Raw genomic sequence first — 41,404 nt, forward strand, 5'->3', positions numbered from 1 at the left:
AAGATTCCCCATCGCAAATGCTGATGCTTTGAGCAGAAGCTGCATTGGGCAATACCGTTAAATTTGTGGTCAATACACTGTCACAGCCATTGGCAGAAGTAAACGTATCGGTATAAGTTCCTGAAGTAGTCTGCAAAGCTCCGCCCGCAAAATAGGATTCTCCATCGCAAATACTGATGCTTTGAGCAGAAGCTGTATTAGGCAATACTGTTAAATTAGTGGTCAATACACTGTCACAACCATTCGCAGCGGTAAATGTATCAGTATAGGTGCCAGAACTGCTTTGCATTGCTCCACCAGCAAAAAATGATTCCCCATCACAAATGCTGATGCTTTGAGCAGATGCTGTATTAGGCAATACTGTAAGCATAGTAGTTACAATGCTATCACAACCATTTGTAGTAGTAAATGAGTCAATATAGGTTCCGGAACTTGTCTGCAAAGCACCGCCCACAAAATAGGATTCCCCATCGCAAATATTTACATCTACTGTATCGCTTTGCCTGGACAATACTTCAATAGTTGCATATGCTGTATCTGACAACACTACTCCAACACAGGCTGTTGAGTCAAAGCCGATCAGGGTCACATCATAAGTTCCTGGCTGGTCAAATATGTAAGATGGTGATTTTACATTGGCAGTGTCCCCATTTCCAAAATCCCAAAAATAACTTACAGCAGAAGTATCATTATCATCAAACTGTATTGTCAGTGGCGCACATCCCTGAGTTGAAGAAGTACTTACATCAACATTAACACTATTAATCTGAAAATCAAATTTTATGGCTCCCAGGTTACAGTTTGAGCTATTGTTGGTATTTGACCATACACCCGGGGTCGTAGGGAATAAAGAATTCCCGCCACAGCCTGCACACACAGCCTGATAAATGGCTCCTCGCTTGTCAAAACGACTTGTTCCTCCATCTACGTGTTCGGCTGAGCCATTGCCCCCGAAAAAAGTAGCGTATTCAAGGAATGTTGCATCAGGACCTAAAACAATAAAATAAAAATCACTACCATCAGTAGTCGATTGAAATGCATCTCCGGAAACCGGCATTCCATTGGTGGTTCCTGTTTGGGAATTCCAAGAAGTATTTACGTTTCCACCCCAGCCCGATGCATATATATATCCGCAAACATCCACTAAAAATGCAGTTGGGGAAATGTTAGGGACACTTGTACCGGCACCAAAAGTTGTAGAAAATAAAGTTGAACTGAGTGAATTGTCCAGTTTATGAATAAATTGCTTGGTATTAAAATTAGAATACACGCCTGGCGTAAGGGGATATATTCCCCTGCTTTGACCGTATAAGTAAACATTATTCATGCGGTCGGTTTCTACAAAATAAGCCTGATCATACGCGGATGTTCCGATGTATGTGCTGCGAATCAATTGAGTTCCGCTATTGTTGATTTTAGAAACATATCCATCAGCAGCTCCTCCTTGATAAGTAGTATTTAATGCTCCTGAAGTATTAGCAAGATTAGAACTTGTAGTTCCTCCGCAAACAAGCAAATCATTGCTGCTGTCTAATTTCAGTGAATAACCTGCATCCACTCCACTGCCACCAAGGTAGGATGACCATTGTAAAGTAGAAAGGTTGGTATTAAATTTAAAAACTACTGCCTCCTGTCCACCTGAAGAAGCTGCTTGAAACACTCCTGCAGTTGTAGGGAAATTAGAAGAAAGTGTACTTGATGCTACGTAAATATTGTCCTGTTCATCTACTATAACCTCTCCTCTGAACTGATCTCCATAATTGTACTGCAATTGTGCAGTTGAATTGTGATTGATTCCATCATTGGCACTTCCACCCATATAGGTAGAGCCCAAAAGCGCAGTTCCGGCAGTATTAAATTTTGTGACAAAAATATCTGTACCATTATTGAAAGTTGCACCGTTATTGGGAAAAGAAGCAGAAGTCCCACCGTTAAATGTCCTGTCATATCCATTTAAACTTGTAGGGAAATCAGATGAGCCGGTGATGCCCATAACTATCAGTTCATTGGCACTATTCACTATTAAACTACTGGGAAGTTCTGTATCTACACCACCCAAATAAGTCGAATAAATCAAACTGGAACCATCTGGTGAAAATTTGGAAATACCAACATCAACCTGCCCTGCATAATTTACCTGATATGCACCTATAGTTGTGGGATATCCAATTCCAAAGACAATACCTCCAGCATATAGATTTCCATCTAAATCATAAGTGGCTGTGAAACCAAAGTTATCTGAAGTGGAACCGGTATAGGTAGAAAACTCTAACACAGGGTCTATAATCAGTTCGTGATTGTTGTTATAGCCTGAAGGGAAATCAAATGTAAGCTCGTTTCCAATGAGTTTATAATTACAGGGAACAGTGACTTTCTGACCATTTATAACTTGATAGGCATAAGGTTTCTGCTCAATTACAGAATTTACAGAAGTTACCAGGTATAAGTTGCCGTTTTGCACTTGCATTTTATTGAGCCCATTGTATTCCAGATGAATATCTGAAGGATCGTGCCCGGCATGTACTACAAAATCATATTTCAGGGATTTACCTGCGGCTGCCGTATTTGCAGAATAAAATTTCAAATCAACACCATCATACAAGCCTGAGTAAAGAATGGATTGATAAGAACGCACACCTGTCGCCCACTGACGGGAATTATTGCCCAGATAGTAATTGCGATAATCACTGAAAGCATCATCAGCAGTAATTTTCACTGTTGACAGCGCATTTTTGAAATTAACCCGAAAGGCATGTGCATCTACCGTCCAGTCAGCAGGAAGGGTTCTAGAACCCTGGCCGGTTTTTGCGCTTTGCAGTTTGTCAATATCAGTAGAGCTCAGAAAAGAGTATGTGAGCGCATTTTTTTCAAAAAACATTGCTCCTCCATGCAATTCAAGCTTGTAATCAAACTGCGCCTTCCACTGGCCATTGTTTTCTATAAATTTAATTTGCTCACTTGTATTTGCATTCGCATTATTCAAATTAATATTAGCTGATCGGCCATGCGGACCGTGAGCATATAAATTGTTTTGAAGGAATAGTATAGCGATAAAGCAAAAGAACTTTATAAAATAACCGGAGAATAAATTCATAATTTGAAATTTGTTTTGAATAGCTCAAGTTACCCAAGTTTAGATATTTATGCAAGATTTTTTGAAAACTGAATTTTTTGAGGATAAAATGCTTTAAATTTTTCTTAGGAATATGCTCAGCATCTCAAACCTCAAACTCCCGCATAAAACCCCTAGCTGACATTCAGCCCTTCCAAATTACTTATTTTTAGGATAAAGACATTGACATGAACATCCTTGCCTACAGCTCTGATGGACGAGCACTTGACTCTTCTGATTATAAAAAGGAAATAGACAATGCTATTAAAGAAGCCGATAATGGAGAAGTTGTTTCCCAAAAAGACATGGAAAAGGGATTGTGAAAAAGAAAAGAGTTTTATTGGACGCCAGTATTAAAACCACAAGTTTTAAGCTGACGGTAGTTGAGGAAATTTGTTCACTTGGAATTTATGTTGGTTTTTTGCAGTTTTATAGTTGATAAAGAAAATAGAAATGAATACAGAAAGAATTTCCGGCAAAAATGAAAAATTGCAACTCAAGATCATTAAAGAGCTTTCAAAAGAAATTACAAGTTCTAAACAAAAAGCTGAAAATTTTCTAAAAACTTCAGGAATACTTGATTTTGTTGAAAAAAATACGGAAAAATCCAAAAAAACCTTTTCAAAAAATAGCTAAGCCCACCTTGTGAATCGATACACAACACTTCCCTCACAAATTTTGGCTTTTCATAGCTGTGACCGAAAAATTGGACTAAAGGTATTGAATGGAGAAACTAAACTAAAACCAAGCGAAAATATCTGGGATTGGTTGGGGCATGGAATATATTTTTGGGAGCACAATCCCATGAGAGCTTTGGAATATGCTAAAGAGGTGAGGTAGCTTCTGGAAAACAAAAGGCAAAGGGAAAGATTAATACGCCTTTTGTAATTGGCTGTATAATTGATTTAGGAAGATGCCTAAATCTCACCGAACCCAGCCATCATCCATTGATAAAAGAAGCATACAAGACACTGGAAAATTCTTATAAAGAAAGTGAAAGGATTCTCCCTTCAAATTCAGGTAGTTCAAGAATTTTAGATTGTGCAGTTTTCAAAGCATTGCACAAAATGATGGAGATAAAAAGCTTACCAGCTTACGATACAGTCAGAGGTGCATTTCCTGAGGGAAAGCCAATCTATGAAGGTTGTGCCATAAACGACCAAACGCATATACAAATTTGTGTCAGAAACCCCGACTCAATATTGGGGTACTTTTTGCCCTACCCTTTGAAAAAAATAAACCCCTTTCTTTAAAAACCATCGTTTAGTTTAGCAAATGGGTTTCAGATTTTAAAACCACCAGCTATAAACTGGCGGGAGTTAGGGATTTTAGCTCTCGTTTTTTTCTTTCATTTTCAGAAAATTCAATGGTGTCATAACTGCAATTAAAGAATTTCTATAATATTTTGTGTTTCTTGTAATAATTATGTCTAAATCTTTAATCATTAAGGCAGTAGAATATTGAACTGAATCTTCGTAATCTGTGAAATTATTCTTTAATGCTTGAATGATCTCTTTTTTTGTCGTTCCAACAATTTCGGTCATTTCAGTCAATGTCTCAACAACTTCAAGCGTTTTTTTGTGTCCTAAAAATCTCCTTACGATATAGTAAACATTATTGATACTTACAGCGGATAAATACAATTTTACACTTCCTTGTTCATTGAGTTCAAAAAGTTCACTTGCAGGGTTTACGTGAGGTTCTCGGTCAGTAAAAAAGTCAATAACTACGTCAGAATCTACAAAAAGTTTATACTCCATATTTTTTTGAAAGTTCTTCAGTTAAAATTTGTTTGTAGTCAAAATCCCGATCAGTTTTAATGATTCCTCTCAGTTTTCTAACTTTAGGGGAAAGTTGCTTTTCCTTGATTTTCATTCTTTTTACAGTAACAAACTTGAAATAGTTTTCAACTATTTCCGAAAGACTTTGTCCTTTTTCTTTTGCATATTTTTTCGCAATTTCAATGACCTCTTTTTCTATTGTCAAAGTTAATTTGGTATTCATGCTATTTTCTTTTACAATAAATATACGTGTTTTGTTTTGAATTTGAAACACGTGTTTTTTAAATGAGAGCTGAACTTCAGCATAAAGTCCATTCCTTCACAAACCTCAAACCTCAATCTCCCGCATAAAATCTACCGTTACCTGGATATCATCGTAGAGGAGGCGGTCTTTTTCTAGGTGGGGCACAATTTTGCGGTAGGTTTTTCTTATGGCTTCAATCCTGGGCGAGCTTTTCAATGGCTTTCTAAAATCCAGTGCCTGCATGGCGGTCATAAATTCTATGGCCAGCACTTTTTCAATATTATAGACAATCTTATACGCTTTCACCACGGCATTGGCGCCCATGCTCACATGATCTTCCTGCCCGGCAGAGGAGGTAATGCTATCGACCGAAGCGGGCGTAGCCAATTGTTTGTTCATGCTGGTAATGGCGGCAGCCGTGTATTGCGGAATCATCAGTCCAGAATTCAAGCCTGAATTTTCAGTCAGGAAATTGGGCAGTTCCCTGTTTCCGGAGACCAACTGAAAAGTCCTGCGTTCTGAAATGCTGGCCAGTTCGGCCATAGCCATAGCCAAATAATCAATGGACAAAGCCAATGGCTCGCCATGAAAATTCCCACCGGAAAGAATCAAATCCTCCTTTTCAAAAATCAGCGGATTGTCCGTCACCGAATTGATTTCCACTTCAAAAACCTGCTCAACATGGTTCAGCGCATTATTGACCGCCCCATGCACCTGCGGCACACAGCGAAAAGAATAAGGATCCTGCACATTGAATTTGGCCTGCCGGGCAATTTCACTGCCTTCCAAAAATTTTAGCACATTTTCAGCCGATTCCAACTGTCCCTTGTGCGGACGCACCCTGTGAATGGCCGGATGATATGGATCGGAAGAAGCATTGAAGGCATCAATGGAAATGGCTGCCGTTAGGTCTGCGAGTTTGTTTACCCGCCTCGATTCCAAAATGGACCACACGCCCCAGGCACTCATAAACTGCGTGCCGTTGAGCAGCGCCAAACCTTCCTTGGCCTTCAGTTGTATGGGTTCAATGTTCAGCTCCGCAAAAACATCTGCCGTCTTGCGTTTTTCACCTTTGTAGCGCACTTCACCCCTGCCAATCAGCGGGAGTGAAAGATGGGCCAAAGGCGCCAAATCACCGGAAGCACCGAGCGAACCCGTTTCCCAGATCACCGGGAAAATTCCATGATTGTAAAGTTCCACGAGCTTCTCTACTGTTTCCAGGCGAATGCCCGAAAAACCCTGCCCCAAGCTTTTGATCTTTAGGATCATCATCAGTTTGACCACCTCGGGCAGTACTTCCTCGCCCATTCCACAGGCGTGAGAAAGCACTAGGTTTTCCTGCAATTGATCTAAATCCTCATTGGAAATGGGCACATTGCACAGTGAACCAAAACCAGTATTGATGCCGTAAAATCGGGCATTGGGTTCTTGTATTTTTTGCTCCAAATAGGCGCGATTGTCCTGTACGCTTTTGCGCAACTCCTCATCCAGCGTAATTTTAAAATCATCGCTCAAAACTTTTCGCAGCTCAGATAATTTCAGATGTTTTATGCCAATAGATTCTTGCATGGTTTTAACTTAACAATTCAATCAATGCATCTGGCGAATAAGATTCTTGCACTCCACTTTCCATATTTTTTACGCCAACGGTATTTTCTTCCAGCTCTTTTTCGCCAATAAATGCCACAAAGGGAATACCTTTTTGATCGGCATATTTCATTTGCTTTTTGAATTTTTCTGCCGAAGGATAAATTTCGGAAGCAATCCCTTTTTTGCGCAATATTTGCAAAATGGAAAATGCACGCGATTCCGCTGCTCCTCCAAAATTGATGAAAAGGATTTTCGTGGAAATATTTTTCAAAATGCTTTCCGGCCATAAATCCAATTCCTCCATAATATCGTAAATGCGCTCCACGCCAAAGGAAATGCCCACGCCCGACATATCCTTCAAGCCGAATATTTCAGTGAGATTGTCGTAGCGGCCACCACCGCCTATGGAGCCCATTTTGGCTTCGGTGGATTGCACCTCGAAAATGGTGCCGGTATAATAATCCAGTCCGCGGGCAAGGGTCAGTGAAAGTTTTACGGGCAAATCTTTTTCCAGCAAAAATTCCAGTTCCTCGATGCCTTTTTGCCCTATTTCAGAATTGACAAACAGGGTTTTCAAAAATTTTAATTTGGCATCATTGCCAATTTCATCAGAAAGCTCCAGCAATTTTTCCGATAATTTATTCACGCCTATTTCCAACCATTCATTGGCGACTTTCTCTTTGCCAATTTTATCCAGTTTGTCCAGAATTACGGTGAATTCGCTGAGCTTATCGGCTACGCCAAACACTTCTGCAAAGCCAGCCAGCACTTTTCTGTTGTTGATTAAAATCCCGGTTTTAAGGCCCAGCTTTTCAAAAACATCCGCATAAATCTGCGCCAGCTCCACTTCATTGAGCAAACTATCGCTGCCCACGATATCGGCATCGCATTGGTAAAATTCGCGGTAGCGCCCACGCTGAGGTCTGTCCGCTCGCCACACGGGCTGAATTTGGTAGCGCCTAAATGGAAAGGCAATGTCATTTTGGTTTTGCACCACATAGCGGGCAAAGGGAATGGTGAGATCGTAGCGCAGGCCTTTTTCCGAAATGCTTGCAGTCAGAGCTTTTGAGTCTTTTTCGCTCAGTGCTTTTTCATCTGCTTTTTTCAGATAATCACCGGAGTTCAGGACTTTAAAAAGCAACTTATCGCCTTCCTCGCCATATTTTCCGGTGAGGGTTTCCAGGTTTTCCATCACCGGGGTTTCTATGGGCTGAAAGCCGTATTTCTCAAAAACCGACTGAATGGTACTGAAAATATATTTTCTTTTGGCCAATTCCGATGGGCCGAAATCGCGCATTCCCTTGGGATTGACTGCTCTTATTTTGCTCATTATTTGTATTTGTTTATAATTGCTTCGCAGGCATCATCCAGCATTTGATAGACCTGCTCAAAACCATCATCGTCCCAATAGGGATCGGGCACCGATTCATTGGAATCTGCAATCAGTTCGTTTAAGATCAGTTTTACTTTAGAGCGTTCTTCCTCCGTATTGGCCAATTTCGTTACATCTCTGTAATTGGAAGTATCCATTGCGTAAATCAAATCAAAACGCTCAAAATCGTACTCGGAAAACTGTCGCCCGCGCTGATAAGTAATGTCCAAATCGTGTTTTTCTGCCACCTCAATAGATCTGGGATCGGGTTGTTCTCCCACGTGCCAACCTCCTGTTCCGGCACTCTCCACTTCCCAGTCCAGACCGTAAGCTTTGATTTTTCGGGCCATAAGCCCCTCTGCCAAAGGAGATCTACAAATATTCCCCAAGCAGACCATTAATACCTTCATGTGTTTAAAATTGTTTTGCCTTGTCCAGTTGCAAATGTAGGAATTTATGGTGTTTCCAACCTTCAAGGTTTTGCCCGCCAAGATGGACGGGCAGGAAAACCTTGAAGGTTTATAGCTTTTTAAGTTAGAGTCATCTAATCACCACGATCTTAAAATTTGATTGAGGTTTTTCCCTACTCTCTTTAAGCAATTAATAAATCTTCAATTCTACTAAAATGCTTTTTGTTAAGAGTTTTAACAGGTAGCTTGTTGGCAATGCAAGTTGCAGCGATAAAAATATCCCTGAATTCAATCATTCTGTTTTCAGTTCTTAGCTTATGATATATTTGAGCTGCTTTAACAGCAGTACGTTTATCAAAATCCAGTATAGTTAAGTCACCAGTGATCAAATTAATATCATCAGTTTTTGCTTTATTAGTTGCCCCCATCAATAATTCATAAAGGGTTACTGAACTGATAAACAATTGGGTTTCACTTGAGATAGCATAAAGCGTGGTATTCTTTTTATTCTTCGCCCTCAGAAATTCAATAAAAACAGATGAATCAATTACCATTCTTCAGCTTTCCAATTATTGAGCAATACAGCGTTTTTTTCATAGACTTTAATATCAGAATCACTCCATTGAGAGACTTTAAGCAATTTGTCCCTATAACTTATTTTAGAAGTCGTGGTTTCGCTCTTTTCTTTGCTGAGAAGAGCATCTATAAAATCAAGCACTTGACTTTTAGCGGTATTGCTTAAAAGCTTGTATTTGTTTATGACATTGTCCATGTGGAAAATCTAATTGATTAAAAATAGCGAACTTATCAAAAACAATCAACAATTAAATTCAATAGTTCAATTTGGGCGCGTGGTCTGGAATAAATAATTTCAGGAATAAAAATTAACAAACCTAATACCTTATAGCATGGGCGTTAAAAAACCTTGAAAGGTTTAGCACTTTCGAAGCACTTAAAGAAAAACCATTATATTCACATAAAAAAAACCAACCTTATGAAAAACCCAATCTCAAAAATCATCTTACCGATTGTCCTTTTGATTGCTTTCTCTTTGCCTTCCGAGGCACAGACTCAGTATGAGTTTGCAGTTGTAAGTTATTATCCAAAAGAAAGAGAATTAGAAGTTTCTGTAAATGGAGAAGTTTACAAAGAAATTACAGTTGATAAAAATAAGGTGGAAGGTTATAGTGATGTTAATCCTGCTATACTTGAAATTCAGAAAATGAATGAAAAAGGATGGGAAATCTTTGAAGCAAACACTAATGTTTTAACAAATTATTTTCATCATAAAATTTTCACTTTCTTCCTCCGCAGAGAAAAAGAATAATAAACTTTAGAGCGGAGAAGCAATTTTATGAAATCCATATTTCTTAGATTGGAACAAAATTCCAAAATGATGATTACAAAACAGAAATTGCTTCAGCACATAGATAAATTTCCAGATAACATCTCCATAGATGAATTAATTGACAGGTTAATTTTAATCGAAAAACTAGAAAAGCGAATAGAAGAATCTAAAAATGGCGAAACTATCAGTGAAGCTGATTTGGAAAAAGAGATGAAAGAATGGTTCAAATAAAGTGGCTTAAAACTGCTAAAAGAGACTTGAAAGAAATTCATGATTATATTTCAATTGACTCAAAAAGATTGGCCAGACTTCAAGTTGAAAGAATTAAGGACAAGACTACTTTACTGAAATCCCACATTGGACTGGGAAAAATTGTCGAAGAAGTTAGAATTCCTGAAGTAAGGGAAATAATTGAAGGAAACTATAGAATCATTTACAAAATAATCCATCCCAAAGAAATCCATATTTTGATGGTTCACCACAGCGCAAGGGATTTAAGCAAAAGGGTTTAAATAAAAACCCCCGACTCAAAATTGAATCGGGGGTTTTTTGATTGTGCAGTAATGTAGTGGTCAGACGACTTTGAGTCGTCCGACCACTTGACTACTGGATTCTTTTACTTCAACAGACCTACGCTGCGGTGTACAAAATCCGTGAGTTTTTTGCCTTTCAGCATTCCTTGCGAAAGCAATGCCAAATCGTACAACTGACCGATCAAAGCCTTTTTGTTGTCCTCCTTTTTAGCCTTCAAAATTTTGCTGGCCACCGGATGGTTGGTATTCACCACCAAATTGGCAAACTCAGACATACCGGGCATTTTCTGACCACTGAGTTCCTGCATCTCCATCATCCTGCGCATAAACTCAGGCTTGGTGATATAGACAGGCTCATCCTCGTGCGAAAGTGCCTTTAACTGAACAGTAATGTTTTGCTCACTCACATTATCCTTGAACAATTTTTCGAGTTTTTCTTCCTCATCCTTGGAAAGCACGGATTCCTGCTCCGTATCTTTTTCAATCAATTTGTCTAAGGTATCTGCATCCACGCGCTTGAAAGTGAGCTTTTCCATTTTTTGCTCCAATTGCTGCATAAAATGGTTGTCAATCACGGTGTCAAACAAAAGCACATCATAACCTTTTGATTTTGCCCCTTGGATATATTGATCCTGAGCTTCAGTATTTGAGCTGTAGAGCAGTACAAGCTTGTCGTCTTTATCCGTTTGGTTGGCCTTTACTTTTTCTTTGTATTCCTCATAGGTTTTCAATCCACCTTCCGTATTTTTCAGCAAGAAAAAATCTTTGGCCTTATCGTAAAATTTATCATCACTGATCATTCCGTATTTTACAAAAACGCTCATTTCCTCCCATTTTTCCTCAAAGCTTTCTCGTTCATTTTTGAAAATCTCATCCAACTTATCAGCTACTTTTTTACTGATGTGGCTGTTGATCTTTTTCACATTCGGGTCGCTCTGCAAGTAACTTCTGCTCACGTTCAATGGAATATCCGGTGAATCGATTACACCGTGCAAATGCATCAAAAATTCAGGAACGATATTTTCTACAGAATCGGTAACAAATACCTGGTTGCTATAGAGCTGGATTTTGTTTTTCTGTACTTCATAAGTCTGTCCCACCTTTGGGAAATACAATATCCCGGTAAGATTGAACGGAAAATCCACATTTAAATGTATCCAGAAAAGTGGCGGTTGAGCATAGGGATAGAGCTCACTATAAAAAGCCTGGTAATCTTCATCTTTCAATTCAGATGGACTTTTTGTCCAGGCTGGCTCGGTATTGTTGATGATATTGTCTTTAACTACCTTTTCCTCTTTGGCATCCTTCCCTTCCCCTTTGGTAATGGTTTCTTCTTTGGTGCCAAATTGAATTTCTATAGGCAAAAATTTGCAATATTTATTCAACAACTCATTGATTTTCCATTCTTTGGAAAATTCGTGGGAATCTTCATTCAAATACAAAATGATGTCCGTTCCGTGTTCTTCTTTTTCAGTTTCCTCCATTTCGTAATTGGGGGTTCCATCACAGCTCCACTTGACAGCGGGCGCATCTTTTTTATAAGATTTGGTAACGATCTCAACTTTTTCAGCTACCATAAAGGCAGAATAAAAACCAAGTCCGAAATGCCCAATGATACTGGCAGGATCGCCAGCTTTTTCAAATTTATCCAAAAACTCCTGCGCACTGGAAAAAGCTATTTGATTGATGTACTTTTTTACTTCATCTTCTGTCATTCCAATGCCGCTATCGCTTACTATCAGCTTATGTGCTTTTTCATCATTGCTGATCTGAATTCTCAAATCGCCCAGTTTTTCACTGAATTCACCCATTCGGGCCAGACGTTTCAATTTTTGGGTAGCATCTACTGCATTGGAAACCAATTCTCTGAGGAATATCTCGTGATCGGAATAGAGGAATTTTTTAATAATCGGGAAAATATTCTCGGTCTGAACATTAATTTGTCCTTGTTCCATAATCTAATTTTTGTTTTAAAAGAATGTCCTTAATTTTCAAAGTCCATGCCATTTCATTTTAGCTGACAAATTGACAATAAAACAAACAGTATGACAATCGAAGATGCGCAAAAATTAGTAGATCAGTGGATCAATACAACGGGAGTGCGGTATTTTAATGAGCTGACCAATATGGCCATGCTCACCGAAGAAGTGGGAGAAGTGGCGCGCATCATAGCCCGGCAATATGGCGAGCAGTCATTCAAGGAATCGGACAAAGACAAGGTGCTGGCAGACGAGCTGGCAGATGTGCTGTTTGTGGTTATTTGTCTGGCCAACCAAACAGGAGTGGATTTAACGGATGCCCTGCAAAAAAACCTGGCCAAAAAAAGCAAAAGGGATGCGGAAAGGCACAAGGGGAATGAAAAGTTGAGGTAGAAAATTATTTAATAGCTGAGCAATAAATAATTTCCGAACTCAGATTTTAAAAAGGCACTTTTCAAGATCAAAACAATTAAGTGTATTTTCACAAAGCACAAATGCACGAAAACTTATGTCAGTATTTTTAAGAATTATATTTAGCCTGTGTTTTATTTTGCTTGTCAATATAGTGCTCGCAAAAGGTTCAGCACTTTTGTTTTGCTCTGATCATTCACAGGAAGAAGCCCTGAAGTGGGCAGAAAACAACCAACTTACTTACATTGCATTTCTGGAATATGAAAACGTGCTCTTAGTAGAGGAAACATCTGTTTATACTGAAACCAGGGCTACAGAACTGTGCTTTGTTTCTGAATTGCGCAATTTTAAAAATCATATTGCTTTTTCAAAAAATGAAATTATTCTGCGGATTCAATCAGGAAATGAAAAAGAAATGCAAGGGTTTTTCGAAGCACTCGGAATTAGCGATCTTGAAAAACACGCATTTATCCCCAATCAATATAAAATGAAAAATGCGGCCGATAATGAAGCTGCACTTGACAAATTACTTGCTGAAATAAAAAAACAAAGCTGGGTAAAAGTAGCCCAAATCAATACGGCACATACTCTTTCTGTCACTTCGGTAGATGATCCTTTATTTGACAGTCAATGGTCAATCCAAAATACAGGCGATTCAATTCAGGGCAATGGCACAGTAGGGGCTGATATGAGCGTGGATTCAGCCTGGACAATCAGTACCGGAAGTTCTGACATTAAAATTGTAATACTGGATTCCGGGGTGGATACATTGCATGAAGACCTGATTGACAACATGCTGCCTGGCTATGATGCTTTTGCTGACTCAACACAAGACACCAAAGGTTATCCTACCCCCAATTTCAGGAGTGATGGACATGGTACGGCCTGTGCAGGTATTGCCGCAGCTTCGGGGAACAATAGCACCGGAGTTGCCGGAATTGCTTATTCAAGCAAGATAGTACCGGTACGCATTTTTTATTATCAGGATTTTGGCAGCAATGGAATTCAGCCTTTTACCAATTCTGAAGCGCTGATAAATGGTTCGGCTTATGCATGGAGAGAAGCCAATGGAGATATTATGAGTACTTCTGCCGGCCTTCCTGATGTATTTATCTTTGCATTGGGCATTAATACAGCGGTGATGAATGCAGAAATAGCTGAGGCCTATCAACAAGGTAGAGGTGGAAAAGGAATACCCATGTTTTTCTCCTCGGGAAATGATGATGCACATGTGCTTTGGCCGGCCAAATTAGAAAACATTACTATTGCAGTAGGTGCCAACTCTATGTGTGATGAACGCAAAAACCCAAATGACTGCTCATCTGAATCATGGGGAAGCAATTATGGAACAAATCTTGATTTTGTAGCACCTGGCGTACTTATTTCTTCTACTGATATGTCAGGAAACAATGGCTATACTAACAACAACTACACCAATACTTTCAATGGTACCAGTGCCTCTTGTCCAAATGCTGCCGGAGTAGGTGCTTTAATTTTATCTGTAAATCCCAATCTTGGCGCTCAAGATGTGAAAGCTATTCTAAGCCTGAGCGCAGATAAAGTAGCGCCATATCATTATGATTCAACTCTTCAATATGGTGCCTGGAATAATGAAATGGGCTATGGCAGGATCAATGCTTTTGAAGCCTTGAAATTAGCGCAGGACTATACCCCAACTGTAGGCATTAAAGACAATACGGCTATTGATAAAAGCAATCCACTTAAAATTTACCCCAATCCTTCCAGCGGAGTAGTTTTTGTAGAAAATAGCAATGAAGAAGTGCTAAATGTCCAGGTCTATAATCTTGAAGGAAAGCAAATCAAATCTATTCGCCTTGCCGGCAATAGCAAAGCCAATATGCATTTGTCAAATGGCTTTTACCTTATCGGAACAGTGAACAATAATGGCATTAGCCAGGTTAAAAAAATTGTAGTTGCTGAGTAAGTACAAGTGCCGAACAGCTTTGGCCCGCAATCTATAGCTCAAAAATCACTTAATATTTGCTTAACTTCAAGTTTTGATTTTAACCAATAATACTGGTATGTTACGTATTCTACCCTTTCTTTTCGCATTGTTTTTTCTGTTGTTTTTCGCTTGCAAAAAAGAGGATGAACTCAAAAAAGAAGATGAAATCATTGATGAACCGGTAAAAATACAGGCACAGGATACAGTGAAAATAAATGAAATACAAATTCTTGCCAGCCACAACAGCTACAGGCTAAGAACTTATGAGCCGATATTTAATCAACTTGCACAATTCAGTTTTCTCCCTTCAGATCTAGATCCAAATGACTGGGACTATACGCATCCTTCCTTTGATATTCAGTTTGGGCACAATGTGCGCAGTTTAGAAATCGATATCTTCAATGACCCCAACGGAGGGCACTTTTACGATAGGCATGGACTTACCCTTGTTAACGAACCTGTAGAATCAGGTATAGCGGAACTGAATACACCCGGCTACAAAGTTTTGCACGTGCCAGATCTTGACTACAGAACACATTATCACACATTTATACAAGCACTGGAAGCACTGAAAAGCTGGTCAGATCAAAATCCCAATCATGTGCCCATATTTATTTATGTGGAAGGTAAAAGCGAAGCTGTGGGTGATGTTGTATCACTCAGTGGATATAAAAAAGCCATCCCCTATGATGCCGCTGCCGCAGATGCTTTGGACAATGAAGTAAAAACTGTTTTTGGGGCTGGTCTTGAAAAAGTAATTACACCGGATGATATTCGCGGGGATTTTTCCAGCCTGAATGAAGCTGCATTGGCTAAAAACTGGCCTATATTAAAAGAAGCCCGTGGCAAATTTATGTTTATCATCAGTGGCAGCGAATTGATCAATCATTATGTGAGCGGTCATCCCAACTTGGAAGGCCGTAGTATGTTTGTGTTTGGTGATCCCGGAGAAACTTACACCGCTTGTTTGCTGAGAAACAGCCCACAGGGCAATGAGAGTACAATTGCTGGATTTGTAAATGATGGCTACATCGTAAGAACTCGTGCAGACAATGGTATAGAATCAGCTAAAGGCAATGATGATTATTCAAAATCAACAGCTGCATTTGCCAGTGGGGCTCAAATTGTAAGTACCGATTATTATCGTCCCGACCCCAGGAGCGACACAAGTTCAGTATGGACAGATTTCCAGGTGCAATTGCCCAATAATGGTATAGCGCGGTTCAATCCCGTAAATGCTTCAGGATTGCTGGAATCAGAAGAAGAAATTACGGAGTAAATTATATTTTCTGTTAAGCCCAAACTTATCCACTAAATAAATTTGACCTGCTTTCGACAGCATTGTTTCACTTAAATTTCTTTACTTTAGAGGTTCTTAAATTTTAAAATTATGGCAGAAGCAAACAAAGAAAAATTAAAAGCACTAAAACTCACCATGGACAAATTAGACAAGGTCTATGGTAAGGGTGCAGTAATGAAATTAGGCGATAGCAGAGTCGTAAATGCAGAAACATATTCAAGTGGATCAATAGGGCTGGATATTGCACTGGGCATAGGAGGTTTTCCTCGCGGCAGGGTTGTGGAAATATATGGCCCGGAATCATCTGGTAAAACAACCATTGCTATTCACGCCATTGCAGAAGCACAAAAGAAAGGCGGACTGGCTGCTATGATAGATGCAGAACATGCCTTTGACAAAACCTATGCAGAAAACCTCGGTGTGGATACGGAAAATCTGTTTATTTCCCAACCCGATGATGGTGAACAGGCATTGGATATTACCGAGCATCTGATTCGCTCTGGCGCACTGGATATTGTAGTTATTGACTCAGTTGCTGCACTCGTTCCGCGCGGAGAATTGGAAGGCGAAATGGGCGATTCTAAAATGGGCTTACAGGCACGCCTGATGTCCCAGGCCATGAGAAAGCTTACCGGGGCAATTAATAAAACAGGCTGTACCTGCGTATTTATCAACCAGCTTAGAGATAAAATCGGTGTGATGTTTGGCAGCCCGGAAACAACTACCGGTGGTAACGCACTGAAATTTTATGCCTCTATTCGATTGGACATTCGAAGAATTGGGCAGATCAAGGACAAAGACAGTGTAGTAGGTAACCGCACCCGTGTGAAAGTGGTGAAAAACAAATTGGCTCCACCTTTCCGAATGGCTGAATTCGACATTATGTACGGACTGGGCATTTCCAAAGTGGGCGAAATTGTAGATATGGGCGTTGAACTGGATATTGTGCAAAAGAGCGGAAGTTGGTTCAGCTATGACAGCACCAAGCTCGGACAGGGAAGAGAAGCTGTTAAGCAATTACTGACCGATAATCCCGAACTTGCAGATGAAATAGAAGCTAAGATCAAAGACAAGCTCAAACCCATAGTTGAGGAAGAAGTGGTTGTAGAAGAAGCAAGCACTGAATCGTAATTCATAATTCATACAAAAATCTGAAGAGGCAATCCATGACAGTTTTAAAATACTGCTTGCGATTGCCTCTTGATATTTTGGGAAAAGATGCAAGACTATTTTAAAGATAAAAGTATAGTAATTACCGGTGCTACCAGCGGGCTGGGGAGAAGGCTTGCAGAAATCCTGCTCAGCTATTCAGCGCATGTAACTGCAATAGGCAGAAATAAAGAAGCATTGTCTGAACTGGAAGCCCTTGCTAAAAAAAGCAATGGGGAAATATTGTGCATCTCCTGTGATGTAGGTGATTATGAACAGTGCAAATCAGCTTTCAAAAAAATACTTGCCCATTTCGGCAAAGTTGATGTTCTAATAAACAATGCCGGAATCACCAATATTTCAAAATTTGAACCAGGAAAACATGTGGAAGTTACTAAAAGCCTTTTTCAGACGAATTTTTTCGGAGCTGTAAATTGCACAGAACTGGCTTATAACAGCATTGTACAACACAAAGGGTCAATAGTGAACATTTCAAGTGTAGCAGGTTATTCTCCACTTATGGGCAGAACTGCATATTCAGCTAGCAAGCATGCCATGCACGGGTTTTTCGATACGCTGCGGACTGAACTAAAAGAACATGGTGTAAATGTGATGATGGCCTGCCCCACTTTTATACAAACAGGTATCAGGACTAGTACTGAGCAGAAAGTACAGGGAGAAACTTTAAGTGTTGATTATGTGGCTAATAAGATCCTAAAAGGCATCGTCAAGCGCAAAAGATTATTGCTTATTGGAAAAACTGCTACCTTTGCTTACTGGATCAATAAATTATTTCCTGAAACTTATGAAAAAATAATGATCCGTAATCAAAAAAACAAATTTTGATATCAACTCAGACCTGCCTAATAGTCTGTTTGTGAGTGTACTTTCAAAACCTTAACTTAAAACAGAAAGCATATTCTTTCATTAAAAATCTAAGAGTCTGAGATAAAATATTTGCTTATGCCAAAAGACAGTGTATATCAGGATGTTTCAGAAATAATAGGCAACACCCCTTTGGTGCGGCTGAGAAGTCTGGAACAAATTGTCAAAGGAAAAGTTTACGCCAAATTAGAAGGCTTAAACCCTGGACTTTCTACCAAAGACCGCATTGTACTTCATATGCTTGAAGTGGCAGAAAAAGAAGGCAAAATCAAACCTGGAGGCACTGTAATTGAAGCTACTTCCGGAAATACAGGTTTTAGCCTTGCTATGATATCCGCTACCAAAGGATACAAATGCATTCTCACAATGAAGGATAAAATTTCGAAAACAAAAGTAGAAATGATAGAGGCTATGGGCGGTACAGTAATTATATGTCCATCTAATGTCAAACCTGATGACCCAAAATCCTATTTTTCTGTTGCCAAAAAATTAAACAAACAAATTCCCAACTCACATTACCTCAATCAAAACTTCAATATCGGAAATATGGAAGCCCATTATTTGGGGACCGGAAAGGAAATCTGGGAACAGACAGAAGGAAAACTCACTTACTTTTTGGCATGTGCCAGCACCGGAGGCACTATTTCAGGAACAGCAAAGTACATCAAAGAGCGCAATCCCAATGTGAGAGTTGTGGCTGTGGATTCAGAGGGCTCCTTATTAAGCCCCTATTTTAAAACAGGAGAAATTGACAATTCAGTGAGCGGTTCCACTCAATTAGAAGGAGTTGGAAAAAAAATTATTCCCGGAAATATCGAATTTTCACTTATTGATCGCTTTATAACTGTTGAAGACAAAGCAAGTGCGCATGCAGCGTATCAGCTGGCCAGAACTGAAGGTCTATTGATGGGCTATTCTAGTGGAGCTGCTATTGAAGGTTTAAAACAATTAAATGACGAGTTGACTGATGATGATATTACTGTAATTTTATTGTCAGATCACGGAGCTAAATATCTTACTAAAATATACAACAAGCAGTGGATGAAAGATCAGGGGTTCTGGACAGAAGAATTAGAACCCGAACCTTTAGAAGCTGCTTATTTATAAAAATTTATTAAATTTCATATCATGAAAGATTTATTTGAAAGGCTCGATATAAAAAATTCACCGCTGGGCAGGTTTGCCAATGTTGAGGGCTATTATATTTTCCCGAAACTGGAAGGTGAGTTGGATAGTAGAATGAATTTCAATGGACAAAAAGTGCTTGTCTGGAGTCTTAATAATTACCTGGGACTGGGGAATCATCCTGAAGTACGCAAGGTAGATGCCCAGGCTGCCAAAGACTGGGGACTGGCCTACCCGATGGGTTCCAGAATGATGAGCGGCAATACCGATTATCACGAAAAATTGGAAAAAGACCTGGCTGATTTTATAAAAAAAGAATCTGTTGTATTGGTCAATTACGGCTACCAAGGTATGTCTTCAGCCATTGATGCATTGCTCGGCAGAAACGATATAGCAGTTTACGATTCTGAATCACATGCCTGTATTGTAGATGGACTGCGCATGCATCTTGGAAAACGATTTGCATATGACCACAACAATATTGAAAAACTGGAAAAAAACCTGCAACGCGCCACAAATCTGGCAGAGCAAAGTGGAGGAGGAATTCTTGTAATCACAGAAGGCGTTTTCGGAATGCGCGGTGACCAGGGCAAGCTGAAAGAAATTATTGCGCTGAAGAAAAAGTACAATTTCCGTTTGTTGGTAGATGATGCGCATGGTTTTGGCACACTTGGAAAAACAGGAGCCGGAGCCGGAGAAGAGCAGGGCGTGATGAATGAAATTGATATATACTTCTCTACTTTTGCTAAATCTATGGCCAGTATTGGTGCATTTTTCGGGGGCAACGAAGAAGTGATTAAGTTTTTGAAATACAATATGCGCTCGCAAATATTTGCCAAATCGCTACCCATGCCCATTACTATTGGCAATATCAAGCGTCTGGAAATGTTGCGCAGTATGCCTGAACTTAAAGCTAAGCTTTGGGAAAATGTAAATGCATTGCAAAAAGGCCTGAGAGAAAGAGGGTTTAATATTGGCAATACCAACAGTTGTGTCACTCCGGTTTACTTAGAAGGCTCGGTTGAAGAGGCATCACAACTGATATATGACCTGCGCCAAAATTATGGCATATTCTGCTCTATCGTATTGTATCCAGTAATTCCAAAAGGCATGATGCTGCTACGATTGATACCTACGGCTGTACATACGCCACAAGATATTGAAGAAACACTTCAGGCATTTGAAGCTGTGGCTTCTAAACTGAAAAACAAGGAATATCTGGAGAAGATCGCTACCCTGGAAGAACAGGATGGAAAATAAAATCACAATTGATAAAAAAAAATGCCCGCTTAACATAACTTGTAGCGGGCATTTTTTATTGAACTCAGGTGCAGTACGTACTATTTTGTCCTCTCAAAAGAAGCCAGTATAGCCTCTAAATCCTCCTCGTATTTTTCCAATCTGAAATCCAGTGTCCAGACACAAACCTGATAGTAGTGGTTTTCATCCTCAGAGGTAAGTAAAAGATATTCTATTTTTTCTCCGGTAGTATTTCCGCTCAGGCGATATTTACGCTTTGTAAGTCCATTTTCTGTTTTTTCAGAAAGCAATTCGCTCTCAAAATTTTGCAGGTCCATGCTAAAGCGCTCAATCACTCTTTCGTCATAAGCATCAAGGTCTTTTGCTTCTCCTTTAGCATCATAAAGCCCAACAACATAAACAGTACGGTAGCGATTCTTAAATTGTATTTGTGCACCGGGTGCCAATTGTCTTGTACTCGACAAGTAATTGGGCAGTTCCAGAGTGAAAACATCATCTGCTTTTGCCGTAAAAGTCCCCTCACTATAGGAACAGGATTGCAATGAAAAGAAAGCAATTAAAAGGGAAAATAGTAATTCAGGTATTTTGTTCATTGGTTTTTAATTGTTGTTGCAGATATTTAGCTGTTTTAAAAGGCCCTTCGGGACTCCAGCCGGGCGGATAAAAAATATAACCCAATTTATCCTTCCAGGAATCTGCACTTTTAATATCCTTCCAAAGCGAGACAAATTCGTGTGTGGCAATTTTCAGCGGATTATAGGTATTGATATTCACGGTAATGCCATAATTGGGTTTATCGGTATCGAGCTCCTCCTGGAAAGTGCCAAACAATCGATCCCAAATAATAAGAATCCCTGCGTGGTTTCTATCCAGATAGCGAACATTAGAAGAATGATGCACACGGTGATGCGAAGGGGTATTGAAAATAAACTCAATTGGCCAGGCCAACTTTCCTACCATTTCGGTATGCGGCAAAAACTGGTAAATCAAACTGATAGACATCATAGTAAGGATCATAATAGGCTCAAAACCAATGATTGGCAACCACAGCCAGAAAGCATACTTATAGAATAATTCTGTCCAGCTTTGGCGCAAGGCAGTAGAAAAATTCAGATTTACCGAACTGTGGTGGTTGACATGTGCTGCCCATAAAATCCGCACTTCGTGGCTGAGGCGATGGTGCCAGTAAAAACTAAAATCATCGGCAAAAAAGAGCAAAACCCAGACCCACCACTGAAAGCCAATATCAAAAATGGCATACTGATGTAAAAAAGTAAAAACCAGGAAAGCGACCAACTTTACAGCAATTCCAATTATTACAGAGCCAATCCCCATAGTAATACTTGCGGCACTGTCTTTGAACTCGTATTTTTTGCGCTTGTCGAGATAAATCAACACCAATTCCGTAAGCATTGCTATTATGAATAGCGGCAAAGCATACATTACCGGATCCTGATTCAGTATTTCCATTATGCGATATTTCGAGATTTATTTAAATAATTTCGATAGGGCAAAAGTACTGTAAGTGATACAATTAAAAACATTGCCGGCAGTACTATTGCCAATATTAAATTTTGAGCAGGATTAATAATTTGTATAAAAGTAAAACTCACTACAATTAAGCGCAAAGCTTCAAAACCTAAAATCCTGTTTTTCATTTCAAACAATGCTCCGAGATTTACCAGCGACCAGATAATCAATAATGCAAAATAAGTATTTTCAGCCCAGGAGAGACTTTCACTATTGAAGAGAAAAAAAGTAGTGCCAATCAAAACCAGCACTTTCTGGGTGAGAATATAGTAATTCAGACCGGAAGGAACCTCTGTATCATATTTAATAAATTTATGGGGATCGAATTGTTTTTTTTCAATTTTCCAATCTTCGGGCTTCCATCCCGGTAAGCCAAACATCATTTTCCACTTGTTTTTCAAACCTTTCACCCTGGCAGTATCCCTAAACACTTTTACCCAGTGTTCAATATTTAGCCACAACGGATTCCAGCTTTTAGGTTGCTCTGTAATTCCGTAAACAACTTCTTCTTTTTCAGGTTCAAAAGTGCCAAACATACGGTCGTAAATAATCAAAGTGCCCCCGTGATTTCTATCGATATACTTTGGATTTACTCCATGATGTACCCTGTGATGCGAAGGTGTATTAAAAACAAACTCAAACCAGCGCGGCAATTTGTCAATGGCTTTGGTGTGTATCCAAAACTGGTAAAGCGTTTGAAAGGCATTGATCAAAATGAAGAGCTCCGGCTGAAAACCCACTATTGCCAGTGGCAAATAAAACATCCAGGAAAAAGCACCTTGCACCCATCCCTGACGCAGAGCTACTGTTAAATTGTATTCTTCACTTTGATGATGCACCACATGGCTGCCCCAAAGCACATTGATTTCATGCGCCAACCTGTGAAACCAATAGTAGAAAAAATCCACCCCAAGGAAAAGCACAAAACCAGTGAGCAAAACTTCAGCTACTGCATAGTTTTGACCGATTCCGGGAAGTTCAAAAATTTTATAATTGTTGTAAAGAAAATAATACCCGATGTAAATAAATGCTTTCAAAAAAACACCAAACACCTGTGACCCCACACCACAACTCAGGTTGGTAATGGCATCATTAAAACGGTAGTACTTCGTCTTTTTGATCTTATCGATCAGCAACTCAAGTCCAATAAGTAAAAAGAAGGCCGGAATGGCCAGTGCTATGTAATTCACAGCAATGCGTTTTATTTATCTGATTTAGATTGTTTTTCTGCTTTTTCAATTCTAAAGCCTGCACTCATAATAGCCGGTAAAGCCTCCTGCCGCATAATTTGTTGCAGGACAATAGTATAGGTTCCCGCTTCATTAAACTGATATTTTGCCCTGAAAGTTGCCTGAAGGTCACAAATATCCCCACTACAGTCGCCAAGCCATTTTCCTGATTTTTCAGCAAGTAAAATTTCGAACCGCTCATCAATTAAATGCGTTGAATCTTCATCTCTAAGCTTTACTTTCAGCCATATATTGCTGAATTTGTACAATCCACTGTGCCTAATATTTACCAATAGATTGTACAACAGATCAGTATCTTTAATTTCTGTTTCGAAAAGCAGTGTGTTGTCTGCCTCCCAAACATAATTGGGCATATCTCGATTTTCCTCAAACACCTTATTTCGATCGCAGCCCACAGAAAAAAATACAATCATAAGCAGGCATAACATTGCAAACTGATGCATGCGCCTGTTAAATGGACTTGGTATTAGTTTAACTTGATTTTTTCTCGTCATTGTTTTTCTTGTGCTTTGGTTTTGAGCCTTTATAATTTGGATTGTGCTTGCGGGGTTTCTTGCCCTGGTCTTTGTTTTTGGCCTGAGGATGATTCCCGCCTTTATTACCCTGCCCGCCTTTTCTGTTGCGCTTTTTATTTTTCGATTTTTTATCGAGGCCTTTCAGGGTAATATGTCCTACCAGTTCGGTATATTCTTCTTTCTCTTCTCCATCATCAATTACTACAGCTACATCTACCAGGCTATTTATTTTTTTACCTGCTTTATTCAGCTCTAAAACCTCCTTTACTTTTTCTACTGTTAAAGGATAAAAAGTAGAACTTTTCTCGGGGGCATACCACATCAACTCTTTGAGAATATCGGTTTTTTTAAGAAAAGCAGGCCCTACCTCAGTTTGCAAAACATCTGCTTTTTTAGGAAAATATTTCAACGCTTCTTTATAAGTATCCAACTCATAATTCAGGCAGCATTTCAAACGGCCACACTGTCCCGAAAGCTTGGACATATTAATCGACAGGTTTTGATATCTCGCTGCCTGCGTACCCACCGATTTGAAATCCGTAAGCCAGGTAGAGCAACACAACTCCCTTCCACAGGTGCCAATTCCTCCAATCATTCCAGCTTCCTGTCGAGAGCCAATTTGCCGCATTTCCACTTTTATATTGAATTCTTTGGCATATACTTTTATCAATTCCCTGAAATCCACTCGATTGTCGGCAATATAAAAGAAGATTGCTTTTTTCTTATCTGACTGAAAATCCACATCGCTGATTTTCATTTTTAGGTTCATTTGCCGGGCAATGGCACGCGCACGAATCATCGTTTCTTTTTCCAGGTCTTTGGCTTCCTGCCAGGAAAGAAAATCCTCTTCTACAGCATGACGCAGTATGCTTTGAACATCGCGCTTACTGAATTTTTTCTTGCGCATTTGAATTTCCACCAAATCTCCCGAAAGGGAAATTCTGCCCAAGTCTTCTCCAAAAACTGATGATACCACTACCTGATCTCCTGTTTCTATATCAAGTCCCTTTGTGTTTTTGTAAAAACTCTTGCGGCTTCCGTTTTTAAAGCTCACTTCAAAATAAGCGCTTTGTTCATTACCAAAAGCAATCGGAATATCCGACAGCCAATTGTAGGTATTCATTTTATTACATCCCCCTGTAGCGCAATGGCCTTTTTGCCCGCAACCCGGTGGTGTTCCGTCAGTACTTGTTGAACATCCTGCACATCCCATATCTATCTTACTCCTTCTTCTTTTGTATTATTAAATGTGCCGGAACTTTGATATTTTCCGGCAATTATTTTTCCTGCCTTGATGCTCTGGTTAAACATCAAAATTTTTGTGTGGGCATTTCGCTCTATATGATAATGCACATCGTTAAACAATTGGTTGAGTAATTCAATTTGTTCCGAATCAAGCATTTTTTCCAATGTCACCGCCATTTTTTGTTCATCAGCACTCAAAATTCCCGACTGGTTTCCAGTAATTCTACTCCGCCAAACTTCCCGCAAAATATAAAGCGCATAATTGCAAAAGTTTTTCTGGCTTTCGCGCCCTACTTTATTAAACTCATCTACCCATTTCAATAAACCGGGATAGGACATTTTATCATTTCTACTAAAAGCCATAATTAAAAAGCGCATCCAATTTTTAAAAAAATCAGCACTTTCATTCACGCCCTGATTGATCAAATTCAGGGCTTGGTTCCAATTCCCATTGCATAAGCTACTGATTTTCTGAGCTTCAGAATCGGAAAGCTCATAGTTATTGCATAAATTTTCGTAAATGACATTTTGTGCAATGTTATTGACTTTGATAATCTGCGTACGCGACAATACCGTATTGAGCAACTTATCCTGATCTTCTGCCACCAAAAGAAAAACCGTATTTTCCGGTGGTTCTTCCAATATTTTCAGCAAAACATTGCCTTCCTTTCCAAGAAAATCTGCCATCCAGATAATCATCACTTTGTATTTTGACTCAAAGCTTTTCAGGCTGAGTTTCTTAATGACTCCATGACAATCCTGAATGGGAATATTCAATTGTTTGTTTTCACTGCCAATTTGTTGAAGCCACTCATAGTGCGACAAATAAGGGTTTTCAGTTACGGCATTTCTAAAATCTTTTGAAAAATGCTCGGATCGCGTATCTTTTTTAAGTTTTGGATAAGGGTAAACAATATTCAGATCAGGGTGCACCAGCCGCTTAGCTTTTTGAAAGGCATTTGTTTTTTCAGCTGCTTCCAAATCACTGTGTTCATCGCTTAATATATAAGCCGCAAAATCCAGTGCCAATGCAAGACCACCATTCCCTACCGGCCCCAGAAAGAGCTGCGCATGACTGATTTGCTCATTCAGCAATTGTTGCCTGAGCTTTTCTTTGATTTGATCTTGTCCAATAACCCTGTTAAACATTCCGGTTTATTTTTAACCGGTCTTTTCAGGAATGAAAGTGCTGAAGAATTTTTTCGTCAGATGGTTCTGTAGCAGAGGGATAATCACTGATTAAATCTCCCTTCGGGCTGATCAGAAATTTATGGAAATTCCATTTTATGTTCGAATCCTTTATACCATTCTTACTTTTATCTCTAAGCCATTCTATCAATGGATGCACTTTCGGCCCTGCGACCGGCATTTTTTTGCTAAGCGGAAAATCCACACCAAATTCAGTGCTGCAAAATTCCCGAATAGCTTTTTCATCTCCGGGCTCTTGTCCTCCAAAATCATTTGAAGGAATGCCCAAAACTGTCACTTGATCCTTAAAATTTTCCCATAGCTCCTGAAGCTGGGCATACTGAGGGGTATATCCGCATTCCGATGCTGTGTTTACAATCAAAAGATGTTTTCCTTTGAAATCACTAAGATTGATTTTTTCGCCATCAATTGCTTCCAAATCAAAATCGTAAATGCTTATATTGCCCAAATCAAGTAAATTTATGGATCAAGTTGCCTAACAAATTTAAGTAACTAATAGCGAAACATTTAATCCTTTTTATGAGATTATCAGTATTTAGAAAAGCGCACTTTAATGCTGCCCATAGATTGTACAATCCCAAATGGAGTTTTGAAAAAAATGAAGCGGTTTTTGGGCTCTGTAATAACCCCAATTTTCATGGGCACAATTATGAGCTGCATGTGAAAGTTACCGGAGATATTGATCCTGAAACGGGCTATGTGATTGATCTGAAAATTTTAAAAGACATTATTCAAACAGAGGTTATTGAGCGCTTCGACCATAAAAATCTGAATGAGGATACGGAGGAGTTTAAAAAACTGAACCCTACGGTTGAAAATATTGCGGTTGTAATCTACAATTTGATCCGCGATAAATTAGAGGAAAAATTTGACCTGCAAATCCGGCTTTACGAAACGGAAAGAAATTATGTAGAATTTCCTCCGGTTGATTGAATTTTCAATGGTAGGGGCGCACGGCCGTACCATTGAAAATCCTAAGAGCAAATCAACAAAACATTTAGCGAAATTTTATTGATCACAAAGCACCAATCAATCCAAATCCTCAGCGATTCTTTTGGGCTTAAAATCCAGTTTTACTGCTTTACTGCTGTTCAGCGATACATCAGCAGGGCGCGGTGCTTTTCCTTTTAAATCTGCTTGTTTTCCAGCTTTTAGCAATTGCTTGTCAATCCCGAATTTTTCAGCAATGATAAGCCCCAATCCCCAACGGGAAAGTCTTTCAGTACCACCTAAGTGATATAGCCCCTGCATTTTCTCCAGTGCCAACCACAGGCCTTTTGCAGCAGAATTGCCACCCAATGGACTGCGATATTCATCGGTAAAAAGCGGCATACTTTCCTTTTTGGTCGTTTTGCTCAAAAATTGTTGTAAAAATTTTTCGTGAAATCCTTCTGCATTCCCCAGCATCAATGGCATTCTGCAAATGGCTGCATTGGAATAAACCCGCAAAATTTCTTGCTCTGCTTCTACTTTTTGCAGGCCGTAAATATTGAGCGGATTGGGCTGGTCTTTTTCCGTATAGTTTCCCTTTTTTCCATCAAAAACCAAATCGGTGGAAGTAAATACAAATGGGATATTTTGATCGGCAGCATATTTGGCCAATACAGCAGAAGCCTGAATGTTTACTTTTTTTGAAAGGGCTGGATTTTCCTCGCAATGTTGTGGATTGGAAATGGCGGCTGTATGCACGATTCCCTGCGGCTTGATTTTGCGGAGAGTTTCAAGTAATGATTTTTCATTTTGAAGATCACAGGCAGTACTTTCAATATTTGCTGGAGGAGCATTGTGCAAATGCAAACCATGAATGTCAATATCCACCGGTTTATCTAAGCATAAATAATGCCCCAAAAAACCACTGGCTCCGGTAAGAAGGATTTTTTTGTTCATGGGAGGGAAAATACAAAATCATGTGGAAAGGTACTGTCCTAAAAAGAAAGTATGCAGCTTGAATTGTATTCTCCCCAATTTTGGAATACAGTTGCGTAAGCTTTGTCAAAAAGCTAATTTTGCAGGAAATTTGGCATCGTAGTTCAATGCCTGCCCGACTCTGTCATTCAGGCGGGCCCGCCCGGCCAGAGACCGTTCGGACGGGGATAGAACAAGAGTTTCCTAAACTTTAGATTTCAACCTTTCACAAAAGAATTATAGCAAGGAATGTATTCTCCCCAATTTTGAAATACAGTTGCAAAACCTTTGTCAATAAGCTAATTTTGCAGGAAATTTTTTGGCCCCGTAGTTCAATGGATAGAACAAGAGTTTCCTAAACTTTAGATGCAAGTTCGATTCTTGCCGGGGCTACTAAAAAAGCTGCTACACAATTGCGCAGCAGCTTTAAAGATTTTATAAAACCTGAGATTTAGTTCAAAATCAGTTTTTTGGTCATTTTAATTTGCGCATTGTCCTTACTGCTGATTCGCACAACATACAAGCCTTTGTTCAGTCCAGCTAAATCCATTTCCTTGTAATCGCCATTGATTCTTTCTGATAGCAACAATTGCCCAATGGAATTGTAAACCTCAAGGATTCCATCGTCTATTTGATTCGATGTGCGTACATTGATTCGACCATTGCTGGGATTGGGATAAACTTCAAAATTGTTTTGCTTTTTGTCATTAACCGCAATACCAACACCAATGCCTGGAGAATTCTTACAGCTGACCTCATTGTACATAAAGTTCCTGACTTTTTCCAATACCTGTTGTCTTTCTGAACCCAAATATCCAACATGACCATTTGTATTATAGGAAGTTAAATCAGAAACCACGCCCTGTGTTTCGGCCCAGCGATGTAAATGACCACTTCCGGAAGCAATTAGTCCAGTAGGCACTCCTGATACAGCAACTTCACGCGTGTCATAAGGTACTGTTCCATCACCTGTTTCATGAAAACCTACAATGGGCACATCATCCTGCTCAATCCAAAGTGTGTCGCCTATCGCACCACTAAAATTGATTACTCCGGCAGGTTTTGATGAATAGCCGGGATTCCCACTATTTCCTTCCACTCCACCTAAACCGGCAGTATCCCCATAGAGGTATGCAGGAATTTCAGATTCTTTATCTAAATAAGCAGCTTGTATGGCAGAAATAGCACCAGCCGAAACACCACCAATAATTATTCTGTCTGGATCAATATTGAAAGTATCCACTGTAGCAGCATCTTGCCTGAAAAATCGAACAGCGGCCTTCATATCGTGCATGCCTCTAAGAACGGCAAGGGTTGTATTTACCTTATTGGGGTTAAAAACTCCAACTCTATAGTCGATAGTAGCTGTAGCATATCCCATTTTTGCATAAGCTTCGCATAAATAATGTACTTGACTCCTTTGGCCACCAATAAAGCTTCCACCAAAAGCGAAAATAATCAATGGTCTTTTTGTAGCCGTGTCTCCTTCTCCTTCAAAAAAATCAAGGTACAGGGATTGGGGTTGGGAAACTCCACTGAATCCAGGTACTGACATGTTTTCTCCAAATAAAATATCAGATCTTTCATTGAGCGTTGGAAAAAAATCATTGGTTTTATAGCGATCTCCATCGCAGTCTTGTGCTTTTAAAATAGTCGTACTTGCGCACAGCATAAAAAAAGATAAAGTCAGTCCTAATAGTTTGTTAAGGTTCATTTCAAAGGGATTTTCGTTTTAACCCGAATATTCATCAGCTCTAGAAATTAGCAGGATATTGCATGAAACGGGTTTAATTAAGTTACGTGAATTTAACCAAAATTTAACAAAACAAGTGCAATAAGGTTTCAAAAACAATTGAAATAATGTGGTTTAACGCACTACACTTCCATTGGACATATCCTTGCCGGGCTGAATAAACTCCAACTTCCCATCGGCTGATTCGGCCATTAAGATCATTCCTTTTGAAAGTACGCCACGCAGTTTTTTCGGTGCCAGATTGGCCACCACGCACACTTTTTTACCGGGCAATTCCTCGGACTTGAAATGCTGGGCAATCCCTGAAACGATTTCACGGGTTTCCAAACCAATATCAACTTTGAGCAAAAGCAGCTTATTGGCTTTCTTTACTTTTTCTGCCGATAGAATTTCCCCTACCCGGATGTCCAATTTCACGAAATCATCAAATTCTATTTCAGAATTTAGTGCGGGAATCTGTGGCTTTACCGCCTCCACACTTTGGTGCAGCTTTTCTACCTGCGCTTCCATTTCCTTGTCCTCTATTTTTTGGAAAAGCAATTGGGCCTTCCCGATTTGATGGCCTTCTGGCAAAATCAAAGGATCACAGCCCCATTGTATCTCCGGTTTTTTCAAATTGAGCATTTCACGGATACGGTTTGCTGTTTCTGGCAAAAATGGTTCTAACAAAATTCCAAGATGCCCCACGATTTGGATGCTGTTGAACAAAATATCGGCAGTAGCATTTTCATCCGTTTTAGCCAATTTCCAAGGCTCCGATTCTGCCAAATATTTATTGCCCTTTCGTGCCAATTCCATAGCAGAACTCAGGGCATTTCTAAATTCGTATTTGCCAATATATTCCGCTTCCTTTTCGTAAGATTCCAGTATGGATTTTTCAATCGGCTCAAATGAAAATTGTTGACCATTTCCCCTGGTCAGTTTTCCGTTGTAATATTTACTGGTCAACACCATCACCCGATTGATAAAATTGCCCAAAGTGGCCACCAGCTCGTTATTCACTTTCTTTTGATAATCTTCCCAGGTAAATTCCGAATCGGAAGTTTCTGGGGCGATGGTAGTTAACACATAGCGCAGTTCGTCTTGTCTATTTGGGAAATCTTCTAAATATTCGTGCAGCCAAACTGCCCAATTTCTGGAAGTGGAAATTTTCCGCCCCTCCAGATTCAGGAATTCATTGGCCGGTACATTGTCCGGTAAATTATAGCCGCCCAATTGCTTTAAAATGGCCGGAAAAATAATGCAGTGAAAAACAATATTGTCCTTGCCGATAAAATGTATGAGTTTGGAATCGGAGTTTTGCCAGTAATCTTTCCAGTTTTTGCCCGCTTTTTTAGCCCATGCTTTGGTAGCCGAAATATAGCCGATGGGCGCATCCAACCATACATACAAAACTTTACCCTCGGCATCTTTCAGCGGCACTTTAACGCCCCAATCCAAATCGCGGGTAACAGCGCGCGGCTGCAAACCATTATTGAGCCAAGACAGGCATTGGCCCAAAACATTTTTTTTCCAAGCTTTAGGATCGTGCTGTTTTTTGCCCTCCAATTCTCCTTTTTCGAGCCATTCACGCAGCCAATTTTCATATTGATCCAGTGGTAAATACCAATGTTTGGTTTTCTTCAACTGCGGTGTTTTGCCACTCAATTTAGATTTGGGATTCTTCAAATCCATTGGATTCAAAGTACTGCCACATTTTTCACATTGATCGCCATAGGCTTCCTCAAAACCGCAATTGGGACATGTTCCCGTAATATACCTATCGGCCAGAAACTGCTGGTATTCTTCATCAAAATATTGCTCGGATTCCTTTTCTACAAAAGCCCCTTTTTCGTTCAATTCCAAAAAAGCATCGGATGCCGTTTTGTGGTGCAGTGCATCGGAAGTGCGGTGGTAAATGTCAAAGTCAATTCCAAAATCAGCAAAAGCCTTTTTATTGAGCTCGTGGTATTTGTCAACGATTTCCTGGGGTGGAATCCCTTCTTTTTTCGCCTGTAGGGTAATGGCCGCACCATGTTCATCGGAACCACAGATAAAGGCTACATCCGTATCCTTTTGCATTTTCAAATACCGCACAAATATATCGGCAGGCAAATAAGCTCCGGCAATATGGCCAATATGCAGGGGACCATTGGCATAAGGCAATGCAGCGGTAATGGTGTATCTTTTTGGTTTCTCTTCAGGCATTTCAGTTTCTATTTAGATTGGATCGAGTAATGCAAATATAAGTTGAAAGGAAACAGCATGGTAAAAATATGGGGAAGAGTTAAGCTCAGCTCGATAATTATTTAAAAGCTGGCTCAGGCAAGCATTCATCTTGCTAATTGCTAGGCTGCAAATGCTCATTCAATGTCATTAAGTTAAGGATATTCCGGGTATGTAATAAAATGTGTAATATTGTAAAAATAATTTTACCCATAGAGCTATAAAATCCCTTAGATTATGTAAACATAAACAAGCACACATAAAATAAAAATAGACTTAGGAAAGTTTTTCCTAAGTACATCTAAACCAAAATAACTTATGTATTATATGTCTTTTAAAACCAAAAAGTTTTTATGTTTTAATGTATCTTTTAAAAACAACCTAAAATAACTTGGCGAAATATTTATATGAACCCCTTTAAAAAAGACAAAAGATATATTTATAATGATGCTATAGCTACTGGATTAGCTGCCCTGTTTGCAATTTCTATTGTTATTGGAGGCGCATTTTATTTATTAGATATAGTTGTCACCACTATTATAAATTTTGTCCAAAGTAATTTAAATCAAATATTTTTATTATTAATATCAGCTTTGCTTTTATCGCTTTTTATTCTTGGTTTTCAAGTAATAAAGATAGGTCACAAAGGAATTTTATTAAATTTTGGAAAGAGGACAAAAACAATTTTTGAAGAAGGAATAGCATGGGCACTTCCACCATTTCAAGAAATTTTAGAAGTAGATTGCACTCAACGATTTTTAAATAAAAAAAATATAAGGTTTAACATAAATAGTTTTATTCCTGTCGAAATAAATGTAAGCGCTTATTATTATGTTAGTAACCTATATAATTTTTTTTAAAATCACAGTCTCCATGATTTAGATGATAAAATAGAATCAGAAATCATTTTAAACCTACGTGAATATATCACAGAGTTGAATGTTACAGAACATGAATTATTGAGATATAAGAATGTAGATTATAAAGAAAATCAGTTAAGAATAATAAATGAGAGATTTATAGCCAAAATAGGCATTCAGCTTAGTGATATTAAGTTAGAAAATATTTTCACTAGTGATACATTGCAAGAATATTATGAGATTATCCACATGGCAGATCGTCTAAGTAGTGAAAGAGGTTTAGAATACATGTCTGCTTTGAGACAAGCCTTAATTATTTCTAATAAAACTTATAATTTGGAATCCGAATCTCTTATGAACTCACTAGTTCAGGTTAAAAAACTATCGATGCTAAGTTAGTTAACTTTTAAAAATTCTAGTGTCTGTAATGTTTACATTAGAAATGTGAATCCCATTATAGACAATATCTATTCTTTCATCACTATCCTGTATTAAAAAGGTTGAATTTGTAACGTTAAAATTTTCGGTAGAAATTTCAGAATAATTAAGCAAATTCACTAATTCATTTTGGGGAGGCATATAAGATTCAATGATGATTTTTTGAATGTATTCTGCAACATCATTCATGACACGTGAGTCATAAATATTGGTTTTATAATTTTTATAAAAGGAAACTGGATCCTCTATGGCGTAACTAAATCCATAAGATATAAATACTTTATTTTTAATAAAAAACCAATTTTCATGATAATCCCATTTACAATTAAATATTAAATAATCGCAACTTAATGGCCATCGAATCTTATATCCTGCTCTGAACGATTTTTCAAAAAAAACGATGTTGTTTTTTTTAAGTAAGCCTTTACAACCAATAGGTATAGTAATAATCATTTTTTTAATAATTATATTTACGTAAACTATACTAATAATTGTTAGTAAAGATGATATAAATGACACAAATAATAGTTTCATACTGCAGTATATTTTAATGATGCATCGGGCACTTAACAATCTGTGTCCCCCTGCCTGAATGAAGAAAGTTGGGCAATCTTCTGTTTACCAAGACACTTGTCGTCTTGTACGCATGACTAAAATCATCACACCAATATTTTCCAGACATTAATCTAAAATACAAAATCCTAGATTTATTAGTACGGTCACTTTCTTCCACACTTCAAAAATTAATATTCGGCTGTTGTAACGACTAAATATTATGATATTTGGCTGTTACAACGTCTAAAAAACATGATATTTGGCTGTTTTAGAAAAATTATTCCTATATTTGTAAATGAAATTTAGTCGAAATGAACCGAACATGACAAAAAAAATTGACACACATGAGAATGATCAATTTTTTTTGTTTTGTGAGTTCCCTGCCTTTGCCGAAACGGCCATGTGCAGGCAGGCATCTGACCGCTGAAAATAAATTTTAAACAGATGAATATAGATAGAATCCTGAAAAAAACCTTATCGGAGCAATTTAATCAAGGTAAGGCTATTGTTTTGATTGGTCCAAGACAGGTCGGAAAATCAACTTTAATAAAGGCTATTTTGGAGCAAAAAGACCATCTTTTTTTGGATGGCGATGATTTTTCGGTGCAACAGCAATTATCCGATCCCAATACCAGCTACCTGAGAAGATTGATTGGAGATAAAAAAATCGTATTTATTGATGAGGCGCAAAGAATTAAAAACATTGGCATTACATCAAAAATTATTATTGACCAATTTAGAGATGTACAACTGATTTTAAGTGGTTCTTCAACTTTTGAATTGAACAATGAGATCAATGAGCCTTTAACAGGCAGAAAATGGGAGTACAATTTATATCCCATTTCATTTCAAGAACTCGAAAAAGAGATAGGTTTTTCTGAAGTAAGCAAGCAGTTAGAGCAAAGAATAATATATGGCATGTACCCAGACCTATTCAATCATCTGGGAAAAGAAAGGGAAGTTTTAGAAAATTTGATCAATAGCTATTTATATAAAGATATATTGATACTATCGGGCATTAAAAAAGCCGATGTATTGCAAAAGCTAACACAAGCTTTAGCCTTACAAATTGGCAATGAAGTATCATATAATGAACTTTCTCAAATATTAAACATAAACAAAGAAACGGTAAGTAATTATATAGATTTATTGGAAAAAGCGTACGTTTTATATAGGGTTAATCCTTTTAGCAGAAATCTAAGAAATGAAATCAAAACCAATAGGAAAATATATTTTTATGATACAGGTTTGCGCAATGCGTTGATTTCAAATTTCAATGCTTTAGAATTTAGACAAGACAAGGGGGCACTTTGGGAAAACTTTATAATAAGTGAAAGAATCAAATATTTGAAGTATCATAAAATTTATGCGAAAACTTATTTTTGGCGAACCGTTCAGCAGCAAGAAATAGACTGGATAGAGGAAGTTGACGGAAAAATAACTGCTTACGAATTTAAGTGGAAACCAAAAAAGAAAGTGAAATTCCCTAAAAAGTTTGTGGAGACCTACAAAGCAGAAGTTAAAGTGATTGATACCAATAATTATTTTGACTTTATTGGATAGGTTTCTTTATTTCAAAGCATAGCAAATGCGAGCTAGATTAGAGCAAAAAGAGTTGAGAGTTACTTTGCTTTAATATCTGTTTTTGCCTGAACAGCCTTAATATCATCTTGTGAAAGTGTAGGATAACTTTCAAGAATCATTTTTTCATCCCAACCAGAAGAAAACAAGTCTAAAATAAGCTCAACTGAAATTCTTGTTCCCTTAATAATAGGCTTGCCCAGCAATATGTCCTTATCAGATGTGATATGGTTCTTCCAATTCATAAATTGAATTTAAGTTCTTTTTGACAACAATCAAAAAAATCAGAAATTCCTTAGCTTCGAAGCGTGGAAATTAAAGCAAACAAAAAAAGACCGGCAACAATAGAAAGAGGGGATAAAATCGGCATTCTTAGCACTGCCCGAAAAATCACCCAAAGCGAATTGGCTCCTGCATTGAAAACTATTGAGGAGTTTGGGTTCGTTCCCATTTTGGGCAAAAGCATTGGTGCAGAAGATCATCAGTTTGCGGGAACGGAAGCGATAAGGGCAAAAAACCTTCAGGATTTTATAGATGATCCAGAAATCAAGGCCATACTTTGTGCGAGAGGTGGATATGGAACAGCACAGCTACTCGATAAGGTAGATTTTAGCGCTTTAAAACAAAACCCCAAATGGATCATTGGCTACAGCGATATTACTGCTTTGCATTTGCATTTGAATAAAACGCTGAACATCCAAAGCATGCACGCTTCCATGCCCCTAAATTTTAAGGACAATTCCACAATAGCACTGAGCAGCATTTTCCTGAGTATTCAGGGCGTTTATCCCGAGTACAATTTCCCTGCACATCCATTGAACAAAACCGGAAGTATTGAAGCCGAATTGATTGGTGGAAACCTAAGTGTAATTTACAGTCTGCAAGGCGGAATGGCAGAAATTGATTGCAAGGATAAAATCCTGTTTTTGGAGGATTTGGACGAATACCTTTACCATATTGACCGCATGATGCTGAACTTAAAATTGTCGGGCAAACTTCAACAATTAGAGGGAATGATCATTGGCGGAATGACGGATATGAATGACAATGCCATTCCTTTTGGCCGGGATGCCGAAAGGATTATCAGCGATTATGTCAAGGATTATGATTACCCGGTGGCCTTTAATTGCCCTGCCGGACATATTGACGACAATCGCGCATTGATTATGGGATCTGAAATCCAATTGCGAGTCAAAAATTCTAAAACAAAACTAAAATTTCTATAAACCATGGAAGCGAGTATCGAAATCAGCCTTTATCCATTGAGCGAAAATTACAAAGATGTGATTGTCGAATTTTTAAAATCACTAAAAAGTAAAAATGCCAATTTGCGGATAGAAACCAATGGTCTCAGCACCCAGATTTTCGGGGAATATGATGCATTGATGAAACTGCTTCAGGGAGAAATGAAAAAGGTTTTGGAGGAGAATAAAGCCGTATTTATTCTAAAACTCAGCAGTGGAATGCGCACGCCTGAGTCTGTTGAGGGTTTGTTGGGATAGGCTATAAATTATGCAAATTACCACATATGATTTTGATTCAGATAATTTGAGAGATAGAGTTATTTGGAAATAAGTTGAAATAAAATTGAGCGTATGTTGCTTGAGAAACAAGGACTCAGTGACCGAACTTTCAATTTCAATATTGAAAACCTGGTCAATGCAATATATTTTGTGGAATTGATGCAAGAAGAGCATTTCAAAGTTTTTAAGCTGGTGAAAAGCGGTAGGTAAATCAAATCTTACGCAATACCATCACCCCATCTCGAATAGGTACTAATACATTTTCCACTTTAGGGTCTTTTGTGATTTTTTCATTAAAGGCTTTGAGTGCTTCGGTGTCCTTGTCGGAATTTGCTTCCAGCACCTTGCCGCTCCACAAAACATTGTCGGCCAATATGAACCCGCCTTTTCTCAGCTTGGGCAATACTAAATCGTAATAATTGCTGTAATTGATTTTGTCGGCATCAATAAAAACCAAATCGAATTCGGCCTCTATTTTGGGGATGATTTCCAGCGCATTTCCGGTGTATTGCTTTATTTTTTTCTCCAATTCAGCTTTTTGGAAATACTCAGCAGCCAGGTCTTTCAATTCCTCATTGATGTCTATGGTGTGCAATTGTCCATTTTCCTTTAGTCCTTTTGCCAGGCAAATGGCGGAATAGCCGGTATAGGTGCCGATTTCAAGGATCTGTATGGGCTGAATCATATGTGATAGCATTTGCAAAAACACACCCTGATGCTGACCGGACAACATGCGGGGTTTCAGTACATCCAAATGGGTTTTGCGGTTGAGCTCGTACAATACCTCATCTTCTTTGCTGCTGTGTTTTTCACAGTATTCTTGTAGTTCTTCGGGGAAAAAGTTCATATTGGATTTTGAATTTTTAGAACTGGAAAATAACAAAAACTTAGTTTAAATATTGTTTATTATCATAAATAAATATTTCAATTGTAACAACTACTTTATGCTCTACCTTCATTCTAAGAATAAACTGAAACGCCTGTTATACAGTCTTTTTATGGCAAATGTTCGTTTTTTGATACAATCAGAACATTTTTTGATATAAGTCAGGGTTTGTGTTATTATACTTTTACACCATTCTAAACCAAACCCTAAAAATTATGAAAAATTTAATTAGCACTTTTATCTTAAGCATTGCTCTAAGCATGTTTGCTTTTGGGCAAGTAACAATTACCCAAGACAATTTCCCACGACCAATTGTCTTTATTGATACTTTTTATTCTGTATCCAGTCCTCAGAATCCATTGCCTTCAGAAGGCGCCAATCAACAATGGGACTATTCCAACTTTCCGCTCACAGATATGTTTGGATCGGAATATTTTGATGCTTCTGCCGATGTGAATTTTCCCAATGCACATCACAAACAAGAACTAAACATTAGTTTTCAAGGATTTCCTCTCGAGGGCTTTCAATATTTTAAATTCGAAGCAAATGGATGGGGTTTAATAGGCAAGCATACAAATGCTGTGGAATACTCCCTACAAGCAGTATCCAGTCCCAATGATACGCTCTATTTTCCGGAAAATATTGATGTCTATACTGGAGAAGTAAATAGTCTGGAATTTCCGGCTACTTATCAGACGAATTGGTCTGGAACGCGATATGAGACAACGCCATTCGCACTTACCGTAAGCAGCTTCGGGCTTCAGAATGATCCAGGAGAAAGAATTAGAAGTATTTCTGACAATAGGGATGTTGTTGGATATGGTAAATTGATTATACCGGATGATAATGGAGATCCTTCCTCTGAATTGGATGTTTTGTTGATTAAATCAGTTCAAACAGTAGTGGATTCTTATTTTCTAATGGGCTCACCCGCTCCTCAACAATTATTGGATGCATTCCAACTGACTCAAGGAGCCTCATCTACCAGTTCTGCCTATCTTTTTTATATGCCTGATTATGGAAAACCTATAATGAGATTGGGTGTAAATGGAATGGGTACGGGCATTTCAAGTGTTGGCTTTCGACCAGATGCAGCAAGGACTAAAACAACCTCTTTGAGCGAATTGAGCTTTGACAATTCACTGGATATTTATCCAAATCCGGTAAATGCAGGACAATCAATTATGATAAATTTCAATACCCTGGTTGAAAATGCCGAAATTTCTTTAATGGATATTGCAGGCCGAAAAGTACATCATGACAATATCAATTTGGCTATGGAATTCACAAAATTCAATGTTCCCGATTTAAGCCCGGGAGTTTATATCTTGAATGTAAGTGCCCAAAATGGTGCGCTCAATAAGAACTCCAAGATATTGATCGAGTAAGGACAAAAGCGATTCTATTTTTATAGCCTCCTGGATCTTTTTTCAGGAGGTTATTTTTTTACTGCTAAAAGAGTAAGCAATTTTATATAGCTATATTTATAAAATTGTGTGCGGAGAAAAATTGACGCATCTAATATTATTTTATTCAGATGATAGGCAATTTTACAGAAACTGATTTAAAAGCTAAGCGAAGAACAGCTTGGTTTAGAGCTTTGTCAAAGTGTAAATTTATTTTGGCAATGCTGTTTGTATTTATTCTTAAGCCTGAAATATTTGCCAATGAAAATTTATCCGCAGCCTACTTGCATATATTCTCGGAAAGTCCGGATTCGTCCTTTGTCCTGGATTTAAAAGATTTCTCCTGGGTTGATTCCTATGCTGAATATCAGGCATCTGAGCTTTTGCTAAACGGTATGGGAAAACTTGAAAAGGCAAAAAGCGATAGTGTACTTCCTCCCTATGCTGCATTATGGTCAGTTATTCGTTTTGAAAATCGGGAGGAGCAAGCCATTGAAAAGTACATTCAATTCAGCAATAAAGCGGATGATATTGAAGTGTATATCATTAGCGAAAATGAGCTTGATCAAAAATTAAAATCTGGAAAAAATATCCCTCCCCCACAAAAATTCCTGCACTCCAACCAAAACTATATTCCGCTTAATATAAAAGCAGGAGAAACAACAGAAATCGTAATTCGGCAATTGGTAAAAAAGCAAACAAAGATTTCGGCACTTACTTTGCTTGAAATACACACTTTTTCAAAACTAAACAATCAACGCTTGTTCACTTTTTCTGCCCAAGCTTTTTATTTGGGACTCTTCTTGCTCATGTGTATTGCGGGTTTTATCATAGGGTTAATTTCCAAAAAAATACTGCACCCCTATTTTGCACTGTTTATTTTATCACTGGGTTTGTACTTTCCTTATTTCCATGGCTTTTTGGATGATTTATACTTTTACAAGTTTCACAACAACTTTTTTGAATTTGGGGAGCTCATTCTCACGGGTATCGTACTGTTCGGCTTTTTATTTCTATCTGAATATTTTGAACTAAAAAACAAAAAACCCAAATATTATCGAGCTTATCTCGGTCTTTCAATTTTTTCAGGAATGTTCACACATTCCATTATCCTTTTATACCCTGACAGCCCTGTCTCTTTTCAAATTCGCTATTTTATGATTTTACTTTGGATGTGCACAAGCATCTATTTTTTTATATGGAAAATTCGCAGCGATAAAGAGAAAAGAAAATTGCATACCCTAGCCGTAACAGCAATGATTGGCGGTATTGTAGTTGTAGCAATCAGCGCTTTAGAACCAAATTTTTATCATGCATATTTACACCTGAGTTTTCAGTTGGGGCTGCTTTTTTTCTCTGGAATTCTTTTTTATGATTTGTTTCTGAGGAAGCACGATGCGCTTGAAAGCTCTGAAAATTTGGTTAAAGCAGCAATTGTTCCTGAGCCGCTAATCGCAGAAGTAGATAAAAGTGATGGGGCGAAAAATGAGGTGGAAGCAATATTGGAAGCTGCCAATCCTTCGGAAAAAGTCTTACTGGAGAAAGTCTTTCAAACGATAGACCTTCATTTGGAAAATCCCGACTTCTCAGCAGAAGCACTTGCCAAGGAAATTGGTTACAGCAGGGTTCATCTAAATCGGAAATTAAAGCCAATTTGCAATCTATCCATCAATAAAGTCATGCTGATGTACCGCCTGAATATTGCCTCTAAAATGCTGGAAAACGGCACTGATAATGTAAATGAAGTAGCTTTTAAAGCTGGCTTTGGAAGTGCCTCTTATTTTGTGAAATGCTTTAGGGACAAATACGGTAAAACACCTGGAATGCTGAAGAAGGATGCGAAGTAGGAGTTAAAATTCGCGCTCATTTCCCGCCTGGCATTTGCAACATAGTGAACGCCCGACATTCGGTTTATACACAAGAACCGCTATCGCTTGTTTGCGGCAAAAGTATAATGCCATGAATTTTAAAGTTTCGCGTAAAAGCTGAAGATAAATTTAACCTATAGTTCTTTGTATATTTGTAATGCGAATCAAGGGTTAAAAAATGAGAGAAACAAAAGCTGCTGCTAATTTTCC

43 protein-coding genes and 1 tRNA gene are annotated in these 41,404 nt (G+C 38.5%); 22 read left to right on the forward strand and 22 right to left on the reverse strand.

Annotated elements, in window-relative coordinates:
• Nucleotides 1-3,094 (reverse strand): PKD domain-containing protein (locus tag WD048_13950; protein MEX0813318.1); only part of this gene is annotated, 3,094 nt, incomplete at its 3' end.
• A 206-nt stretch (nt 3,095-3,300) separates the two neighbouring features.
• Here WD048_13950 and WD048_13955 point away from each other — a divergent pair.
• Both WD048_13955 and WD048_13960 read left to right on the forward strand, forming a co-directional pair.
• Nucleotides 3,301-3,435 (forward strand): hypothetical protein, encoded by a 135-nt coding sequence (locus tag WD048_13955; GenBank protein ID MEX0813319.1) that lies wholly within the window; start codon nt 3,301-3,303, stop codon nt 3,433-3,435.
• Nucleotides 3,436-3,547: 112 nt separating this feature from the next.
• Entirely contained in the window at nt 3,548-3,748 is a 201-nt protein-coding gene (locus WD048_13960; GenBank protein MEX0813320.1) for a hypothetical protein, read from the forward strand.
• A gap of 692 nt (nt 3,749-4,440) precedes the next feature.
• Here the strand turns inward: WD048_13960 and WD048_13965 are convergent.
• The 7 genes from WD048_13965 to WD048_13995 form a co-directional block, all read right to left on the reverse strand.
• The gene (locus WD048_13965; GenBank protein MEX0813321.1) at nt 4,441-4,872 is read right to left on the reverse strand and encodes a PIN domain-containing protein; all 432 of its coding nucleotides are present in this window, start codon (nt 4,870-4,872) and stop codon (nt 4,441-4,443) included.
• Nucleotides 4,862-5,116, reverse strand: coding sequence for a DUF6364 family protein (locus WD048_13970; GenBank protein ID MEX0813322.1), 255 nt, complete (start codon nt 5,114-5,116; stop codon nt 4,862-4,864). The genes WD048_13965 and WD048_13970 overlap by 11 nt, the downstream gene beginning before the upstream one ends.
• A gap of 105 nt (nt 5,117-5,221) precedes the next feature.
• Complete coding sequence (gene hutH, locus WD048_13975; protein ID MEX0813323.1) at nt 5,222-6,706, reverse strand: histidine ammonia-lyase; 1,485 nt, start codon at nt 6,704-6,706, stop codon at nt 5,222-5,224.
• Nucleotides 6,707-6,710: 4 nt separating this feature from the next.
• The gene (hisS, locus tag WD048_13980) at nt 6,711-8,057 is read right to left on the reverse strand and encodes a histidine--tRNA ligase (GenBank protein MEX0813324.1); all 1,347 of its coding nucleotides are present in this window, start codon (nt 8,055-8,057) and stop codon (nt 6,711-6,713) included.
• Entirely contained in the window at nt 8,057-8,509 is a 453-nt protein-coding gene (locus WD048_13985; protein ID MEX0813325.1) for a low molecular weight protein-tyrosine-phosphatase, read from the reverse strand. Before WD048_13985 ends, hisS begins: the two co-directional genes overlap by 1 nt.
• Before the next feature lie 182 nt (nt 8,510-8,691).
• Nucleotides 8,692-9,063, reverse strand: a complete 372-nt coding sequence (locus WD048_13990) for a type II toxin-antitoxin system VapC family toxin (protein MEX0813326.1) — start codon at nt 9,061-9,063, stop codon at nt 8,692-8,694.
• Nucleotides 9,057-9,281 (reverse strand): hypothetical protein, encoded by a 225-nt coding sequence (locus tag WD048_13995; protein ID MEX0813327.1) that lies wholly within the window; start codon nt 9,279-9,281, stop codon nt 9,057-9,059. The genes WD048_13990 and WD048_13995 overlap by 7 nt, the downstream gene beginning before the upstream one ends.
• A gap of 222 nt (nt 9,282-9,503) precedes the next feature.
• Here WD048_13995 and WD048_14000 point away from each other — a divergent pair, with 222 nt between their 5' ends.
• The 3 genes from WD048_14000 to WD048_14010 all read left to right on the forward strand — a co-directional run bounded on the left by WD048_14000 (nt 9,504) and on the right by WD048_14010 (nt 10,369).
• Nucleotides 9,504-9,836 carry a hypothetical protein gene (locus WD048_14000; protein MEX0813328.1) on the forward strand — a complete coding sequence of 111 codons (333 nt, stop codon included), beginning with the start codon at nt 9,504-9,506 and terminating at the stop codon, nt 9,834-9,836.
• 66 nt (nt 9,837-9,902) lie between these two features.
• Nucleotides 9,903-10,088: a hypothetical protein gene (locus WD048_14005; GenBank protein MEX0813329.1), complete on the forward strand. Its 186-nt coding sequence runs from the start codon at nt 9,903-9,905 to the stop codon at nt 10,086-10,088.
• Nucleotides 10,076-10,369, forward strand: a complete 294-nt coding sequence (locus WD048_14010) for a type II toxin-antitoxin system RelE/ParE family toxin (GenBank protein ID MEX0813330.1) — start codon at nt 10,076-10,078, stop codon at nt 10,367-10,369. The genes WD048_14005 and WD048_14010 overlap by 13 nt, the downstream gene beginning before the upstream one ends.
• 104 nt (nt 10,370-10,473) lie before the next feature.
• Here WD048_14010 and htpG read toward each other — a convergent pair whose 3' ends face one another.
• Entirely contained in the window at nt 10,474-12,348 is a 1,875-nt protein-coding gene (gene htpG / locus WD048_14015) for a molecular chaperone HtpG (protein MEX0813331.1), read from the reverse strand.
• Nucleotides 12,349-12,435: 87 nt separating this feature from the next.
• Between htpG and WD048_14020 the strand changes: the two genes are divergently transcribed.
• The 7 genes from WD048_14020 (at nt 12,436) to WD048_14050 (ending at nt 20,465) form a co-directional block, all read left to right on the forward strand.
• Nucleotides 12,436-12,762 (forward strand): nucleotide pyrophosphohydrolase, encoded by a 327-nt coding sequence (locus WD048_14020; protein ID MEX0813332.1) that lies wholly within the window; start codon nt 12,436-12,438, stop codon nt 12,760-12,762.
• 115 nt (nt 12,763-12,877) lie between these two features.
• Entirely contained in the window at nt 12,878-14,725 is a 1,848-nt protein-coding gene (locus WD048_14025) for a S8/S53 family peptidase (GenBank protein MEX0813333.1), read from the forward strand.
• Between the two features lie 97 nt (nt 14,726-14,822).
• Nucleotides 14,823-16,025, forward strand: a complete 1,203-nt coding sequence (locus WD048_14030; protein ID MEX0813334.1) for a Ca2+-dependent phosphoinositide-specific phospholipase C — start codon at nt 14,823-14,825, stop codon at nt 16,023-16,025.
• A 111-nt stretch (nt 16,026-16,136) separates the two neighbouring features.
• Nucleotides 16,137-17,177 (forward strand): recombinase RecA, encoded by a 1,041-nt coding sequence (gene recA / locus WD048_14035; GenBank protein ID MEX0813335.1) that lies wholly within the window; start codon nt 16,137-16,139, stop codon nt 17,175-17,177.
• An 87-nt stretch (nt 17,178-17,264) separates the two neighbouring features.
• Nucleotides 17,265-18,041 carry an SDR family oxidoreductase gene (locus WD048_14040; protein ID MEX0813336.1) on the forward strand — a complete coding sequence of 259 codons (777 nt, stop codon included), beginning with the start codon at nt 17,265-17,267 and terminating at the stop codon, nt 18,039-18,041.
• 117 nt (nt 18,042-18,158) lie between these two features.
• The gene (locus WD048_14045; GenBank protein ID MEX0813337.1) at nt 18,159-19,187 is read left to right on the forward strand and encodes a pyridoxal-phosphate dependent enzyme; all 1,029 of its coding nucleotides are present in this window, start codon (nt 18,159-18,161) and stop codon (nt 19,185-19,187) included.
• A 21-nt stretch (nt 19,188-19,208) separates the two neighbouring features.
• Entirely contained in the window at nt 19,209-20,465 is a 1,257-nt protein-coding gene (locus tag WD048_14050; GenBank protein MEX0813338.1) for a pyridoxal phosphate-dependent aminotransferase family protein, read from the forward strand.
• An 80-nt stretch (nt 20,466-20,545) separates the two neighbouring features.
• Here WD048_14050 and WD048_14055 read toward each other — a convergent pair whose 3' ends face one another.
• Genes WD048_14055 through WD048_14085 form a run of 7 tightly spaced genes read right to left on the reverse strand, consistent with a single transcriptional unit; the run spans nt 20,546 to nt 26,662 of the window.
• Nucleotides 20,546-21,058 carry a hypothetical protein gene (locus WD048_14055; protein ID MEX0813339.1) on the reverse strand — a complete coding sequence of 171 codons (513 nt, stop codon included), beginning with the start codon at nt 21,056-21,058 and terminating at the stop codon, nt 20,546-20,548.
• Nucleotides 21,042-21,935, reverse strand: coding sequence for a sterol desaturase family protein (locus WD048_14060; GenBank protein ID MEX0813340.1), 894 nt, complete (start codon nt 21,933-21,935; stop codon nt 21,042-21,044). The genes WD048_14055 and WD048_14060 overlap by 17 nt, the downstream gene beginning before the upstream one ends.
• Nucleotides 21,935-23,185 carry a sterol desaturase family protein gene (locus WD048_14065; GenBank protein MEX0813341.1) on the reverse strand — a complete coding sequence of 417 codons (1,251 nt, stop codon included), beginning with the start codon at nt 23,183-23,185 and terminating at the stop codon, nt 21,935-21,937. The genes WD048_14060 and WD048_14065 overlap by 1 nt, the downstream gene beginning before the upstream one ends.
• An 11-nt stretch (nt 23,186-23,196) precedes the next feature.
• A complete protein-coding gene (locus WD048_14070) occupies nt 23,197-23,739 on the reverse strand; it encodes a gliding motility lipoprotein GldH (protein MEX0813342.1) in 543 nt (180 codons plus the stop codon).
• Nucleotides 23,717-24,973 (reverse strand): regulatory iron-sulfur-containing complex subunit RicT, encoded by a 1,257-nt coding sequence (gene ricT / locus WD048_14075; protein ID MEX0813343.1) that lies wholly within the window; start codon nt 24,971-24,973, stop codon nt 23,717-23,719. Before ricT ends, WD048_14070 begins: the two co-directional genes overlap by 23 nt.
• A 2-nt stretch (nt 24,974-24,975) precedes the next feature.
• On the reverse strand, nt 24,976-26,154 hold the full coding sequence (locus WD048_14080) for a hypothetical protein (GenBank protein ID MEX0813344.1): 1,179 nt from the start codon (nt 26,152-26,154) through the stop codon (nt 24,976-24,978).
• Between the two features lie 25 nt (nt 26,155-26,179).
• Nucleotides 26,180-26,662 (reverse strand): glutathione peroxidase, encoded by a 483-nt coding sequence (locus WD048_14085; GenBank protein MEX0813345.1) that lies wholly within the window; start codon nt 26,660-26,662, stop codon nt 26,180-26,182.
• A 71-nt stretch (nt 26,663-26,733) separates the two neighbouring features.
• On the opposite strand from WD048_14085, the gene WD048_14090 reads away from it, so the two are divergent.
• Complete coding sequence (locus tag WD048_14090; GenBank protein ID MEX0813346.1) at nt 26,734-27,147, forward strand: 6-carboxytetrahydropterin synthase; 414 nt, start codon at nt 26,734-26,736, stop codon at nt 27,145-27,147.
• A 96-nt stretch (nt 27,148-27,243) separates the two neighbouring features.
• Here the strand turns inward: WD048_14090 and WD048_14095 are convergent, their stop codons facing one another.
• Nucleotides 27,244-28,101, reverse strand: a complete 858-nt coding sequence (locus tag WD048_14095) for an NAD(P)-dependent oxidoreductase (GenBank protein ID MEX0813347.1) — start codon at nt 28,099-28,101, stop codon at nt 27,244-27,246.
• A 339-nt stretch (nt 28,102-28,440) separates the two neighbouring features.
• Between WD048_14095 and WD048_14100 the strand changes: the two genes are divergently transcribed.
• Nucleotides 28,441-28,512 (forward strand) — tRNA-Arg (locus WD048_14100).
• Between the two features lie 58 nt (nt 28,513-28,570).
• On the opposite strand, the gene WD048_14105 is transcribed toward WD048_14100, so the two are convergent.
• Together WD048_14105 and metG are read right to left on the reverse strand one after the other, a co-directional pair.
• Nucleotides 28,571-29,833 (reverse strand): T9SS type A sorting domain-containing protein, encoded by a 1,263-nt coding sequence (locus tag WD048_14105; GenBank protein ID MEX0813348.1) that lies wholly within the window; start codon nt 29,831-29,833, stop codon nt 28,571-28,573.
• Nucleotides 29,834-29,986: 153 nt separating this feature from the next.
• On the reverse strand, nt 29,987-32,059 hold the full coding sequence (gene metG, locus WD048_14110) for a methionine--tRNA ligase (protein MEX0813349.1): 2,073 nt from the start codon (nt 32,057-32,059) through the stop codon (nt 29,987-29,989).
• Nucleotides 32,060-32,484: 425 nt separating this feature from the next.
• On the opposite strand from metG, the gene WD048_14115 reads away from it, so the two are divergent.
• Together WD048_14115 and WD048_14120 are read left to right on the forward strand one after the other, a co-directional pair.
• The gene (locus WD048_14115; protein MEX0813350.1) at nt 32,485-32,937 is read left to right on the forward strand and encodes an SPFH domain-containing protein; all 453 of its coding nucleotides are present in this window, start codon (nt 32,485-32,487) and stop codon (nt 32,935-32,937) included.
• Between the two features lie 75 nt (nt 32,938-33,012).
• Nucleotides 33,013-33,336 carry a hypothetical protein gene (locus tag WD048_14120; protein MEX0813351.1) on the forward strand — a complete coding sequence of 108 codons (324 nt, stop codon included), beginning with the start codon at nt 33,013-33,015 and terminating at the stop codon, nt 33,334-33,336.
• Here the strand turns inward: WD048_14120 and WD048_14125 are convergent, their stop codons facing one another.
• Nucleotides 33,337-33,909 carry a hypothetical protein gene (locus tag WD048_14125; protein ID MEX0813352.1) on the reverse strand — a complete coding sequence of 191 codons (573 nt, stop codon included), beginning with the start codon at nt 33,907-33,909 and terminating at the stop codon, nt 33,337-33,339.
• Between the two features lie 465 nt (nt 33,910-34,374).
• Between WD048_14125 and WD048_14130 the strand changes: the two genes are divergently transcribed.
• Nucleotides 34,375-35,493 (forward strand): ATP-binding protein, encoded by a 1,119-nt coding sequence (locus WD048_14130; GenBank protein ID MEX0813353.1) that lies wholly within the window; start codon nt 34,375-34,377, stop codon nt 35,491-35,493.
• A 59-nt stretch (nt 35,494-35,552) separates the two neighbouring features.
• Here the strand turns inward: WD048_14130 and WD048_14135 are convergent, their stop codons facing one another.
• Nucleotides 35,553-35,756 carry a DUF433 domain-containing protein gene (locus WD048_14135; protein ID MEX0813354.1) on the reverse strand — a complete coding sequence of 68 codons (204 nt, stop codon included), beginning with the start codon at nt 35,754-35,756 and terminating at the stop codon, nt 35,553-35,555.
• Nucleotides 35,757-35,819: 63 nt separating this feature from the next.
• Between WD048_14135 and WD048_14140 the strand changes: the two genes are divergently transcribed.
• The 3 genes from WD048_14140 (at nt 35,820) to WD048_14150 (ending at nt 37,244) form a co-directional block, all read left to right on the forward strand.
• Nucleotides 35,820-36,737, forward strand: coding sequence for an LD-carboxypeptidase (locus WD048_14140; protein ID MEX0813355.1), 918 nt, complete (start codon nt 35,820-35,822; stop codon nt 36,735-36,737).
• A gap of 3 nt (nt 36,738-36,740) precedes the next feature.
• Nucleotides 36,741-37,013: a YkoF family thiamine/hydroxymethylpyrimidine-binding protein gene (locus WD048_14145; protein MEX0813356.1), complete on the forward strand. Its 273-nt coding sequence runs from the start codon at nt 36,741-36,743 to the stop codon at nt 37,011-37,013.
• A gap of 93 nt (nt 37,014-37,106) precedes the next feature.
• Complete coding sequence (locus WD048_14150; GenBank protein MEX0813357.1) at nt 37,107-37,244, forward strand: hypothetical protein; 138 nt, start codon at nt 37,107-37,109, stop codon at nt 37,242-37,244.
• Between the two features lies 1 nt (nt 37,245).
• On the opposite strand, the gene WD048_14155 is transcribed toward WD048_14150, so the two are convergent.
• Entirely contained in the window at nt 37,246-37,881 is a 636-nt protein-coding gene (locus tag WD048_14155) for an O-methyltransferase (GenBank protein MEX0813358.1), read from the reverse strand.
• 254 nt (nt 37,882-38,135) lie between these two features.
• On the opposite strand from WD048_14155, the gene WD048_14160 reads away from it, so the two are divergent.
• Together WD048_14160 and WD048_14165 are read left to right on the forward strand one after the other, a co-directional pair.
• Nucleotides 38,136-39,308, forward strand: a complete 1,173-nt coding sequence (locus WD048_14160; GenBank protein ID MEX0813359.1) for a T9SS type A sorting domain-containing protein — start codon at nt 38,136-38,138, stop codon at nt 39,306-39,308.
• A gap of 239 nt (nt 39,309-39,547) precedes the next feature.
• The gene (locus WD048_14165) at nt 39,548-41,173 is read left to right on the forward strand and encodes a helix-turn-helix domain-containing protein (GenBank protein ID MEX0813360.1); all 1,626 of its coding nucleotides are present in this window, start codon (nt 39,548-39,550) and stop codon (nt 41,171-41,173) included.
• Nucleotides 41,174-41,404: the final 231 nt, after the last annotated feature.

The organism is Chitinophagales bacterium, from assembly GCA_040877935.1.
GTDB lineage: Bacteria > Bacteroidota > Bacteroidia > Chitinophagales > CAIOSU01 > JBBDNB01.

Bases quoted from the DNA above. Each gene is read 5' to 3' on its own strand.
- WD048_13955 (MEX0813319.1), top strand. From the start codon at position 3,301: ATGAACATCCTTGCCTACAGCTCTGATGGACGAGCACTTGACTCTTCT.
- WD048_13965 (MEX0813321.1), bottom strand. From the start codon at position 4,872: ATGGAGTATAAACTTTTTGTAGATTCTGACGTAGTTATTGACTTTTTT.
- WD048_13970 (MEX0813322.1), bottom strand. From the start codon at position 5,116: ATGAATACCAAATTAACTTTGACAATAGAAAAAGAGGTCATTGAAATT.
- hutH (MEX0813323.1), bottom strand. From the start codon at position 6,706: ATGCAAGAATCTATTGGCATAAAACATCTGAAATTATCTGAGCTGCGA.
- hisS (MEX0813324.1), bottom strand. From the start codon at position 8,057: ATGAGCAAAATAAGAGCAGTCAATCCCAAGGGAATGCGCGATTTCGGC.
- WD048_13985 (MEX0813325.1), bottom strand. From the start codon at position 8,509: ATGAAGGTATTAATGGTCTGCTTGGGGAATATTTGTAGATCTCCTTTG.
- WD048_13990 (MEX0813326.1), bottom strand. From the start codon at position 9,063: ATGGTAATTGATTCATCTGTTTTTATTGAATTTCTGAGGGCGAAGAAT.
- WD048_13995 (MEX0813327.1), bottom strand. From the start codon at position 9,281: ATGGACAATGTCATAAACAAATACAAGCTTTTAAGCAATACCGCTAAA.
- WD048_14000 (MEX0813328.1), top strand. From the start codon at position 9,504: ATGAAAAACCCAATCTCAAAAATCATCTTACCGATTGTCCTTTTGATT.
- WD048_14005 (MEX0813329.1), top strand. From the start codon at position 9,903: ATGATGATTACAAAACAGAAATTGCTTCAGCACATAGATAAATTTCCA.
- WD048_14010 (MEX0813330.1), top strand. From the start codon at position 10,076: ATGGTTCAAATAAAGTGGCTTAAAACTGCTAAAAGAGACTTGAAAGAA.
- WD048_14020 (MEX0813332.1), top strand. From the start codon at position 12,436: ATGACAATCGAAGATGCGCAAAAATTAGTAGATCAGTGGATCAATACA.
- WD048_14025 (MEX0813333.1), top strand. From the start codon at position 12,878: ATGTCAGTATTTTTAAGAATTATATTTAGCCTGTGTTTTATTTTGCTT.
- WD048_14030 (MEX0813334.1), top strand. From the start codon at position 14,823: ATGTTACGTATTCTACCCTTTCTTTTCGCATTGTTTTTTCTGTTGTTT.
- recA (MEX0813335.1), top strand. From the start codon at position 16,137: ATGGCAGAAGCAAACAAAGAAAAATTAAAAGCACTAAAACTCACCATG.
- WD048_14040 (MEX0813336.1), top strand. From the start codon at position 17,265: ATGCAAGACTATTTTAAAGATAAAAGTATAGTAATTACCGGTGCTACC.
- WD048_14045 (MEX0813337.1), top strand. From the start codon at position 18,159: ATGCCAAAAGACAGTGTATATCAGGATGTTTCAGAAATAATAGGCAAC.
- WD048_14050 (MEX0813338.1), top strand. From the start codon at position 19,209: ATGAAAGATTTATTTGAAAGGCTCGATATAAAAAATTCACCGCTGGGC.
- WD048_14055 (MEX0813339.1), bottom strand. From the start codon at position 21,058: ATGAACAAAATACCTGAATTACTATTTTCCCTTTTAATTGCTTTCTTT.
- WD048_14060 (MEX0813340.1), bottom strand. From the start codon at position 21,935: ATGGAAATACTGAATCAGGATCCGGTAATGTATGCTTTGCCGCTATTC.
- WD048_14070 (MEX0813342.1), bottom strand. From the start codon at position 23,739: ATGACGAGAAAAAATCAAGTTAAACTAATACCAAGTCCATTTAACAGG.
- ricT (MEX0813343.1), bottom strand. From the start codon at position 24,973: ATGGGATGTGCAGGATGTTCAACAAGTACTGACGGAACACCACCGGGT.
- WD048_14080 (MEX0813344.1), bottom strand. From the start codon at position 26,154: ATGTTTAACAGGGTTATTGGACAAGATCAAATCAAAGAAAAGCTCAGG.
- WD048_14090 (MEX0813346.1), top strand. From the start codon at position 26,734: ATGAGATTATCAGTATTTAGAAAAGCGCACTTTAATGCTGCCCATAGA.
- WD048_14095 (MEX0813347.1), bottom strand. From the start codon at position 28,101: ATGAACAAAAAAATCCTTCTTACCGGAGCCAGTGGTTTTTTGGGGCAT.
- WD048_14105 (MEX0813348.1), bottom strand. From the start codon at position 29,833: ATGAACCTTAACAAACTATTAGGACTGACTTTATCTTTTTTTATGCTG.
- metG (MEX0813349.1), bottom strand. From the start codon at position 32,059: ATGCCTGAAGAGAAACCAAAAAGATACACCATTACCGCTGCATTGCCT.
- WD048_14115 (MEX0813350.1), top strand. From the start codon at position 32,485: ATGAACCCCTTTAAAAAAGACAAAAGATATATTTATAATGATGCTATA.
- WD048_14125 (MEX0813352.1), bottom strand. From the start codon at position 33,909: ATGAAACTATTATTTGTGTCATTTATATCATCTTTACTAACAATTATT.
- WD048_14130 (MEX0813353.1), top strand. From the start codon at position 34,375: ATGAATATAGATAGAATCCTGAAAAAAACCTTATCGGAGCAATTTAAT.
- WD048_14135 (MEX0813354.1), bottom strand. From the start codon at position 35,756: ATGAATTGGAAGAACCATATCACATCTGATAAGGACATATTGCTGGGC.
- WD048_14145 (MEX0813356.1), top strand. From the start codon at position 36,741: ATGGAAGCGAGTATCGAAATCAGCCTTTATCCATTGAGCGAAAATTAC.
- WD048_14150 (MEX0813357.1), top strand. From the start codon at position 37,107: ATGTTGCTTGAGAAACAAGGACTCAGTGACCGAACTTTCAATTTCAAT.
- WD048_14155 (MEX0813358.1), bottom strand. From the start codon at position 37,881: ATGAACTTTTTCCCCGAAGAACTACAAGAATACTGTGAAAAACACAGC.
- WD048_14160 (MEX0813359.1), top strand. From the start codon at position 38,136: ATGAAAAATTTAATTAGCACTTTTATCTTAAGCATTGCTCTAAGCATG.
- WD048_14165 (MEX0813360.1), top strand. From the start codon at position 39,548: ATGCTGTTTGTATTTATTCTTAAGCCTGAAATATTTGCCAATGAAAAT.